At 40.0% G+C, this 57,671-nt stretch carries 46 protein-coding genes (1 of these 46 only partly in view); 34 read left to right on the forward strand and 12 right to left on the reverse strand.

Going from position 1 to position 57,671, the window contains the following annotated elements:
- Positions 1 to 123: 123 nt before the first annotated feature.
- Positions 124 to 1,131 (reverse strand): hypothetical protein, encoded by a 1,008-nt coding sequence (locus tag EHQ62_RS05170; RefSeq protein ID WP_135641148.1) that lies wholly within the window; start codon positions 1,129 to 1,131, stop codon positions 124 to 126.
- Between the two features lie 569 nt (positions 1,132 to 1,700).
- Entirely contained in the window at positions 1,701 to 2,267 is a 567-nt protein-coding gene (locus EHQ62_RS05180; protein ID WP_135641149.1) for a hypothetical protein, read from the reverse strand.
- A 655-nt stretch (positions 2,268 to 2,922) separates the two neighbouring features.
- Between EHQ62_RS05180 and EHQ62_RS05185 the strand changes: the two genes are divergently transcribed.
- The gene (locus EHQ62_RS05185; RefSeq protein WP_135641150.1) at positions 2,923 to 3,990 is read left to right on the forward strand and encodes an ankyrin repeat domain-containing protein; all 1,068 of its coding nucleotides are present in this window, start codon (positions 2,923 to 2,925) and stop codon (positions 3,988 to 3,990) included.
- A 289-nt stretch (positions 3,991 to 4,279) separates the two neighbouring features.
- On the forward strand, positions 4,280 to 5,236 hold the full coding sequence (locus EHQ62_RS05190; RefSeq protein WP_135641151.1) for an ankyrin repeat domain-containing protein: 957 nt from the start codon (positions 4,280 to 4,282) through the stop codon (positions 5,234 to 5,236).
- Between the two features lie 4 nt (positions 5,237 to 5,240).
- On the opposite strand, the gene EHQ62_RS05195 is transcribed toward EHQ62_RS05190, so the two are convergent.
- Positions 5,241 to 6,698, reverse strand: coding sequence for an HD-GYP domain-containing protein (locus EHQ62_RS05195; RefSeq protein ID WP_135641152.1), 1,458 nt, complete (start codon positions 6,696 to 6,698; stop codon positions 5,241 to 5,243).
- Between the two features lie 286 nt (positions 6,699 to 6,984).
- Between EHQ62_RS05195 and EHQ62_RS05200 the strand changes: the two genes are divergently transcribed.
- Positions 6,985 to 8,307, forward strand: coding sequence for an LA_0442/LA_0875 N-terminal domain-containing protein (locus EHQ62_RS05200; protein ID WP_135641153.1), 1,323 nt, complete (start codon positions 6,985 to 6,987; stop codon positions 8,305 to 8,307).
- Positions 8,308 to 8,427: 120 nt separating this feature from the next.
- Here the strand turns inward: EHQ62_RS05200 and EHQ62_RS05205 are convergent, their stop codons facing one another.
- Positions 8,428 to 9,330: a LysR family transcriptional regulator gene (locus EHQ62_RS05205; protein WP_135641154.1), complete on the reverse strand. Its 903-nt coding sequence runs from the start codon at positions 9,328 to 9,330 to the stop codon at positions 8,428 to 8,430.
- 91 nt (positions 9,331 to 9,421) lie between these two features.
- Here EHQ62_RS05205 and leuC point away from each other — a divergent pair, with 91 nt between their 5' ends.
- Both leuC and leuD read left to right on the forward strand, forming a co-directional pair.
- A complete protein-coding gene (gene leuC, locus EHQ62_RS05210) occupies positions 9,422 to 10,825 on the forward strand; it encodes a 3-isopropylmalate dehydratase large subunit (protein ID WP_135641155.1) in 1,404 nt (467 codons plus the stop codon).
- Positions 10,822 to 11,448 (forward strand): 3-isopropylmalate dehydratase small subunit, encoded by a 627-nt coding sequence (gene leuD / locus EHQ62_RS05215; RefSeq protein WP_135641156.1) that lies wholly within the window; start codon positions 10,822 to 10,824, stop codon positions 11,446 to 11,448. The genes leuC and leuD overlap by 4 nt, the downstream gene beginning before the upstream one ends.
- Positions 11,449 to 11,516: 68 nt before the next feature.
- On the opposite strand, the gene EHQ62_RS05220 is transcribed toward leuD, so the two are convergent.
- Entirely contained in the window at positions 11,517 to 11,984 is a 468-nt protein-coding gene (locus EHQ62_RS05220; protein WP_135641157.1) for a hypothetical protein, read from the reverse strand.
- Positions 11,985 to 12,241: 257 nt separating this feature from the next.
- On the opposite strand from EHQ62_RS05220, the gene EHQ62_RS05225 reads away from it, so the two are divergent.
- Positions 12,242 to 12,958, forward strand: coding sequence for a hypothetical protein (locus EHQ62_RS05225; RefSeq protein ID WP_135641158.1), 717 nt, complete (start codon positions 12,242 to 12,244; stop codon positions 12,956 to 12,958).
- 74 nt (positions 12,959 to 13,032) lie between these two features.
- Entirely contained in the window at positions 13,033 to 14,145 is a 1,113-nt protein-coding gene (locus EHQ62_RS05230; protein WP_135641159.1) for an MBL fold metallo-hydrolase, read from the forward strand.
- A gap of 123 nt (positions 14,146 to 14,268) precedes the next feature.
- Here EHQ62_RS05230 and EHQ62_RS05235 read toward each other — a convergent pair whose 3' ends face one another.
- Positions 14,269 to 15,411, reverse strand: coding sequence for a hypothetical protein (locus EHQ62_RS05235; protein WP_135641160.1), 1,143 nt, complete (start codon positions 15,409 to 15,411; stop codon positions 14,269 to 14,271).
- Between the two features lie 105 nt (positions 15,412 to 15,516).
- Here EHQ62_RS05235 and EHQ62_RS05240 point away from each other — a divergent pair, with 105 nt between their 5' ends.
- Positions 15,517 to 16,029, forward strand: a complete 513-nt coding sequence (locus tag EHQ62_RS05240) for a hypothetical protein (RefSeq protein WP_135641161.1) — start codon at positions 15,517 to 15,519, stop codon at positions 16,027 to 16,029.
- A gap of 60 nt (positions 16,030 to 16,089) precedes the next feature.
- Complete coding sequence (locus EHQ62_RS05245; RefSeq protein WP_135641162.1) at positions 16,090 to 17,595, forward strand: NHL repeat-containing protein; 1,506 nt, start codon at positions 16,090 to 16,092, stop codon at positions 17,593 to 17,595.
- Positions 17,596 to 17,603: 8 nt separating this feature from the next.
- Here the strand turns inward: EHQ62_RS05245 and EHQ62_RS05250 are convergent, their stop codons facing one another.
- The gene (locus EHQ62_RS05250) at positions 17,604 to 19,877 is read right to left on the reverse strand and encodes a hypothetical protein (protein WP_135641163.1); all 2,274 of its coding nucleotides are present in this window, start codon (positions 19,875 to 19,877) and stop codon (positions 17,604 to 17,606) included.
- Positions 19,878 to 20,092: 215 nt separating this feature from the next.
- Between EHQ62_RS05250 and EHQ62_RS05255 the strand changes: the two genes are divergently transcribed.
- The 5 genes from EHQ62_RS05255 to EHQ62_RS05275 all read left to right on the forward strand — a co-directional run bounded on the left by EHQ62_RS05255 (position 20,093) and on the right by EHQ62_RS05275 (position 26,345).
- Entirely contained in the window at positions 20,093 to 21,361 is a 1,269-nt protein-coding gene (locus EHQ62_RS05255; protein ID WP_244241643.1) for an NHL repeat-containing protein, read from the forward strand.
- A gap of 116 nt (positions 21,362 to 21,477) precedes the next feature.
- Positions 21,478 to 22,368, forward strand: a complete 891-nt coding sequence (locus tag EHQ62_RS05260) for an LBF_1199 family protein (RefSeq protein WP_135641164.1) — start codon at positions 21,478 to 21,480, stop codon at positions 22,366 to 22,368.
- A 349-nt stretch (positions 22,369 to 22,717) separates the two neighbouring features.
- Positions 22,718 to 24,013: a hypothetical protein gene (locus EHQ62_RS05265; protein ID WP_135641165.1), complete on the forward strand. Its 1,296-nt coding sequence runs from the start codon at positions 22,718 to 22,720 to the stop codon at positions 24,011 to 24,013.
- Positions 24,014 to 24,025: 12 nt separating this feature from the next.
- Positions 24,026 to 24,703, forward strand: coding sequence for a hypothetical protein (locus EHQ62_RS05270; protein ID WP_135641166.1), 678 nt, complete (start codon positions 24,026 to 24,028; stop codon positions 24,701 to 24,703).
- 79 nt (positions 24,704 to 24,782) lie between these two features.
- Positions 24,783 to 26,345 carry a HEAT repeat domain-containing protein gene (locus EHQ62_RS05275; protein ID WP_135641437.1) on the forward strand — a complete coding sequence of 521 codons (1,563 nt, stop codon included), beginning with the start codon at positions 24,783 to 24,785 and terminating at the stop codon, positions 26,343 to 26,345.
- A gap of 131 nt (positions 26,346 to 26,476) precedes the next feature.
- Here EHQ62_RS05275 and EHQ62_RS05280 read toward each other — a convergent pair whose 3' ends face one another.
- Together EHQ62_RS05280 and zigA are read right to left on the reverse strand one after the other, a co-directional pair.
- Positions 26,477 to 27,001 carry a hypothetical protein gene (locus EHQ62_RS05280; protein ID WP_135641167.1) on the reverse strand — a complete coding sequence of 175 codons (525 nt, stop codon included), beginning with the start codon at positions 26,999 to 27,001 and terminating at the stop codon, positions 26,477 to 26,479.
- Positions 26,998 to 28,248, reverse strand: coding sequence for a zinc metallochaperone GTPase ZigA (gene zigA / locus EHQ62_RS05285; protein ID WP_135641168.1), 1,251 nt, complete (start codon positions 28,246 to 28,248; stop codon positions 26,998 to 27,000). The genes EHQ62_RS05280 and zigA overlap by 4 nt, the downstream gene beginning before the upstream one ends.
- A gap of 243 nt (positions 28,249 to 28,491) precedes the next feature.
- On the opposite strand from zigA, the gene EHQ62_RS05290 reads away from it, so the two are divergent.
- The 10 genes from EHQ62_RS05290 to EHQ62_RS05335 all read left to right on the forward strand — a co-directional run bounded on the left by EHQ62_RS05290 (position 28,492) and on the right by EHQ62_RS05335 (position 39,820).
- The gene (locus tag EHQ62_RS05290) at positions 28,492 to 29,682 is read left to right on the forward strand and encodes an acyltransferase family protein (RefSeq protein WP_135641169.1); all 1,191 of its coding nucleotides are present in this window, start codon (positions 28,492 to 28,494) and stop codon (positions 29,680 to 29,682) included.
- A 71-nt stretch (positions 29,683 to 29,753) separates the two neighbouring features.
- Positions 29,754 to 31,286 carry a methyl-accepting chemotaxis protein gene (locus EHQ62_RS05295; protein ID WP_135641170.1) on the forward strand — a complete coding sequence of 511 codons (1,533 nt, stop codon included), beginning with the start codon at positions 29,754 to 29,756 and terminating at the stop codon, positions 31,284 to 31,286.
- A gap of 135 nt (positions 31,287 to 31,421) precedes the next feature.
- Positions 31,422 to 33,179: an acyl-CoA dehydrogenase family protein gene (locus EHQ62_RS05300; protein WP_135641171.1), complete on the forward strand. Its 1,758-nt coding sequence runs from the start codon at positions 31,422 to 31,424 to the stop codon at positions 33,177 to 33,179.
- A 64-nt stretch (positions 33,180 to 33,243) separates the two neighbouring features.
- Positions 33,244 to 34,179 carry an amidohydrolase family protein gene (locus EHQ62_RS05305; protein ID WP_167482851.1) on the forward strand — a complete coding sequence of 312 codons (936 nt, stop codon included), beginning with the start codon at positions 33,244 to 33,246 and terminating at the stop codon, positions 34,177 to 34,179.
- Positions 34,180 to 34,232: 53 nt separating this feature from the next.
- Positions 34,233 to 34,991 (forward strand): hypothetical protein, encoded by a 759-nt coding sequence (locus EHQ62_RS05310; RefSeq protein WP_135641172.1) that lies wholly within the window; start codon positions 34,233 to 34,235, stop codon positions 34,989 to 34,991.
- Between the two features lie 115 nt (positions 34,992 to 35,106).
- The gene (locus tag EHQ62_RS05315; RefSeq protein ID WP_244241645.1) at positions 35,107 to 36,414 is read left to right on the forward strand and encodes a TonB-dependent receptor; all 1,308 of its coding nucleotides are present in this window, start codon (positions 35,107 to 35,109) and stop codon (positions 36,412 to 36,414) included.
- Positions 36,415 to 36,427: 13 nt separating this feature from the next.
- On the forward strand, positions 36,428 to 37,390 hold the full coding sequence (locus tag EHQ62_RS05320) for a metal ABC transporter substrate-binding protein (RefSeq protein WP_135641173.1): 963 nt from the start codon (positions 36,428 to 36,430) through the stop codon (positions 37,388 to 37,390).
- Complete coding sequence (locus tag EHQ62_RS05325; protein ID WP_135641174.1) at positions 37,368 to 38,081, forward strand: metal ABC transporter ATP-binding protein; 714 nt, start codon at positions 37,368 to 37,370, stop codon at positions 38,079 to 38,081. The genes EHQ62_RS05320 and EHQ62_RS05325 overlap by 23 nt, the downstream gene beginning before the upstream one ends.
- A complete protein-coding gene (locus tag EHQ62_RS05330) occupies positions 38,074 to 38,928 on the forward strand; it encodes a metal ABC transporter permease (RefSeq protein WP_135641440.1) in 855 nt (284 codons plus the stop codon). Before EHQ62_RS05325 ends, EHQ62_RS05330 begins: the two co-directional genes overlap by 8 nt.
- Positions 38,929 to 38,935: 7 nt before the next feature.
- Positions 38,936 to 39,820 carry a class I SAM-dependent methyltransferase gene (locus EHQ62_RS05335; RefSeq protein ID WP_135641175.1) on the forward strand — a complete coding sequence of 295 codons (885 nt, stop codon included), beginning with the start codon at positions 38,936 to 38,938 and terminating at the stop codon, positions 39,818 to 39,820.
- A 7-nt stretch (positions 39,821 to 39,827) separates the two neighbouring features.
- Here EHQ62_RS05335 and tmk read toward each other — a convergent pair whose 3' ends face one another.
- The gene (gene tmk, locus EHQ62_RS05340; protein WP_135641176.1) at positions 39,828 to 40,430 is read right to left on the reverse strand and encodes a dTMP kinase; all 603 of its coding nucleotides are present in this window, start codon (positions 40,428 to 40,430) and stop codon (positions 39,828 to 39,830) included.
- Positions 40,431 to 40,509: 79 nt separating this feature from the next.
- Between tmk and EHQ62_RS18540 the strand changes: the two genes are divergently transcribed.
- From EHQ62_RS18540 to EHQ62_RS05350, 3 genes are all read left to right on the forward strand, one after another.
- Entirely contained in the window at positions 40,510 to 40,680 is a 171-nt protein-coding gene (locus tag EHQ62_RS18540) for a hypothetical protein (RefSeq protein WP_015678807.1), read from the forward strand.
- Positions 40,681 to 40,875: 195 nt separating this feature from the next.
- Positions 40,876 to 42,135: an EAL domain-containing protein gene (locus EHQ62_RS05345; protein ID WP_135641177.1), complete on the forward strand. Its 1,260-nt coding sequence runs from the start codon at positions 40,876 to 40,878 to the stop codon at positions 42,133 to 42,135.
- 45 nt (positions 42,136 to 42,180) lie between these two features.
- The gene (locus tag EHQ62_RS05350) at positions 42,181 to 44,097 is read left to right on the forward strand and encodes a B12-binding domain-containing radical SAM protein (protein ID WP_135641178.1); all 1,917 of its coding nucleotides are present in this window, start codon (positions 42,181 to 42,183) and stop codon (positions 44,095 to 44,097) included.
- 38 nt (positions 44,098 to 44,135) lie between these two features.
- Here the strand turns inward: EHQ62_RS05350 and EHQ62_RS05355 are convergent, their stop codons facing one another.
- Positions 44,136 to 45,293: a DUF1577 domain-containing protein gene (locus EHQ62_RS05355; RefSeq protein ID WP_135641179.1), complete on the reverse strand. Its 1,158-nt coding sequence runs from the start codon at positions 45,291 to 45,293 to the stop codon at positions 44,136 to 44,138.
- A gap of 97 nt (positions 45,294 to 45,390) precedes the next feature.
- Between EHQ62_RS05355 and guaB the strand changes: the two genes are divergently transcribed.
- Genes guaB through EHQ62_RS05370 form a run of 3 tightly spaced genes read left to right on the forward strand, consistent with a single transcriptional unit; the run spans position 45,391 to position 48,388 of the window.
- On the forward strand, positions 45,391 to 46,917 hold the full coding sequence (gene guaB, locus EHQ62_RS05360; protein ID WP_135641180.1) for an IMP dehydrogenase: 1,527 nt from the start codon (positions 45,391 to 45,393) through the stop codon (positions 46,915 to 46,917).
- A gap of 9 nt (positions 46,918 to 46,926) precedes the next feature.
- Positions 46,927 to 47,697, forward strand: a complete 771-nt coding sequence (locus tag EHQ62_RS05365) for an outer membrane lipoprotein-sorting protein (RefSeq protein ID WP_135641181.1) — start codon at positions 46,927 to 46,929, stop codon at positions 47,695 to 47,697.
- A 7-nt stretch (positions 47,698 to 47,704) separates the two neighbouring features.
- A complete protein-coding gene (locus EHQ62_RS05370; protein WP_135641182.1) occupies positions 47,705 to 48,388 on the forward strand; it encodes a 16S rRNA (uracil(1498)-N(3))-methyltransferase in 684 nt (227 codons plus the stop codon).
- A gap of 2 nt (positions 48,389 to 48,390) precedes the next feature.
- On the opposite strand, the gene EHQ62_RS05375 is transcribed toward EHQ62_RS05370, so the two are convergent.
- A complete protein-coding gene (locus EHQ62_RS05375; RefSeq protein ID WP_135641183.1) occupies positions 48,391 to 48,660 on the reverse strand; it encodes a hypothetical protein in 270 nt (89 codons plus the stop codon).
- Between the two features lie 94 nt (positions 48,661 to 48,754).
- Here EHQ62_RS05375 and EHQ62_RS05380 point away from each other — a divergent pair, with 94 nt between their 5' ends.
- The 4 genes from EHQ62_RS05380 to EHQ62_RS05395 form a co-directional block, all read left to right on the forward strand.
- On the forward strand, positions 48,755 to 50,227 hold the full coding sequence (locus EHQ62_RS05380) for a hypothetical protein (protein ID WP_135641184.1): 1,473 nt from the start codon (positions 48,755 to 48,757) through the stop codon (positions 50,225 to 50,227).
- 3 nt (positions 50,228 to 50,230) lie between these two features.
- Positions 50,231 to 51,418: an LIC10775 family protein gene (locus EHQ62_RS05385; protein ID WP_244241646.1), complete on the forward strand. Its 1,188-nt coding sequence runs from the start codon at positions 50,231 to 50,233 to the stop codon at positions 51,416 to 51,418.
- Entirely contained in the window at positions 51,379 to 52,224 is an 846-nt protein-coding gene (locus tag EHQ62_RS05390) for a hypothetical protein (protein WP_341866965.1), read from the forward strand. The genes EHQ62_RS05385 and EHQ62_RS05390 overlap by 40 nt, the downstream gene beginning before the upstream one ends.
- A 180-nt stretch (positions 52,225 to 52,404) precedes the next feature.
- On the forward strand, positions 52,405 to 57,671 hold the 5' portion of the coding sequence (locus EHQ62_RS05395) for an alpha-2-macroglobulin family protein (RefSeq protein ID WP_135641185.1). Its footprint extends 337 nt past the window's final position; 5,267 of the gene's 5,604 nt are visible here — the first part of the coding sequence; it begins with the start codon at positions 52,405 to 52,407; its stop codon lies beyond the right edge, outside the window.

The raw sequence follows: 57,671 nt of genomic DNA on the forward strand, positions 1-57,671 counted from the left end.
TCCATAACTTGCGACTATCCGCAAACTTACTTTCACGATTCGAAATTTATTTCCAAAAGAGTTCGCTTCCTCGTCAGGTTCTTATCACGAGGCTTCCTTGTTGGTACCGCGAACCATTCATACTTACTCGTCCTGTTCGGTGTTTTGTGCTGCAAAGGTTTTGAAAAATGAATCTTCCGCTTCAGTTCTAAACTTCCAAGATTTTTGGAAAACAATTTTTCCGAATTGGTTTTTCACTTTGGTTTTTACCGTATATTCGGTATTAGGTTGAAAAGGTTCGTTTGCAACAAAGGCTACAAGTTTCATACTTTTTAGGAATGGTTTTGTATCTGGGGGAGGGTTTGCTAAACTTAATGTAGATATCGGAACCGATTTGCCTTTTGAATCTAGGAGAATGGCTTCTTGCCAAAACAATTCCGTTTCTGGATTTTGATCAAAAAACAGCTGTACGGTGATTGCTGTTGAATACGTGAGATACGTTAACTGAGGAAATGGATTCGGTAATTCAGGAGGCATCCGAAGGCGAATTTGTTCCTCGTTAGAGACTGGATAATGAACAAAGGCAGGTTTTTTACCTGAAAGGCAATATTCTGCAAAGAAAACTAAAATATATTTTCCGTTTTCATAAGAAACCCTTTTCATACCAATTCGTTGGATGGCGGGGTGCAGAACCATTGACCTATGAAAAGGAGTGTCTAGTAATCCTCGAAACAAAAATTCAGGAGATTCTCTGTGCTCTTTTTTCATCAATGGTAATACCGTGTTTCCGACATAACAACCAGCCTCAGGTTTGAATCCTACTGCAAGCGCTTGGTCTTGAGGACTTTTGCCAATAAAACCTGGAAGTCCTTCTCTTTCGTTATGAACCCATTCAATGGATTCCATTTGGCTATCGATTTTTACATCTGAATTTTGGTTTAATGATAAATAGTTCCCATGTTTCTCTGCTGCGATGTTCAAATGAGAATCCAATGCCGGTGAGGGAAATTGATTTGCCTGTAAGATAGATTCGAGAAGTTTTAAGCCACGTTTTTGGTATTCTGCTTCGGAAATCGAAAATGTTTGAGAAGAAAGTGGAATGGAAAAATGAAATAAAATCAATGTAAAAATGAACGTTAAAATTAGTTTCATGGTTTTTACTCGCGAAAAGTTTATATGAAACGAAAAATAAAGTCAATAATTTGTTTCAAAATTTATGTTTCTTAAATTTCTTTTTTTGATTTTATATCTTATTCATTCACAAAAACGAATCCTTTCATCAAATGTCCGTTCTGAATCATTGGGCGGGCCTTTTTTTTGAAAGAATCGATTCAAAGTTTTCAGGATCTAATCTACACAAGATTTCATCGTTATATACGCAGGCACCCATTTGGGATTTCACCATAAAACAAAATCCTTCAAACATTTTTCTCTTCCACATTCAATTGTCCTTCCATTGACATTCGAACGCGTTCCAATCATTTCTCATGAATCGCCAAATGCATATTTGAAAGATGATACATTGAGTTATCAGTAAATTGCTTTTGGAATTGAGAATTAATTTCCTGCGTGTAAACCAAGATCTTTTTTCATTACGATTGTTATCTTAGTGGGAATAAACTTGCGGAAGAAGGATCAATACGGCTTGTTGGAAGTCGTATTGTCATATCAGAATGTATGGGTTAGAGCCATGGTGCTTGGTGGTGAAGGCTTTAGGATGCTCACTTTTTCAATGGTTCGACCTTTAAAATTGTATAAAACATAAGGTCACTGTCTTTCTCTAATTTTAAAATCTCTGCTTCAAATTTAGCATTCTTTTTTAGTTTTAAAAGTTGATTGCCTATTGCATACTTTGTTCTAAATTCTTTATACTCTGGATCAGTTTCAAATTCAGTTTCGTTTCGTTCGCTAGGTTCAAATTCGGTTACAGTCATTATAGGCATTAGTTCTATTGTTTTTTGATTTTTTTTACCTTTGTTTTGATGACAGATAATTTTCATAAAGAACGCTACTTCATCTTTAGAGCCATCCAGTTCGAGATAACAAAAGTCTTTTATTTGAATGATTTTCGATTTCGGAAGGCATTTTTCCGAATGGAATTCCTTCCAAAAATCTACGTCTTGGATACTGCTTTTTTTTAACTTTACTTTCAGGTTTTGGCAATATTCTAAATGAGTTTCTGTAAAGTTAAAGTGGGGAATCTCTTTAATATTTTTGATTTCAGTGTTAGGTGCTCCGAGTAAGTTTAGGTAAAATGAAAATAGTAAGATAAAAATTGTTCTAATCATAGTGAAACGTATTTCTAACTTTTGTGTTTTGTCAATGGCAAAGGACGACTCAAACGAAATATTCTATGAATGGCTCACTCTTATGATCGAAACATTTTATTTGCAAAAATGGAACATTATAAAGACAAATCACAATATTGGATCTTAGCCAGAGTCATGAGAATGGGAAAACATGAAGTTTTTAATAGATATTGTAGAAGAGTCACATTCGATTGAGTAAAATTATGAGACATAATTCTCATGCAATTCCTCTAAATCCCCGCCCGAGTTAGTCCATGCGGGGATTGGTTCGTGGGCTTTGCGACTTTTCCCACTAACAGAAAACAATCGTTTGGTAAATTCGATTCCTGAATTCTCAGATTTTATTTCCAGAAGGTTCATTGTTTCGATTGCATCAAAGATTTCTAAAACTTCCTACCTTCCTAATAAGGTTATGATTTTTGAAATTTCTAGGATCGTGGAGCCTATCGAAGTATGAACTCGTCTATCACTATTAAGATAGCAAATGTTATCATTTGATCAAAGGAACAATCCATAAGTATATTTATGAAAATATCCGGAATCATGAATCTGGATAGAACAGAATCTATAAACTGATTTTTGTACGCGACAAATAGAACGATTTTGATAGACTCTGGATTTTCGGAGGCCGAAAATGATTCCTATTTTAAAACCAATTCTACCAATTTCACTTCTTTTATTTTTTACCTTAGTCTGTGGACCCAAAAGGGTAGAACGGTATTATCCTAATGCAGATATGAAGTTAGAGTATGCAATGAAAGACAATGACGTCGATCTCGCAAAGGAAGCTATCAAAGAAGGAGCCAATTTAAATCCTGTGACCAAAGAATTGATGGGGTATACACCTCTTAATTATGCGGCCGCATTGGGAGAAGTGGATATCGTAAAACTTTTGTTAGAGAGTGGCGCTAATCCCAATTTGGGAGACGTTTACGGCAAAACACCAATCATGAGTGCCGCAAGCCTTGGAAATTCCGATGTTCCTTTAGGGACTTATTTTGAAATCATTACTTTACTGATTGAAAAAGGAGCCGATCCCAATGCATCAATGACCCATCATGTTGGATCCAATGGAAAATTGGTCAAGGGGAATGGAAAAAATGCACTCATTATGTTGTTACCAGGCTCCCCTACCTATCGTGCAAAAGAGAGAATGAACATTCTTAAACTTTTGGTCGAGAAGGGTGCTAAACTAGATGTGATCGATATTTGGGGGGAAACTCCGGTAGGTGAAGCGATATTCAGTCAAAATTTTGAAGCGGCAAAATTTTTACTCGAAAAAGGTGCTAATCCAAACCTTGCAAGAGAATTAGAACGTTCAGCAAATACTTCTCTCATTAGAGTTGCACGCTATCGAGAAAAAGAAGAGATCCTTCCCTTTTTAAAACTCTTACTCCAATACAAAGCTGATATCAATGGACGGGATAAATATGGGGAGACTGCCCTCATCTCTCTTGCATGGAACAATCGAATTGAGGAAGCAAAATTCCTTTTGGAAAATGGTGCTGACATTCATGCAAAAACCATTTATGGTGATACTGCTTTGCATAGGGCTGCACAACAAGGATTCGCCGACATGGTAAAGTTACTTTTGGATCATAAAGCGAATCCTAAAATAAAAGACAAAGATGGACGCACGCCACTTGCGGTTGCAAAATCCTTTGAGCATACAAAAGTCATCGATCTCCTCAAAGCGTATTAATACAATCTTAGCTTTGTTGCCTTTGAATCAATCTTTGTTTGTCTTTAGAATTTCATTGGAAGAAACAAATTGAATTGAGATCCAATGAGCGTAACACTCGGTCCTTTCCATTTCAAAAAAAAGCAAAAAGGATCGAGTGCAGCACTCAAAGCTTTTGGTTCCATATCAGCCTCAATCCACCGCTTCAATCCTTGTTCGTTTTGATTTTATTTTGAAAGCACCAAGGAAATCATATCGATGGCTAACAAATTCTTCTTGATCATTTGTTTCGATTGGGCTTTTTTCCAACATGCTCCCATCGTTTGCTCACAATTTCTTTTTGGTATTATTGGTTCTAAATTGTTCTTCCCTGCGTCGGCCTGATCCAGATGCCTTCGCCAGGGCTGCCGCAAATGGGCAAACCGAAACACTCCAAACTTACCTGAAAAATGGTGCCAATCCAAATGTTCCCAATCGGCATCAGGTCTACCCATTGCGTTTGGCAGCAACTTGGGGGCACACCGAAGCCGTCCAGTTACTCCTAAACTCAGGGGCAGACACAAACGCGCAGGGTTCTGGATCACAAGATCGTGGAACTGCCTTAGAAGGAGCGGCAAGCAGTGGTCATATGGATACGGTCAAACTGCTCCTCTCTCGGGGTGCCGATGCCAATTTGTCCGCACCGGTTGTGGGAGCCGCGTCAAACGGGCACATAGAAATCGTAAGACTTTTGTTACAAAATGGAGCAAATGCCAATGCAGAAAACAAAGACCATACAACAGCTCTCTTTGAAGCAACAAAATCAGGCCATATCGAGATCGTAAGATTACTCCTAGCTTCTCATGCCGATGTTCATTGGGAAGCTAAGGGGGCTCGGAATCGTAGTGCCCTTGTTATGGCCTCTGCTCAAGGAGATTTGAAATTGGTAAAACTCCTCCTCGGTGCGGGAGCAAATCGAAAACTGCATACAAGCCAAAGTCTAATCGCTGTTATTGGATACAAAGACCATCCCGAAGCAATTCAGCTTGGAATCACACGTCTCCTTCTGAAAGCAGGTGCAGACCCAAATGCAACCGATCCTTTTGGGCTCACTGTATTGGGGATGGCAACCTTATACAAGCGAAGTTCTCTTCTGAAAGAGTTACTCACTTATGGGGCCGATGTAAACGCAAAAGATAAGGATGGTCGCTCTGCACTGAGCATTGCTCGGGAACATCAATTCAAAGACATCATTCGGATGTTGGAAAAAGCGGGAGCAAAAGATTAATCCGCTACAGAGTGTCCATCTTTCTTGCTGTATCGTAAAGAGGTGCGTTCATTTCGGGATCGATGATGTAAATGATCCTTTGGGTACTGGAAGTTTGGCCCGCAAGGTCTATGACGGCTCTCCGTTTGTCCATTCGAATTTCGTTGATGTCAAAGTCGGCTATGCGATACTTGATTCCCTTTTTGAATAAAGGTTTGATGGTGCATAACCTTTGTATTTTTGGTCTTGTCTGAAAACGATCTACTTCTAAAATTTTACAGATATCAAAATGAACCTGTTTTTCTGAATCAATCGATGCAGTGATGACGTAATCCCCCACATTGATAATATTTTGGTTATTGGTTAAACTTGCACCAACATAGTCTAGTAGGTGGCGAATGTTTCGATTGCTATAGGAAAAAAATGAATCGTTTACAATCATTTTTAAAGCCGTTGCCGAACTGAAGGCTTGGCGCCAAGGTTGGTTCGTGGTTAAACTGGCGTATTCACTTGCAAGGGAAAGGATTGCAATGTCTTCCTCAAAATTGACAGAGTTTACATTTGATTCTTGGATTCGAAGTTGTGCATCGATATCAGCCACAATCATTTTTTTACTTGGATCTTTGATAAACTTATCTCTTATCACCATCAACTTTCTAAAGACTGTTTGGTTATCAGGGAAGTTGTTGTTGATAGAACTTCCTCGGAAAGGTCTGTGATGGTTGAGTACAAGGGTACGAATTTCTTGAGTGATTTCTGGTGCTGCCAAAGTCATCAGATAACTGATAATCGGATGTTGTTGGATCGCAATGTACTCTTCCTTTGTCAAATTTGGTTTGTCAGGGAGTACTAATTTTGAATATCCGATGTCTGCAAGAAAACTTGCTGTCATAACGGAAAGATGGTCCTTTTTGTTTGGTTTGTTGTCTTCGCCAACTCCAATCTTTTTCGTTCGGACTTTCATACCCATGGCAACAATGGTTCGTTTGGTCATGAGTTCTGATTCTACGGGAACACCTGCATGATTTAGAATTTCCAATATATTAAATAATCCTGATTCGAAATCTGGATTACTTGTGAAATCATCTAAAACTTTACCAATTGATTTGTGTACACGCAGTGCGTGGTCTGAATTAAAAGCTTCTTTTTTTAATTCAAGGATCAAGGCTTCCGTTTGTTTTGCAAATTCTGTCGTTTTGTCGGGATCAAATAGTTTTGTATTACGGGGGTCATTGGCTTCTCCTGAGGGGGCACGCAAATTTTTTGATTCCGATGTGAGGTAGTAAGCACCTTGTAACTCGATCTTTAATAGTTTCCCAAAATCTTCTTCCGTTGGGTTCTTTTTTTTGGACATGATGAGTTTCCCCGTGCGATCATAAAGATCGAGAGGGATGAGTTTGTTTTTGCGGTAACTACTTAGTAAATCATCATTGAATTCAAATTTAGCAAGTTGGTCAGGGGTAATGGAGGGGATTTCGCTCAAAAAATGAATGTCCAGTTATGGTATGATACTTTAGGGAAATCAGACGAAAAGAAATGAGAGGATCTAACATTGGGTTTTTCATATTTTTTTTGGTTCCATTCCTTTTTAGCGCCAGATAGGATCCTATGCTTGGTAGGGAAGATTTCATTTTTAATCCAAACGAATTGTTCTAAATGTACGGAGTGATTTTTTTTGTTCCCACTTGTTTGCATGTTTCTGAATCCATTTGCATTCGCGTACCAATGTGTTACGATACAAATGACAAGGTGGTGGACTGATCCAATCCATGAAAAAAATAATTCCGACTCTATTTGTATTCCTACTATTAGCAAATGCATCCCTCCGAAGTGAAACCATCCTTTTGAAGTCGGGAGAAAAATGGGAAGGGGTCATTTTGGCCCAAGACAAAGATTCATTGACGATCAAACTTGGTGATGGAAGTACGAAATCAGTACCCAAGTCAGCGATTCGAAAAATTTCCTTTGCAAAGAAGTCGGAACCTTCTCCACAAAAAAATGAAACACAAATTTCCGAAAAAGAAAAGAAACTCAAAGAAGAAAGAGAACTCGCTGAAAAACAAAAACTGGAAGAAACAATTCTAAAAGCCAAGGAATCCCAAGAGAAAAAAAGAGAAGAAGACCTTACTCTCGCGAGGCGCCATTACCTCGAAGGTTCCTTGGGAGTGGGTAGGGGTGATAGCCAATCTGAGCTTAGGCCTTTTTTCCAAACCATCCAAATTGCAGGCCTTCTGTTTAGTAGCAATGGCCAAGCAGAGATACAAACAACTCCTTACATAACGAAAAACCGAAGTGCCACTGCGCGTTTGTTTTATGCTTGGAACCGCTTCACGGTGGAAGTTCGAGGAACGGAAGCGAAAGGAAATTTAGAAATCGCTGGCATCCAAACACTTGCGTTTGGAAGTGGGGGAAGTTCGTCTTCCACGTCCGATCGATCTACGAATGTTCTTTTCGGAAACGGCGATACAAGGTTCCAAAAATTTTCTTCGAGGGTCGGATTCTCTCCTTACCCACATCCTGTCTTTGACCTACAAATTTTAGGAGGATTGGAAAGAATTTGGACAAAGAGTAACCAAGAAGTGGATAGCATTGGCGGGATTACCGCCACAGGACAGAACCCCAATCGAATCAGTTATCGAAATACAACTAGCTCTCAGAAAGGTTATAGCATTGGAATTGGATTCGAATGGAAATTTTTGGAAAGGTTTTCCTTAAATGGACAGATTTTGCATTTAGATATGCAAGGACCCTCTTCTTTTAGAAGCAATGAATTTCGGACGGATTCCACTTCTTATCGATACAGTCAGGATGGACTAGACTACCAATGGAAATCTACAGGAACCGAGGTGAATGTAAAATTCACAACAAAAGTCTATGAGAACTTAAGTTTGTTTTTAGAAGGAAGTAATATGACTTTGAATAATAAAATACAATCAGGTTCTATCACAGAAAGCGATGGTGGGGGAAACTCAAATCCTTCCCAGATCATACTCAGTTTTTATGGTCCCAAAATTTTAATTCCGATGTTATATGATTCGAAGACAAGTTTGAGTTATGTGCAATTTGGAACCAATTATCGTTTTAATTTTTAAAACCGAACAAATGAAACGGTATTGTTTGCACTTCCAAACAAGTCTTTGATTTCGTTATTGATTCCCATAAATCGGAATTGGATCCAATTGGTTTTAGTCCAATGGAAAGGATTTCTTTTTTTAAGAATAGGAAGAATTTAATTTTTCCAATTTCCATTTCTCTACCGATTTTAAAATTTCTTCTGCGAGCATCGTTAGTGCCGGCCCCGATTTTTTCCGATAACAGAGATAAAATTTTCTTTCTGCATTCCAGTTTTCGAATTTTACTTTTTTTAGTTTTGAACTTATGGAGTATTCAGATAAAAATCCTATCCCCAGTCCTGCTTCCAATGATTTGATTACAGATTCAACACTTCTCAGTTCCATGGCTACGTTAGAACTGAATTCTTTTGAAAACGATTTGATTTTTTTCTCTACTGCTCGTCTGAGAGCAGAGCCTGGATGGAACATTACAAAAGATTGTTTTTTAAGGTCTTCGATTTTAATTTTCTTTTTTGTAAAGATAGGATGATCTTTTGCTGCGCATGGAAAGATTCTGTCAGATAAAAATTCTAAAACATTCAAACTAGGTTCTGAAATCGGCCCAGTCAAAATTCCTAGATCTACTTCTCCTTTTAATACTGCGTTTTTCGTTTCAGTGGCATCTCCTTCTCTGACAGAAAGAGAAAGACCTTTTTTTGATTTTAGGATTTCTTTTAAGATTTGGGGTAAGACCCAAGCAGAGACAGTTCCACCAGCGGAGATGGAAAAATTTCCTTTGAGTTCATTTTCTTTGGAAAGTACATTTTGCATTTCTTCCCATAATTCTTTCATTCGGATGGAGTATTGATAGAATTTTTCACCTTCTTGTGTTAAGCGAACAGACCTTCCACCCCTTTCTAAAACACTGACTCCCAATTCCTTTTCCAAAAGAAAAATCTGTCTAGATAATGCTGGTTGGGTTAATCCCAAACGAGACGCTGCTCTTTGGAATGTGCCTGCTTCTGAGATTTCAAGAAAATATATGATCTGTCTGAATTCCATAAGACATATAACATTTAGTTATAGTTAATATAAAACCAATTTATTTGCGTTATATCAAATAATTTGATACTCTTGATTCAAAGAGGAAAATATGGGACAAACTTTATATGACAAAATTTGGGAAAGCCATCAGATTTTAAAGGATTCAGACTCTGAGTCTATTTTATACGTGGACCGCCATATCCTACATGAAGTGACATCCGCCCAAGCCTTTGAAGGATTAAGAACTAAGAATAGGGACGTAAGGAGAAAGGATCTCAGTTTAGGAGTCGTGGATCATAATGTTTCCACAAAAGATCGTAAAAACAGAGATGCCGCAGGTCCTGTTTCCCGTTTGCAGATCGATACTATGGAGAAAAACTGTAAAGATTTTGGAATCCGTTTACTCGGTCCAGAAGATCCCGACCAAGGGATTGTACATGTAATCGGTCCTGAGTTAGGATTCACAATTCCTGGGTCCGTGATTGTATGCGGAGATTCACATACAGCGACTCATGGAGCTTTTGGTGCATTGGCTTTCGGAATCGGGACAAGTGAAGTGGAGCATGTACTTGCAACCCAAACTCTTAAACAGGCAAAAACAAAATCTATGTCTGTTCGCTTTGTTGGCAAACCTGGATTTGGGATTACTGCAAAAGATGTCATACTTGCACTCATTGGAAAGATGGGAACTTCCGGCGGAAGGGGGTATACCATTGAATATACTGGTGAATGGATCCGTTCCCTTTCGATGGAAGGGCGAATGACAGTTTGTAATATGAGCATTGAAGCAGGAGCCAGAGCAAGTCTGATCGCTCCTGACCAAATCACATTTGATTATTTGAAAGATCGAAAACTTGTCCCTAAAGGAGAGAATTTTTTGAAAGCAATCGAATCTTGGAAAACATTATTCACAGATGAAGGAGCAAGTTTTGATGCAACCATAGAATTTGATATATCGACGATAGAACCTCAGGTCACTTGGGGTACGAATCCCTCACAGTCTTTGTCCATTGGAGGAGTGATCCCAAATCCAGAGGGATTCCAAGACCAACGGGAAAGAGACACGGCAAGGAATGCCTTGGAGTATATGGATTTAAAACCAGGGACACCAATTGCTGAGATTAACATCGATAAGGTGTTCATTGGTTCTTGTACAAATGCGAGGATAGAAGATTTGCGATTGGCTGCAATGGTCGCCAAAGGAAAAAAAATCCATCCAAGGGTACAAGCTTTGGTTGTCCCTGGTTCTTACGCAGTCAAACGGCAAGCGGAAAAAGAAGGTTTGGATCAGATTTTCAAAGAAGCAGGTTTTGAATGGAGAGAACCTGGTTGTTCCCTTTGTCTTGCGATGAATGACGATGTTTTAAAACCAGGGGAAAGGTGTGCATCGACTTCGAATCGCAATTTCGAAGGAAGGCAAGGTAGAGGGGGAAGGACTCATTTGGTTAGTCCTCCGATGGCAGCTGCCGCAGCAGTCCATGGAAAATTTGTAGATGTGAGGGAATTCGTATGAAGGTAAACAAGTGGACAATCCATTCTGGTGTGGCTGCAATCATCCCAAGAGAAGACATTGATACGGACCAAATCCTTCCTAAACAATTTATGAAGCTGATCGATAAAAATGGTTTTGGAAGGCATTTGTTTTTTGATTGGAGGTATTCGGATTTAGAGGGAAAGGTTTTAAGGCACGACTTTGTTTTGAATGAGGATGCTTTTAAGAATGCCAGTGTTCTCGTCACAGGAAAAAATTTTGGATGTGGTTCGAGTCGGGAACATGCACCTTGGGCTCTTTCCGATTTTGGTTTTAGAGCGATACTTGCTCCATCATTTGCCGATATCTTTTCCATTAATTCTGCAAAGAATGGGATTGCTCTTGTTCGTTTGAAAGAGGAAGAAATCCATTGGATAATGGAATGGGTTTCCAAGAATCCTGGTTCTGAAATCAAAATCAATTTAGAAACCTTAGAGGTAACTATTGCAAACAAAGCATTCTCTTTCCCTTTGGATTCTGCATCGGTGAATCGGATTCGTAATGGGTTAGATGATATTGATCACACTCTAAAAAATGAAAGAGAGATCACTGCATTCGAAGGTAAACGAAAAACAGAAAACACATTTATGGAAGTTTGTTGGTAAGGACCAAAAGTTTGGAATGGTTCCGCGTTTGAACATGACGCGGAACCAGTTCACTGATTGTGATCGGTTTAGATCAGTCCATCTATCTTTGCTTCTTTTAGTATGGAGTGGACATGGTGAACCACTATTTTTTTCAATTCAGGCGTTTCAGGAAAAATTGGCCACAGAGGTAAAAAGATCCATCCCATAAAAATTTTAACTTGGGATTCTCTAACATATGTTTTGGCCATACCTGTTTCATTGTTTCGAAAGGTAATCTCAGTAGAGATTATATCATGACCAATCCCTGGTAAAATTCCAAGACTTAGGCCTGTGATGAGAGGGCCTTTGCCTGTATCTGCTTTTCGTGTATAAAAAACCAAAGCATAAATGTCATCTTCCTTATTTCCTAACTTCACTGATTTAAAATAACCAGATTCTTCAAATGCTTGCTGAATTCGTTTTGCATCGGCCACAACGATTTGTGGGTGATTGATTAAAGAGGGTGGGTAGATGGTGATTGATTTTGCCGATGGATTTTCTTTTAGTTGTTTCAAAAAAGATTCATCCACTTCCGACAAATTTTTAGCGAAAGAGATACAGTTGAATAATGGTATTAGAATAGTTAAATAAAATAGGGTATTGAAACGCATTTGCAAATTTTCGAAAAACACCACCTAATGGCAAGTTATTTTTTGTTGACAGGGTTCCTTGTTTTATCTCTGATAACAGCATGTTTTCCATTTCAATTCATTGTATTAGAATTTTATTCATTTTATTTATCTGCTTTTCGTGTAAATCAACCACGGAACGTTTGTTTGATCCTCGAGATTCAAAAGATGAACAAGTAAAAACATTGGTAGGCTTTTTGTTATTTGATGAAACGGAAAGGACAGATATTCTAATCGCTAGTAGTTTCATTTCACTTCAGTCATTGTCTGGTGACAATATTGATATTTATGAAATCCAAGAAATGGACGAGGCGAAAAGTATCTTTAAGGGTGGGTCTACGAAGTTAGGATTTTTTTATTTTGAAGAAGAGGAAAATACATACGTATCCTATGCAAACTCATCTAAGAATTCGATATATAATCCGAATGTATTAGATGGCAACAAAGAGTATTTGATTCGTGAACTGAATTGGACAAGGGGTTGTGGTGATCGATGTAGGATTTCCATGAATTCCCGATTAAATCCATTTAAAAGTTATAATACATTAAAAATAAAAGGAAAACCAGGTGAAATTGTATTTTTAGGAATCTATACAATCAAAACGAAAGAGGTGCCTGGTTCAACTTCTCTCTTTTCAAACAAAGGTAACTTTACAATTGAATTCAATCAAATCTTAGATGATTCAGAGTTTTATCACCGAAAAATTGATCCAGATCGCGAAAAACAGATTTTTGATTTGAAATATGGTAAAAACCAAAAGTCCGCTGAAATCAAATTTTTACGATCTATCATCGAAATGCAAAAAGAAGGGTTCTGGCATTCCAAGGCAAAGGAAAAATTAAAATTGATAGAGAATTGAAATGACCTTCCGTTTCACCTTCTTTCAGAATTTTTTAGTCTAAATTAGGATTCAATTTTTGGAGGAAGGCGTTTTTGAGAACCTTGCCAATTCATTCTATCATTATTTTTGGGTTTTTGTTATTGCAGTGCAAAGCTTTCGGAAAAGACCCTGCCGGTGACCATTTAGAAAAAATCAAAACTTCCTCTCATTTTGATACATCGCGCGAACAGTTTGTCAACCGACGCCCTGATATCTTAGAAAAAATGCGAGAGGGTCAAAGTTATTTTTCCATTCTCACCAAGTTTTTTTTTGGTGGAGAGAAACACCGCAGACCAGATATAAAATTGCCTGAGGAAAAACCTGATTTTAAGGAATTTCTAAAGCCTGATGAGAGTATCAAATTCATTTGGTTTGGCCATTCCACGTTTTTGGTGAATATCGAAGGAAAACTTTTGTTATTTGATCCTGTTTTTTCTGAATCGGCTGCACCATTCAGTTTTATGGTGAAACGTTTCCAGGACGCTGTTGTGAAGTTGGATGAGCTTCCCAATATTGACTACATCATCATCTCCCATGATCACTATGACCATCTAGACTTTCCAACCATCGAATTTTTTAAATTGAAATCGACAAAGTTTATAACCCCATTGGGTGTGATTTCCCATTTACGAGAGTGGGGGATTGCAGAGGACCGACTAACAGAGCTTGATTGGTGGCAAAGTGTAGAATTTGGAAAACTGAAATTGGTTTGCACACCTGCACAACATTTTTCAGGAAGAAGTGGACTTAACGGTAACAAAACCCTTTGGTCTTCTTGGACTGTGATCGGCGAAAGAGAACGATTTTATTTTAGCGGTGACTCAGGATATGATGTGCACTTTAAAGACATAGGAGAGAAGTTTGGGCCCTTTGATTTAACCTTTATTGAAAATGGACAATACAATCCCATGTGGGAAGCCGTTCATGTTTTGCCAGAACAAACGGCAAAAGCACATATGGATTTAAAAGGAAAACGACTTGTGCCCGTCCATTGGGGTATGTTTGATTTGTCGTTGCATAGTTGGTATGAACCGGCAGAATCCTTAGAAAAAGAATCAGAACGATACCAAATCGATTTACTCACACCGAAATTTGGGCAAATTGTGAGATTAAGAGAACCCAATCTTATGGAGCGTTGGTGGAAAAAATTCATCCAAAGGGATTGATGGGAAACCCAGTGTTCGGACTGGGTTTTTTGTGATTTTCCATTCGCTGATTTCCTTTGCTTCCATTTCCGGATAATCCTGCAAGGGATGGCAGCGCACCAGGGATTTTGAAGGTAAGATCATTTAATCTGCAAAGGCTTTCGAATGTTTTTTCAATAGATCTGGGTCATAATCAGTTAAGATTTGTTTTAAGAGTTTACGGATTGTGTCCCAACTTCCGTCGATTTTCCTTCGCATCACAAAGGAGGAACCTATTGTATCCCAGTCTTTGGTTTGTTCGCCCTTTAGATCGATAGGGCTTCCTGTAAGTTCTGACTTTTCTTTTTGAAAGGTAAGATAACTTAAATCAACGGACACTTCCTCTTTTGATTTTGTTTCAATTGCTTTTTTCATAAACCATTCTTGGTATTCTTTTGCATCAGGGATGCTCTCAAGTTTTGTAAGGCCTTCCAAAAACCGGTTCATCTCTGGTTTAACTCCCTTTTTGTAGAGTTCAGAATACTTGTAACCGAAGATTGTTTGGTCAGGTTTTCTATACATCCTTTTGAATAGATCTTGTAAGACACTGGTATTCACTGAATGAAATCCATAATCGGTTGAGACTAAAAATGGGTTACCGGTGATACTTTCTACCGACTCATTAAAGTATGTAAATAATCTCCTTTGGGTTGTGAACGCAGTTTCTTCACAAAATTGTTTTGAATACTTTCGTTTATCAGAATATCCTTGTTTTGTAAAATAGAAATCCAACATTGATTTTGTTTTACAAAAATCCATTTCTTTGGGGCCACCATATGACTTGGATTCTTTTGCCTGGCGAATTAAATCATCATCAAAAATGGAAGGACTAAATTCGTATTTGGAAGAAGCTAGCCATAAAGAATTCATCAGGTGCAAAACCGCATTGGTAAAGTATCGTTTTGAGTTTGCTTCGTACGAAGTGATTGCATTTAAGAATGCTTTTTCTACTAATTCCGGTTCAGTTTTGGCTAAACCATCTTGGTGGGCCCAACCATCCATTTTCTTGCCTTCTATCGGATCAACAACCACTCGAATCTTTTCATAAATTGATTTTGGATTATTGGGATCAGGTTCGGTTTTACCTAATAATTCGACTTGGGTTCGGAAGGGAAAATAACTTAGAGTTTCACTTCGATCTTCAGTGGACACATTTAAGTCGATTGGATCGGCTACGTAAGCGATTTCTTTTTTGCAGTTTATGCTCATACTGAGTAAGAGAATTGGAATCAGTGGTCGGAACATCATTCACACTCCATTACGGAAAAGTTAAGCTATTGAAAGAAAGAATGATTTCAATCTCTATTTTTTTTACTTGGCATTTGGATTTCAAAAAATTTAAGTCATATGGATATGAAATATACCTTTCTTGTTTGTTTGATTAGCTTTTTACCCTTGTTTTCCGTTTTCGCTGAAACCTCTGCGGGAAGTTCTGGAAAATTTGGATTGGGTTTAACATTATTTGGCCCCACAGGGATCAGTGGAAAGTACGTCCTGAACCAAAAGTCTGCGGTTGAAGGGAGTTTGGGTTTAGGAACGATTGGAAATGGAAAGGCACACCTGCATGTAGTGTACCTTTATAATATTATGGATCTTAGTCCATCGCTCCATATGTATGTAGGAGGTGGTGGCGTATACCAAGAGCGGAATGCAGAAGGAAATTCAGGCCGAGGGAGGGGACTTGGAAATTTATTTCGAGATCGTAGCCATGAACCTTCGCTTGGAATCCGTGCGCCTCTTGGTTTAAGTTTCTTAACAGAAGATAGGCGGTTTGAATTGTCGGGGGAAGTGCACATGCAAGTATTTGTGACTGGCAAAAACGGAGTTGATGTTGGCCTAGCTTTGGCCGGAAGGTATTATTTTTAGAAAAGTATAATATTTTACTTTTCATTTTTTGATCCAATGATTCGCTGAACGTTCCTTCTTATGAAACGTTTAGCGCTTTTTGGTTTCATTCTGTTAAACCAGTTTTTGTGGTTCCATTGCCGGCCAGCATCACTTGACAATGTTTGTGATTCCAAATCAAAATCTTTTTTCCCTCAATTGATATTATCGACAAGTGGCGAGTCTTTGTTTTGTTCAAGACAAGTGTTTCGGGATGGCAATCCCTATGCCTTCCAAGATTTTACGTTTTACAAGAATGTACCAATCCAAGTGAGACCCATCTCGGGTTCTTTATCTAACATTCAACTTTCCCCTTCCCCGCCGGAGGGAATTTTTGTTAATTTAGAGACGGGTACCATTTCGGGAACACCAACAAATCTTTCCCCAAGGACTTACCACCGAGTACTACGAAAGGGGGCTTTCATTGGGACCGTATCCATTGAAGTCAGGGATTTCACTCCGTCTTTTGTCTATGGACAGTTTGGAAATTTGAATTGTGGTGTGAGTAACAACCAAGGTGGTTGTGTGAATGGCATTCCATTCAGTGCTTCGAATCTTTCTTCCCCACTGACTGTGACTTCTGATCGTAATGGCGGAGTTTATGTTTCCACTGGCAGTAGGGTTTTGTATTATCCGAAGGCCGAATCGGTTGCAACACGAGTGTATGGTCAACATGGCCTCTTTAATTGTAACATCACAAATGCGAATTCTGATTTATCTTGTTCCAGTTCTTCCTTGTCCGAAAAAACTCTGCACACTGCGCGAGGGATATTTCTCACTCCTTCTCAAAATGTTTTTATCGCGGATAGTACGAATCATAGAGTTTTAGTATATTCTAATGAAAGTACGGATGCAAATCGTGTGATCGGAGCAATTAATTTTTCTGTTGCTGGAGGTGGCGCTGCATCCCAGTCTACTTTTTCCAATCCGTATGAAATGGCTTATGACAATGTAGGTGGTTTTTTCCTTTCTGATGCTGGTTCCAATCGGGTTTTGTATTTTCCAATTGATTCTTTTTCCGCATCCGAAGTTTGGGGCCAACCCAATTTCATCAACAATGGATCTTCGCAAGGCACAGGTGGATTGAATATCCCTACGAGTATGATTGTGGATCGCCAAGGTGGACTTTATATTGCTGATAGTGGGAATAATCGAGTCCTCTATTACCCAAACGGTACGAAATCTGCAACAAGGGTTTACGGACAACTTGACTTTGCATCGTCGGCCCCTCCTGGTTCTGCTTCTGTAAATCGATTGAATTATCCTCTATCGGTTGCCCTTGACCAAAGTGATAATTTGTATGTAGCGGATTATAATTACAATCGGGTTATGATCTTTCCATCGACTGAAAACACAGCTGGAACCAATGCAATTGCGGTCATTGGCCAATCCGGAAGTTTCACTTGTGGGATAGAGAACAACGATGGAACTTGTAATACTGGGTCTGCATCAGCTGGGAATTTGTATAGACCCTCAGGAGTTCATATCGATCAAGAGGGACGCCTTTATGTATCGGATACGAGTAATAACCGAGTCTTACGTTATTGATCTGAATTTTAGAAATCCAAAATCACGTAACCACCCCTTGGTCGATTCGCAACTTGTGTGATTTTTCCGCCGATGAAATGGCGATTTTGTACGGAGAGGGACCGACTTACATTTCCTGTAGAGGGAAGATCCAATCCAAACACTTGGTCATTGTTAAAATCATAAAACACAAATCCTGCTTTGGCAACTCCATTCACCGTTGTAAAATTTCCACCGATGATCCCTTTCCCATTTTCTCCAAGAGAAATGGTGGATACATCACTATTTGCTGCCATTAGGTTGTAGGTATAGGTTCCAGTTTGGCCATCAAACTTTGCAAAAAAAGGATAGGCCTGTGCACCGATGGATGTGAAAGCGCCGCCGATATAATACTGATTTTGAAAATTGGAGATCGTATTTACATTGGAATTGGGAAAGTTCGTATTCGATGGAAATAATAAATTCGAAGTAGAACTTTTACTGACTTCAGTTAAATTTGAAGTGGCTGATCCAGCAATGTTGCCAAAAGAACCACCAACAAACAATCGATTGTTTTCGGTGTTCAAGGAAAACACAGCGGCATCGGGATTGGGATTCCAGGTATCGACATTACCAGTTTTCACTTCCAAACGAGTAAGATTATTTCGAGGGAAACCAGCTACGTTGGAAAATGTTCCACCCATATACAAATATTGATCATCTGATTGGATCTCATTGAGACTCGCATCAAAGGTGGGAGCCGTTCCCTCGAGGGATAAAGTCTCAAGATTTAAGGCGAAAAAATTGGTTCTCGTAACACCTAACACAGAACTGAAGGAACCCCCAACATATAAAATTTTGTCTTTGGTATGGAATCCATTGATGTTTCCCACAAGTTGTGGGTTGAAGTCGGTCGGTTTTCCTGTAATGAGATCGATGGATCCAAACCCATTCCGTTCGACTACGTTTACTGAATAAAAATTTCCAGGAACTAATACCTTCGATCCATCGGAAGAGAAGGCTATTTTTCCTGTATTGGATAAGAAACCATTGGTAAATTTTGGATTCCAAGGAGTAAGAATGGCGTTAATGGGATCAATCGAAAATCCAAATTGTCGTGGGGTTCCAAATACCGAAGTAAACGTTCCCAATACATACAATTTTCCCCCAAACTCCGTGAGGGATGCAAGACTATCACTTGCAATCAGGCCTAAATTTTCAGTTCCAACAGCCCCTGTATTATTGTCAACCACAGCAAAGTAGTTACGGAGTGTTGCTCCCAATTGTGAGAACGTTCCACATAAATACACTTTGGATCCTAGTAAAGCAATGTCCGTCACTTGTGCGTTAGGTGCTGGGTTCCAACTTGTTGTGCTTCCGTCCATAAGGAAAGATCCTGCATAGGTTTGAGACACTGTTATAAAATCCCCTCCCGCATACAAAACCTTATTATTACTAACATCTTGGCCGAGGACAATCGTTTGCACTGCAACACCTGTCACATTCGGTGCAAAACTTGATACCAATGCTCCCGTGTCATAGTTGACCTTAACCAATCGTCCGAAATTTACTTCACCATTTAATGTTGTAAATCCTCCTGCCACAAAGATTCCATCAGTGTCTGGGGCAAGGGCGTTTACAGATCCTGACGCATTGGGTACCCAAGCATTGTCCAAAACTCCCGTATACCGATTTACGGCTGCTAGGTTGGACCTAGCCTCTCCATTCCATATTGTAAAACTCCCTGCGATATAAATTTTATCACCTACCAATTGGATGTCATTGATGGTAAAACCAGAGGACCCGGTCCCTACATCAAATTTTGTGTCGAGAGTACAGTTTGCATTGATGTGAACGATGCTACGTTTTGGTTTGCCTTGGACATGGGTAAAACTCCCTGCTAAATAAAACCCTCCGTTTTCGTCCGAGATGGCAACATTGCTAAAGGTTAAGACTTCCAAATAAGGGCATACGGTTTCATCCAATAGCTTTCCATCGTTGGAACCGAGGATTGCGGCACCACCAGTGTTCGGTCCTAAATATTGGAAAGTGCCACCTAAGTAGAGTTTGTTGTCGTAAACTGCCATTGCCTTTACATCCACATTGGCTGGCAAATCGCTATAGGCCCCCCAAATCTGAAGAGGCAGTTTTGAAAATCCAGGCAAACAAGAAGGTGAAGAATCATTCAAAAGGAAACGAAGCAAACTGGCTGTAAGATAGGCATCTGATTTTGGATCACAGGTATTGGAAAGTTCTGCCGGTTTGCAGAAAAAGAAAATCGGGAAAAGGACAAAAAGGACCGTGGGTTGCCAAATTCGCTTCATAAGAATGCCTATCCAATCCTAGTGCAAATTGCCTTCCCCTGACAACTGCTATTTTCCAAGCGATGTTTAAAACAAATGGGTTTGTCAAAATAGAATCAAACATGACATAGGATCGTCGGAGTACTTCGTAGTTTTCCTATGGATTTCCTTAAGAAATTTCTTTCGTTTGACAATTTCCAATAACATAAAAAATTTTCCATGTAGAGTCCCTCCAGTTGAAGCCCCATTTTCGTAAGCTCTTCCTTTCCTTTGTACTTAGTATCCACGTTCTCCTTCTATCTTGTAACAAGGCCCAATTAGAAAACGGCTGTGATCCAAACTCCGAATCGTACCAAACGTTTTACTTAGCGCGGATTTTAAATGATGATGACCGTGAGTACTGCGGGTCCGTCGCTCCCAATAAATCCATTTGTGAAATGGACAGTTTCAATGCGATCCAACCCAGACGTTGGAAATACGTACAGGCCGAACTGCGAAAGCAGGCGGCTCTTGGGACAGAGGGTCTTGTGACAGAAAGTTTTAGCTCCACAGTGAGTGCTTCCTCCAAGTGGCTTGGCGGGGTACTCACATCTAAGGGAAAGATTGTCTCCCTACCTTTTGACCAATCTGATGTCCTCATCATTGATCCTTTCACCAATGGAATTTCCTTTTTGTCTACGGGTTTTAGTGGATTAGGGAAATGGGAAGGTGGTGTCCTTGCTCCCAATGGGAAGGTGTACGGCATTCCGAGAAATGCAAATAAGATCTTAGTGATTGATCCAGAGGCTAACACAACGTATACGATTGATTCTCCCTTAACAGGTGGCAATAAGTGGAGAGGGGGAATCCTTGCTCCCAATGGGTTGATTTATGGGATTCCCATGGCAGCAAACCAAATCCTAGTGATCGACCCAAGGACCGATACGGTACGGACCATCGCCTCACCATTAGCAGATTCAAATATGTGGGAAGGTGGGGTCCTTGCTCCCAATGGCAAAATATATGCCTTTCCTCTTGTCTCAAATTCGATCCTAGCCCTCGATCCTTATTCGGAAAGGAGTTATATTATCCCAACCACAATTGGCACTAATAAGTGGAGGCATGGGGTTCTCGCACCAAATGGGAAATTATTTGCGATGGCGGCGGATGCACCCAATTTTTTAGTTTTGGATCCGAGTGATGATTCTGTTACTTATTTTCCGGTAACTGCCGGTGGTGTGAGCACAGGTCGTTGGCGCGGTGGAATTTTGGCTGCCGATGGAAAAATTTATACGATCCCTGCAGATAACGAAAATATTGTGACAATTGACCCTGATACTCTTTTGACCTCTGTTTTCAACGCGGGATACGTAACCTTTAACAAATGGGGGGATGGTGTTTTAGCACCTAACGGAAAAATATATGCAGTCCCCCATACGGAAAATGATGTTTTAGTGATCAACCCTGGTGCCAAAGGGAAAATATGTAACACACTCATCCAAAGTAGTTATTGGAATAGTTATTAAAGAATATACGAATCCACTTGCGTTGGGTGTGGAATATGATTTCTAATTTGGCTTCGCAAATTTCGTATTTTTAAATTAACATTGACACAATCGGTTTTGCCTTATAAGACTTTAGGATGCGATGGAAGGCATCTCAGTTCTGGAAAAATGCATCTCCTAACGAACTTTTGACGTTTTTTCTTTCCATCGAAAAAGGCGAAGATCTGAGGTCTCTCGCTGATCATATGTTAGATGATCATGAGTTTTGTGATTTGGTTTTCGAATACCTATGGTTACTTCGTTCTGAAGATGCCACGAAAAAATTTTTAAACGACGAGAATATCAAACCTGACCTTCTCATGAAGTTCATTTACTTTGGGTATGGGAAACAATTTTTATTAGACCAATTTGATTCGAATTCATACTTTTTGCAAATCCGTCAATTGTTCGGCTCTGGCCAAAGTTTGCGTATCCTATCCCTTGGTGAGGAAATGGACAGAGACCCCACCCTTAAGATCCACCTGCTTTCCAATTTGGACCCTCAAACATGGGAGGCATACTTTGATCTCTTAGAAGAAAAAAATATGACCATGCAAACTCTTCTTGGGATATTTTCTAACTTACGAGAAAACGAAATTCGTAAGATCCTTTTGAATAGCCACACCTTATACTATTACTTGCGGATGATGATGGTCTCAGGCAATCAATCAAACGAGGAATTAACGCCGAAAGAAAAAGAAAATCGACTGCGCCTTGAGACGATCTTAACGGCCATCCATGTTTGGGAAACGTTTTGCCAAGACTTAAAAGAAAAGTATGACCTCCCAAAGGAAAAGAGTCTTGCACCTAACAAACGTGATTCCTATCGTTTGTCTCTCGTTTTAAAAGAACTTGTAAAACTGCAGGCACAAGACCGATTCGATGTTCTTGTATATTTGAAAGGCAATGGAGTGATCCTTGACAGTTGGGAAGAAACAACCGTTCTCTCAGCCCTTGGGAATTATGACAAAGTGGGGAAGTATTTTTGACTTCTGTTTTGAACTTAGCATCCCTTTTTACCTTTCCTTTTTTCGTTTCATTCCCTTTGGTCCCTGTCGCAACACAAAGACACTCTCATACCCAATCCTGACAATTCTTACATCTCGATTTGGTCCATTGTTTTCGTTTCTTACCAAACGAATTGATAACAAATCACCTCCAAATCGACCCTCTAGCAAAAATGGTCCCTCATTTGTCCCAAGAACCCTGACTACGTGGGCAGGGATGTCCCAACTTTTTCTATAAAATTGAACTTAGTTCAAAAAATTGCAACGGTTCGGAAATAAATTATTTGACACTCGTTCAAAAAGACACCAAAATGTCGTAATTGTTCAAAATATGTTGAAAATGTTCCGATTGGGAGGAAGTATGAACACAAAAAAAGCATTCGGATTGGTGCTCGTTTTGTTGTTTGCTGGCTCATTGTCAGCCCAAACACAAAGTGAAATGTTCCAAAAAGTTGGGGTCATCGGGGATTCCTTGAGCCAAGGTTTCTTTGGTGTGACCGTAGAAAAGAAAACACAAGATTGGGCATACCCAGTGCTTGTTTCGAAACAAGCAGGTGCTTCGGTTTCGTACAATGTTTTAAAAGGGCCTTTTGTCAATTTAGAGGACGTACTCAAATGGGACTGCGGTGTTTTTTGTATCGCAGAAAGCATCATTGGTGGAAATGTTTCCACTGTTTCTTTACCTTCGCATGCTGGTATCACCGGAGCTGAATACACAACGGTTCTCAAAACTTCTGGTAAATGTGAAGACATCACAGCCACCAAACAAGTGAAAGAATGGTACTGGGCAAAATGGTATTGGTATACCTACCGTTGGGTCACTGTCGCAGACTGCCAAGAACCAGACAAGTTCCACCGATTTGGACTAAGAGATGCGGGCACACAAGCCCAAGTGATGGAAAAAGTAAAACCAACTTTCCTTTTTGGATCTGCTGGTGCCAATCACGTGCTTTGTACGGCACTCCATACCTCTACAGATTGTTTGGATGAAGCCCGTTTCAAAAGAGACATTCGCGAATTTTTCCGTAGAATGGCAGCGATGGGAAGTTTAAAAGGTGGTGTGTTGTTTACTGTTCCAAATGTAACAGCGATTGCTTTCCTAGAAAACTACAGAGACCCAAATGGAAGAGCGAACTATTCCGGACTCAAAGCATTCTTTCGTAATTCTGTTTCTGATCCAAACCAAGTTCTGGATGCCAATGAAGTGGCAACAATTTCCAATTTCTTAAATATGTTAAACAATGAAATCAAAGCACAAGGGGCTACAATGCGTTTTGCGGTGGCTGACCTTCGTGTGATCTTTGATGACTTAAAAGAAAATGGAAGGCCTATTCGAAGTGCCTCTGGTTGGTCTCCTGGGAATGCAAGAGCAAATTGGCCACTTCCTAACCAACCTGGTGTATTTGGATTAGATGGTGTTCACCCAAATATGTATGGCCACTCATTATTTGCGAACGAATTGATTAAGGCAATTAACACTCGTTACGGATTTTCAATCCCACAAGTAAGTGAATATACTGCTTGGTATTATGATTCACTCAATCGAAACCCAGTTGATTTGAAAAAATTCTTAACAGAGAATATTTTTGGTCAGGCGATTTCTTGGGTAGTTTCAATCTTTACGTAAGAGGATAAAAGAATGAACCAACGGTTGATAGGAATCCTTTCTGTTTGTGGTTTTTTCATCGTATTGTTTTGCATCACACTTTGGAAGATGTCTGGAACAAAATCGAATGAAAACCAGGTTGTGTCTGATACCAATTTTGGTAGTCCAGAAAAACACGCTAATTCCTTATTTGATGATCCGGAATTTGCAGATGCTCCCAATCCAGAAGAATTAGAATTGGCACAAGCAGAAGTCCTATGGCCGTTTGCTCTTGAGAAAAAACCAAATCGTAAAGAAGAAATCAAAGAGGAGTGGAGGGATTTTGCGGCAAAATACCCAAACAATTTTTACATTCCTCGTGAGATTCGCACTCCCTTAACAGAAAACCAAGAGAAAGAACAACTGGAAATGTTGGATTCTTTCACTGCCATGGATGCGAGTTTTTCTGCGAGTGTATCCAAAGAAAAATGGTCTGATAAACCAAGTGCAGAAGAACCAAATGTTGGAGAACGTCCTTCTCCAAAAGTGCAAAAAGCTTATTTTGATTTTAAGATCAATGAGTTAGAATCACGGATCCAAATGGTTGAGTATTGGTTAGAAAATAAAAAACCAGCTGGAGATGTAAAAAGTTCTGCTGAAAAAGATTTACAACTTTGGAGAAAGGAACTCGCTGGCTTAAAAGATGTAAGGAACCAAGTTCCTAACACATAATCACAAAATACAAACCAAAGGTTAACTTGAAAGTTAACTTTTGGTTTACCATCCATCTCATTTTCCATTCCATAGTTCTATGCAAATCATACAAAAATTCATCATCATCTCTTTATTCTTTCTCTTTAGCCAAAATTGTTTTGGTGGACCAAGTGAACCTGAGGCACCAGAGGTTTTGCCCATGGAAGAAGAAATTTCCACTGATGTTCTATTACAAACTTTGGAATCAGGTTCCAATTTTGACAAAGGCCAAGCTGCCATCCAATTGGGGAATCGAGGGGTTTCAAAAGCAATTCCATTACTCAGGCAGTTATTATCGGACAAAGATCCCGGGCTTCGAGCGGGTGCTGCCATTGCACTAGGTGATCTAAAAGACAAAGTTTCTTCTCCCAAAATTGCCAATTTGATGTGGTCGGATACAGAAAATCCAAAGGATGTTTATTTGGATGCTCTCACACGGATGCAAGACCCAAGTGTTGCCAATCGCATTTACCCTCTGTTAGATTCTGAAAATCCAACCTTACGATTGCAAACTGTGGATACACTGGTGCAAATTGGAGCCACTACCGTCGGTTCCCAAATTTTAGCTTTGGCTACCAAAAACAAAGACAGAGAAAAAGATAAAACCTATGCCATGGCCCTTGGAAAATTAAAAGTTTCGCCGGCTGAAACCTATTTACTGAATCTTACAAAGGTCCAAGATGAAACACCTACACTTGCTGCGTCTTACTTGGCATTAGGAAGGATCAAAGCAAAAAATGCGAATGATGTATTGATACAAGCCTTAACTTTGCCCTATGATAAAGGGAAAGAAAATGCATCTTTAGCTCTCATTGAAATCGGAAATCCGAATGTGATCCCGAAAGTGTTTTCTGTTTTAAACGTTGAGAATCAAGAATCGAAACTTTATGCAACGGATGTACTTTGTTCCATCCCATCAAAGGAAGCTGGAAAATTAGCCTTTGGTATTTTAAATTCCAATGAAACAAAAAACTGGGGTTATGCGGCAAAAATCATCGGACGGCAAAAATACAAAGATGGTAAAAATCGTTTAGAGGAATTACTCTTAAAACCAAATACACCAGAGAGGGATCATTTTGCAGAAGCACTGGGTTGGATTGGGGATCCGAGTTCTGTTCCGATTTTAAGGAAGGTTTTACTTTCTGGTGAAAAAGAAGGTCCTTATGGATCTGCTTGGGCACTTGGGGTGATGGGGGCAAAAGAAGCGGTTCCGGATCTCATCCTCGCATTGGATAAAGGGGATACTAAATTAATGAGTTATGCCCTTGAAGCATTGGGTTCCATCGCAGACCCAAGTAGTTTACCAAAACTAAAATCACTTCTCGCAGAAAGGCCAAAAATGGCACCGCAGATTTTATCCACAGTGGCACTTTTAAGAACCGAAGAAGCGCGATTGGTTCTTGAAGAGGCAACTCGTTCTAAAAATGCAGAAGTCTACCGTCCTGCCATGGAAGAAGTAGCCAAACGGAAAGACAAAAAGTCGATTCCATTATTACTTGACCTAGCCAATGGAGAAGACGCCGAAAAACGAAAACTAAGTTACTATGCATTAACATCGATTACAGGGCAAAAGTTTCGAACTGCGAAGGAATGGAATCATTGGGTGAAGTCTAATCCGTAATTTCAATTTAAATTGAGTCTATCTTTAAAAATATACGAGGATTCAATAGGACCTCAGGCGATTTGTGAATGCATCCATTGTTTGGATCAATTGGGATGGAATCCATTTTCCTTCCCAATTGAATTTCCTTTTTAGGACATACTTCTTTCGATTCGGTTTAAAAACCGTTTGATATTGGGAACTCCGTATTGTTGTTTGGGTATGTAGCTGGCTATGATTCTACCATCGTAAAAGGCAAACAAACCATGTGCCAATCGATGTGAATGCGAAACACCGACCCCCAATGAATTTTTGAATTCTGATACTTCTGCTGCAGGACAGTTTTGAAGTGAGTATCCTTTTGCTTTCAGTTGTGGGTGCAGTTTTTTAATTTCAAACCATGAGTCCTTCCCACAAGAAGCAAAATGGAAAATTTTAGCGGGAAGTTTTCTTTTTTTGATCTCTTCTTCTAAATCCAAAACTTGAGTGGAGCAAGCAAAGGATTTTACATTTGGCAGTGTCGAAACAAATACAAGTCCCTTCACTTGGTTTAAGTTCGGAAACTTATTACTTGTATTCAGTGCAGGTTGAAACTCAAATTTCCCTGGGATACGGTCTCCCAGTTTTGGACGTTTGCCAGTGAGTTCCACTGGCATATCTCCTAAAAACACTTTCATTTTGATGCCATCTCCGAATCAGTTTCATGTTCCACTGCTTCCTCGGATGAAGAGACCATCTCATCCCAATTCGGAAATGGATCTTCTAAGGTTTCCCAAGCCTCTGGGCCTTTCGCGTATTCTGCATCGGTAAGGAGGCATTTGTCGAGAGACGCTCTGATATTTTTTTCATTCATATCGCGACCGATGAGGACGATTTCTTGCCTACGGTCTCCCCAAGGTTCCATCCAATTTTGTTTTAAGTTTTCGATGACACGAGGATCATCAGGGATGTCTTCTTCAGCGATACTTGCCCACCAATACCCTTCAGGTTTGTAAGAAGAAAGATTTCCTGCTTGGGAATAAAGGAGTACCCAATCCATTTTGCTTGCGAGCCATACAAATCCCTTGGCTCGGACGAGGCCTGGTTTTTCAGAATCTAACCAATCGTAAAATCGTTTTGGATGCATAGGCCTTCTATTTCCATACACAAAACTTTTGATTCCATATTCCTCAGTTTCAGGGACATGTTCCCCTCTTAATTCCTTTAACCAAAGTGGGGACATACTTGCCTTCTCAAAATCAAACTTACCAGTATGGAATACTTTATCTAAGGGAACTTTACCATAATCGGTGGTAATGATTTCAGCTTCTGCATTTAAGGAGCGTAAAATTGTGAGTAATTTATTTTTTTTGGATTCTGATAGGAGGCTAATTTTATTGACAACAATCGTATTACTAAATTCAACCTGGTCCACAAGTAGGTCCACCAAATCCCGATCATCTTCTTCACCGGCACCTATCTCTCGTTCTTTTAGTGAATCAACGCTTTCGAAGTCTTTTAAAAAATTGACCGCATCGACAACAGTGATCATCGAATCCAGTGTTACCAAGTCTTTTAGGCTAATGCCATCTTCATCTTCAAAGGTAAATGTTTCAGCAATCGGCAACGGTTCAGAGATCCCAGTGGATTCGATCAAGATGTAGTCAAAACGGTTTTCTTTTGCTAACTTAGTGATTTCGATGAGTAAATCTTCTCGGAGCGTACAACAGATACAACCATTGGACATTTCGACGAGTGATTCATTGGTTCTGCTAAGACTTGCCCCACTTGCAACCAGTTTGGCATCGATATTCACTTCACTCATGTCGTTCACGATGACAGCGACACGTAGTCCGTCCCTGTTGGATAAAACATGATTGAGAAGGGTTGTTTTCCCCGCCCCGAGGAATCCTGATAATACTGTCACTGGAATTTTTTTGTTCATTTTGGCACCCGCTTTACGCAATTCAGTTGCATTTACTTTGGATGGGCCGATTTTGTCAAACTTAAATGCAACGATGTTGCAAAAAAAGCGCGCCTGCTGTCAGGAGAAAGGGAGGAGGGAAATGGGACGAAACGGAAAATTCCCTTCGCATTTGCGGAGTTGGTAGTAAATTTTACCATGAGTGAAAAAATAAAGTGACCGTAAGCTATGAGTTTGGTTTCCTAATGACTGCAAGATTATTTCATGAAAGATTATTTATTCTCTGTTTTTAAAACCAATCCCCTCGAACTGAAGGGTCTCAATGGAATCCGTGGGATCGCTTTTTTTATGGTGATCTACACTCATATGTTTCGACCGTATAAATATTTTGGATTTTACGAAACCAATGTATGGATCGAAAATTTTTTAAACAATGGTTCGCTTTGTATGGATGCGTTTTTTGTTTTGAGTGGGTATCTCATAGGTGGACAACTTCTTAAAGAAAAAATCAAAACAAATGTGATCAATTACGGAAACTTTCTCACAAAACGTGTGTTACGTATTTTCCCACCTTATTACATTTTTTTAACCTTTCAATTTCTCTTTATTTACCAACTTTCTAAACATGCAACCGATGAACTGGTTAAAACTGAATCAGCTCAACTAGTCCACCGAGTGATTTGGGATTATACATATATGAGTGATTATTTTGCTGGGATCATGATCCATGGATGGTCTCTCAGTGTGGAAGAAAAGTTTTATATCCTTTTGCCAATTTTATTATTTCTGATTTTAAAATTGAAACAACCAAAACAAATTTTGATTTCCCTTGCTACATTGGTGATTTTACCAACAATCACGCGTTATGTTCATTTTTCTCTGATTCCCACAGAAAACTTAAATTTTGGAACCTATACTGGGGCTTTTTATTATCCATTTCACTCAAGGATGGATGGTTTGTTTTTGGGAGTATTAATTGCCGCAGTGCAAATTTATTTTCCAGATTGGATCAATCGATTTTTAAAAAACAAATTCTCTCCATTTGCAGTATTTTTATCGATCACGAGTTTGTTTGCCATTATGTTTTTCACAACAGAAGACCGACCTGAGTTGTTTACTTGTGTATTTCGGTTTTTAGTCGCATCGATTGCCTGGTCAGTGATTCTAATCAAAACTTTTGATGAAAATACTTGGACAAGTAAGGTATTATCTGTCCCGATATTTTCTCCCGTCGCAAAACTTTCCTATTGTGCTTATATCATCCATTTACTTGCATTAGGTTATCTATCTAAAAAGTTTATCGGTTATCAAAAAATCCATTATTATGAGATTTTCCTTTGGACGATTCCCATTGGAGTGATGATTTTAGGTTACGCCTATTTTTATTACCTTTTGACCGAAAAACCATTTTTGGCACTCCGCAATCGAATTTTGGCGCAGAAGAAGGTGGGGTAGTTGAAAAAACAAAATCCCTCAAAGATTATCCCTTAAAGATTCTAATTCAATTTTAAAAAAAAGAGAACTCTATGGACGAATATACATTACGATCAGCGAAAACCATAAACACCATTCGATTGATTCTTTTTGGAATTTATGTTTTAGGAATTTTGGGCAGTTTAGGCTCCATTCGTACGGATCAATTGGTTGTCATGGTCACATCCACAGTGTTATATGGCGTCCTTGCATTTGTACAAATGTATTTGTTTCAAAAGAAGTTAAATCCTTATCCGTTTTGGTTCGTTGTGGGGGATGTCATTTTAGTTGGAATTTCGACTTGGGGCCAATCTCTTATCACTTTGGATTTGGCTGCGGCTGCTCTTAAGTCTGGGATCAATTACACCATTTGTTTTTTTGTGATTTTGTATTCTGGATTTTTGTTTTCTAGCAAAAGAACGATTGTGATTGGTTGTTTACTCCTCATCGTACACATTGGATCCCTTGTATTTTCGTTTCGGGAAGGAGTGAGTTTTGTTGATCGAAATGACGTTCACACATTAGCACATTCTGTTTCCTTACCCATTGAAATTGTAAAAGTTGTCTTTTTGGTATTGGCAACTTACTTTATGAGTAAAATGGTTGGATTACTCATTGCAATTCGGGAAGAGGCAGTGGAAGGAAAAAAAGAAGCTGATGCCCATTCCAAAATTGTTTCCGAACAAAAAGAAGCAATGGTTGAAACGGGTGAGAACTTAAACCAATCGGTCGCCGCCTTAAAGGTGTTTACCGATGATTTGAATGGCCTTGTCCAAAACCAAGCGGCATCGATCGAACAGATTTCGGCATCCCTCACAGAAATTGCACAGTCAACAGAAAACTCATTTCAATTTGTAAAAGACCAATACTCGCGGATCGAATCTTTAAATGAAGAAAGCCAAACCTTGGAAGGTATAGTGGCTTCCGTAAGAAATGAAATCGAACTCATTTCCAACCAAATCAAAGAATCTTCTAAATTTAGCAATTTGGTCACAATTTCTATGGAAAATTTAAACAACGTACTTTCTGAAGTAAGTTCAAGTTTCCAAAAAGTGGAAGACGTAAACCAAATCATGAAAGAAATTGCGGATCAAACCAACTTACTTGCGTTAAATGCATCGATTGAGGCGGCAAGGGCTGGTGAACATGGTCGGGGATTTGCTGTTGTTGCGCAAGAGGTTGCAAAACTTGCCGAGAACTCAGCTTCGAATGCAAGTATCATCTCTAAAACCATTTTAAAATCGAAATCGGATCTCATCAAAGGAAATCAGTCTGCAAAAGAAGCAACTTCGATGGCAAGTAACCAAGAAAAGGAAATGATGAACATCCAATCCAAAGTGATCAATTTCAATGAAAAGATCATCGATATGCAGAAGTTAAATGCCCGAGTTGTGGAATCCCAAAAACAACTAAAGGAGATTTCTTCGCAACTCGAAACCATCGCGAAGGAACAGTCCATTGGAAACCAGGAAGTGATGCGTGCCGCCCAAAACATCGAAGATGCAGTGCAAGTGGTGGCAGAAAATACACGTGTACTGGCAGATCACATTGAGGACATACAAGTTCTCGCAAACAGAATTCGTTAATCCTGAATCCTTGGTTAACACCATTAACTTAACGTTAGAGAATTTCGTTCAGGATAGGGAATGGGAAAATTATTTGTAATTCTTTTGCACCAATTCTACATTGAGTGAAAGTCTTGGTCTGGAGCCAAAAATTGTATGATATCTAATAACTATTTTAATGATAATGATGACCTAATTGATCATTTTGATTCCCTCACTCCTTGGAATTCGGTCATCGACCAATACGAACAAGGATTCGAAGATTTTGCCGAATACCAAAAATCAGGAAAAGAGGAACTTACCTTTGCCCCTGGCAATTATGAAGATGCCATTGAATTTTATCGTTCAACTTTAGAAGCAGGTGGAGACATTGCTGGAAATGACATCTCTCAAATTGCCAAACAAATGGACGAAGAAGGTTTAAAATACAAAGATGGACAAGTTGGTTTCCCCAAACCTATGTTAGATGTCGTTGAAAAAATTAAATCTGCTGGATTGTTGCCTTACGGGATCCATAGGCATTACGGTGGTTTAGGGCTTCCTTCTGTCGTACAGTCAATGTTATCCGAATGTGTCTCTCGTGGAGACGGCTCCCTTGCCATCACTCTTGGGTGTATGAATCTCGCAGAAACGGTAGAACGATTTGGAACAGAGGAGATGATCCATGAGTATGTTCCAAAGATGGCTGCGGGTGAACTTTGTGGGGCTATGGCTCTCACCGAACCGAACTACGGATCAGACCTCCCGAATTTACAAACCAAAGCAGTAAAAGGAGAGGATGGTGTTTGGAAAATCACTGGAACCAAACGTTTCATCACTCACGCCTGTGGGTTTGGGAATGCACCTTCTATCATTTTAACCTTGGCTCGAACTGGTTCCACAACAAGTGGTGCAAGAGGGCTCTCTTTCTTTTTAGTGCACTCTAAAGATGTATTTGTTGCATCCATTGAAAAGAAAATGGGTCTCCACTGTTCCCCTACTTGTGAAGTTGTATTTGAAAACTCACCAGGCATTCTGATTGGGGAAGAAGGCAAAGGCCTTGTGAAGTATTCCATGGCAATGATGAACCAAGCTCGCCTCAACATCGCAGCGCAAGCGATGGGGATTGCCACAGCAGCATACTTTGAAGGAAAGAAGTATGCCGAAGAACGAGTGCAATTCGGAAAAACCATTAGTAACATTACAGCTGTTAAAAAAATGTTGGAGCGCATGGAACGAGAAGTTGCCGCAATGCGTTGCATTTTATACGAAGCAAGTTTTGCCGTAGACCAATACCGTTGGAAAGAAGAACGAGGGAAAATGAAAGGTCTCTCTGAGAAAGACATCAAAAAAGATGAATCCTTCAAAAAATGGGAAAAACTTGCCTCACTTTTCACTCCCCTTTCCAAATACTACATCACAGAAATGGCAAACGTAGTGGCCTATGATGCGCTCCAAATCCATGGTGGCTCCGGTTATACAGAAGACTATGATGTGGCTCGTTTGTACCGAGATGTCAGGATCACAAACATTTACGAAGGAACCACACAACTCCAAACCGTAGCTTGTATCGGTGGGATTGTGTCAGGGATGACGGAAACGGGAATTTACCGTGAATACTTAAAATCGGAAATGGCGGGATTTGTTTCCTCTTCCGAGTTAAATGATCTTTTCAAACAATTTGAAACGGTTGTAGCAGAGTATGCCGAAATCGACTCCACTCCACTCCGCGAAGAATTAGCATTTGAAGTGGTTGAGTCTGCTGCTCGTTTCCACAATAGTTTGTTACTCGAAAGGAGCATTGGAAGGTCAAAGGTGGAGAGAAGGGCACACCGTAAGTCATTAACTGAAAGTTATATTTTGGATAGTGCCGCAATCCTTGCCTCTAACCTCACTAAAATTCGTGGAAAGAAAAAAACTCCCGTCACTGCATAAAGAGTCTTTTGACCATCCCTTACTTCCCTGTTACGCTTGTTTTGCGGGGGAAGCAGAGGGTGGTATCTCTGCAAATCTTACAGACACTAGGATTTCCTCTCCATTTTCTTGGAGGGGAAACCAGTTCCCCCCAATTACCGATGCAAAAACTCCGGAACACTTAAAACAAATTTCGGATTTGGGTTTACCTTTTATATTTGATATCCACACCCATTTTTTTCCTGAAACCATCATGAAGTTGATTTGGAGATGGTTTGACAATGTGAACTGGGCCATTGGCTATCGGTTGCCTGAGCCTGAGCGAGTGAAGTGTTTGCACCATAATGGAATCAAACACTTCACTACTTTAAACTATGCACACAAAAAGAATATGGCAGAATCTTTAAATGATTGGACCTTTGCCAATTATCAAAATTGGACAGGTGCCATTCCGTTTGGCACGTTTTACCCAGAAGAAGGTGTACTGCGCTATGTGAAACGAGCCGTGGAGGAATATGGGTTTTTGGGATTCAAACTCCATTGTGAAGTCTCCAAACTCAATTTAAATGATCCAGAACTCGGCGATTGTTTTACCTATTTAGAAAAAAATGAAATTCCCATCGTAATCCATACTGGGACGGCACCACTTCCTGGTGAATTTACAGGCATTCAATTTTTTAAACCTTTTATCGAAACCTATCCTAAGTTACACGTAATTGTTGCGCATATGGGGGCGCATGAAATCTCCGCCTATGCTTCGTTACTTGGTAATTATCCAAACTTGGCGCTTGATACAACGATGGTCTTTGTTGATTTTCTTGCCACAGGCAAAGCAGAAGATGTGGATTCTGCGATTCCGATCCTAGAAACCTTCCAAAACCAAATTTATTTTGGATCAGACTTTCCGAATATCCCTTATAACTTAAACCACCCCATTTCGAATCTCCTTTCCCTTCCCATTTCAGACCAAGCCAAACAAAAAATCCTCTACCAAAACGCAAAAAACCGATTTTTTAAATGAAACGGGGTTGCATTTGCAACAGCGTTGCAAATACTAGGCAAACAGAGGTAGATATGAAATTTTTACAACCATTCATGATCGTTTCTATGTTAGTTGCATTTGGAAATTGTGCCGAGTTATTTTCATCCAAAGACAAAGACAATAATGAAGAATTGATTTTGGCAGCGCTACTCGCGGGACCAGGCTGTGGACCTACGGCTGTTTCGGGTTCGGCGGGGAACGGAACAAAGTATAATTTTGCAGGGTGCTCTGGAGATGCGAATACGATTTTAAGTGGCTTTGGTTTTACCGTAAATGGAGTTACTTTTAATTCTGGAATTCAAGGTACATCAAGTGCATCTACAATTGTTACAAATGCATCTAGCTTATCTGAAACAGGGAATGAATCGAAAGCTGGAATTGAAGTTGTGTATGTGATGAACCAAGCCGGATCGAGTATTGATGCAATGATACAAACTACACCTAGTTTAGCTGGGCCTGGTGTCCGCTTGAGTCCAACGTCTGCTCAATGGTTAGATGCATCTACTGCTTCTGCATTTGGAACGAAAGCCGGATCTCCATGGGCATCCTCAGTTTCCGTTGAAAAGTCTGTTTGCCTTGAAGTTCATAAGGAGAGCGGCAAGGCTCACATATTTGGTTGGTCTGTTCCTTGTAATTCTGTTGCTGATAGAGGTAATTATGAATTTGATCAAGAAGATGCTACTATTACTAATTTTTCAGGTGATCGAGTAGGTGTCCGTATTAACAATGCAATCATAAAATCTATCACTATTTATTCTACGGCGATCGGAACTAACGGTTCTTTCCGTTAACAAACAAACAGGATCAAATTTAGATTTGATCCTCGAATGAAGGTAAAAAACAGTTAATTCAGTGAAATTTATATTCTCAAAATCCAAATCTTGGGTGCGACTGGTGGGGGTTACCTTGCCAGTCTTTTTTGCGTTTTGGTTGTACGCAGACACCAATGATTGGGAAAAAGAATTGGAAGATCCAAAACCCACAAAACAAACGAACCCAACCAAAACCAATTCGAGTGGCAACGGTTCAGAAGATTGGGAAGCGGAACTTGACAAAGACTTAAAAGACCAAGAAACGCGCAGTAAAGTCACAGAAGGCAGTCGGGGAGTGACATCCAACGTCCAACAACCCAATCAAATCAACCGTTCTGCACAAAATCTAATGATGGATGTGTCTGCGGCCATTGACATTGTTGGGGCTTGGGATCGAAACAAACCTAGAGGCACAGGGGAGCGGATTGATAACAAACTTGATGTACGTTCCGCCGAGTTTGGGTTTACAGCCGCCGTTGACCAGTGGATGCGTGCCAATTTCCTAGGAGCGGCCCATGGGGAAGATGGAAAGTATTACTTCGAAGTCCATGAAGCCAATGTATTATTTCCTTTTTTACCATTGAACACTTCGCTAAAAGTGGGACAGATGTTCATCGACATTGGGCGACTCAACCGCATCCACTTACACGATCGACCTTTTACCATGAACCCGATTGTCCATGAAAAATTCATTGGTTTTGAATCAGCTATGGATACGGGAGCAGAATTTAGCATCTTACTCCCTTGGAAGTGGATTACCCAAGAACTCGTATTAGGTGCTACAAATGGGAAAAAATGGGGGCATTCTCATTCCGAAGGCCAACAGAAAAATAACCCAATGGGTTATGCCCACTTAAAACATTTTTATTATTTTGGAAATAACTGGGGGACACAGTTTGGGTTTTCTGGTGTACGATTTGAACCCACAACGGACAGGCGCAACCAAAGGTATTTGTATGGAATGGATGCCGTTTTGCGTTGGAACCGCTCCAACTTACGGGAACTCATGATCATGTCAGAAGGTTGGTACCAACAAGAAATTTTCCCTGAACAACTGGACCCAAGTACCTTTCGAACTTCAAAAGCCCCGTCTCGCGACCAGTGGGGTTATTACTTTTTTGCGGATTATAAATTCCACCAACTTTGGTCTTTGGGTTACCGTTATGATTATTTTACAGACAAATCCCTAGTCGACAAAAATGGAAAACTTGCAGAGAATGCAATCGAGGCCCATTCCGCACAAATCACCTTTCATAGTTCTGAGTTTGGAAGGATCCGAGGTTCGGTGGAGAGGCGTTACATCCAGGACTATTCCAAAACGGAATTCCAAGAACAAAGGGAATGGCGATTTTATGTGCAAGCAGTTGCGATCTTAGGATCCCATCCTGCTCATAGTTATTAGAGGAAAGAAAACAATGATTGATTACCAAATAAAACATAAAAAAAATCCGATCTCCAATCTATTTCCTTTTACGCTTAAATTTCTTTTCGTGTTATTCATTATTTTTACTTCCCCACTTTTTGCAAAAGTTTCCCTTGTTGCCAGTATTTCGGATATTAAGTATATCGCCGAACAAATCGCAGGTGAACGTGCTGATGTGTATGGGATGATCCGTGGTGTGGATGATCCGCACTTCGTGATGACTCGCCCTGATTTTTTAGTGAAACTCAGTGAAGCAGATGTCCTTTGTGTGGTAGGTCTTGATTTAGAAGTGGGTTGGGTACCGTATCTACAACAACAATCCCGTAATATGAAAATCCAAAAAGGACAACCTGGCTATTGTGATACTTCTTTTGGTGTAAAAATCCTAGGAGAACCAACGGTGATGATGGACCGCTCTATGGGGGATATGCATATCTATGGAAACCCTCATTATTGGAATGATCCCATTAATGCCATCCAGATGGCTCAAAATATCAAAAATGCTCTCACACGTGTGGATCCTTTGAATGGTGAATACTACGAAGGGAATTTTAATGCCTTTAAAAAACGCCTGATCCAAGTCACAAAGGAAGAAATGAAAAAAATGGAACCATACTTTGGACTCAAAGTAGCAGTTTTCCATGACCAATTTGTTTATCTTGCTTCTAGGTTTAAATTTAATGCCAATTTGACAATAGAAGAACGACCTGGAGTTCCACCTTCTGTTCGTTATATGGATCAAGTGATCAGTTACATGATCGCCGAAAAGATAAAAATTATCTTGATCGGGCCTTATCACAATCCAAAGTATGCAGAGTATGTCTCTTCGAAAGTCCCTGGTTCTGTGGTTGTCACATTACCTGTTTCTGTAGGTGCCCTAGATACCACAAGTTACGAAGATGCATTACGAATGAGTTTACAAAAAATACGCGATGCAAGCGACAAAAGCAAATAATTTGCCAAAACCAATGAACTTTATCCATACTGACCATTTGTCTGTAGGATACAGAAAAGAATTTCCCGTTGTCACTGACATCCACCTGCATATCGAAGCTGGAAAAACCTATGCTCTTGTGGGTGGCAATGGCGCTGGCAAAACCACACTCTTTCGAACACTCACTGATTTGCTTCCACCTCTTTCCGGTTCCATTCAATTTTCAAAAGAAATTTCTACTTCCTATGTGCCCCAGGCAAAAAAAATGGCACTCGATTTCCCTTTACGAGTAGAAGATGTTTTACTCATGCCAAAAAACATTGGTTTTAGTTTTTTACCTAAACGTAGGTTTTCGGAAGAGGATCTATTACTCATTGAAAAAACAGGTGTTAGTTCCTATTTAAAAAAACAAATTTCACTTTGTAGTGGTGGTCAATTGCAAAAGGTTTTGATTTTACGATCACTGCTGACAAAAGCCAATTTGATTTTTTTAGATGAACCAATGGATTCTTTGGACCATAATGCGAGAGAACTCTTCCAGTCCATCCTATCTGAATATTTAAAAATCGGGAATCGGTCACTTTTTTTTATCACCCATAGCCTGGAACACGATTGGGGTTTTGGATTTGATGAAGTTTTTGAGATCGATGAAGGAAAGTTGTTTAATATCACAAAAGGAGAGAGGCCACCTAACTGCCACCACCATGACTAGTATCCTCTCCAGTTGGAATTTATTTTTACCTCAAGTATTAGTAGGTAGCCTTGTGGGGGCATTACTCTCTGTCCTTGGGATCCTCATTGTTCTGCGGGGTATGACATTTTTTGGTGTGACACTTTCGCAAGCCGTTACATTTTCTGTTGCCTTGTCACTTTTTATGGAATGGCCAGGAGAAGTGTTTCCCATTTTGTTTTCTTGTATTTTGGTTTTCCCACTTCTCTATGTTCGCAAACTCCCTGGAATGAAAGAAGAGGTGATCCTTGGGATTTTCTTTGTATTCTTTTCGGCTGCTTCTCAGTTTATGCTCGCTCTCGGTGGCAATGTGCAAAACCATTTGATGGCTGCTTTTTTTGGAGACATTCTAACCTCCCAGGTGAGAGCCGATTCCCTTGGGATCTATGTTGCGATTTTCTTTTTTTTCCTTTATTTAAGTTTTTTTAGAAGGTTTTTGTTCATCAGTTTTGACAGAGACGAATACAAAATCCAAATCGGAAACCCACTCCCTTTCGATTTACTATTTTACATCATCCTTGCGGCCTCACTCACAGTGGCTGTCAACTTACTTGGAACATTTTATAGCATTGCCCATTTATTACTTCCTGTGTTTGCCTTACTTCCCATCATCCGTTCCTTAAAAATCCTAACGATTGTTTGTGTATTGTTTTCGATATTCTCCACTTGTGTCGGATTTTTGGTCTCTCTTGTGGGCCTCGAACGGAATGGTGAAATGGTTTATTTCCCCACATCCTCGAGCATCATCCTTGCGCTTTGTTTGTTTGCTTTTTTCATCCACCTGATTCGGTTTCTTATCTCTTCCTTTTTTTCAAAAAGAAGCCGATAGATATTCTGTGGAAACCATTCCTTGTAATACCTGCGGCCAATCTACCTTTCGTCCTCTTTTTACTAAAAATAGCCCTCTTGGCGAAACCTTCTCCATTGTCAGTTGCTCTTCTTGTGGGCTTGTGCAAGTGAACCCTCAACCCAGTTTGGATGCGGTGAAAAAATACTACGATGATTCTTATTTCACCCAAAGGACGGAACGGGGGTATGATAATTATTATTCGAGTGAACTACGAAAAGAAATCTCCCGTGTTTTCCAAATGAATTTGAGAGACTTGGATTTTTTTTCTTGGGAGGTTAAACGAAAGAAAGAGGCACTGGCAAATGGAAAAACCCTGTCTTCTCTTGATATTGGATGTGCGGCAGGATATTTTGTGGCTTACATGAAAGAAAATGGCTATGATGCAAAAGGAATTGAAATTGCCGATGGTCCCGTTAATTTTGCAAGGGAATCTCTTGGACTTTCTATTTTTCAGGATAATTTTTTAACTTGGGATTTGGAATTTCAAAACCAATTTGATGTGATCACCCTTTGGGCGACCATTGAACATTTACACAAACCCAAAGAAACCTTAGAAAAGATCAAAAAACACTTGTTACCTGGTGGTATCTTAATTTTATCCACATGCCGGTATGGAATACTCGCCAAATGGAATGGTTTGCATTGGCGTTACCTCAATGTTCCAGAACACCTATACTATTATTCATTTTCTGGATTAAAAAATTTATTACTTTCTCTTGGTTACAATTCTCCCAAGGCCTTTACCTATGGGAGTGGACTTACCAATCGAAAAGATGCAACAATTTCTTTTCGATTGCGAAAGGCATTTTTTGATCGATTTGTGAAATGGTTCCAAATGGGAGATATGATGGTATTTTCTGTTAAGAAGTAGGAACCCGTTACGAAAGAGACTTTAAAATATCCTCTACACAAAAATTAACCACTTCATCTAAATCAGCGGTTGCATCCACAAAGATGGTCGAATCAGGGAGGATAGCCAAATAATTTTGATAAATGCGAGTTTGTTCGCCTTCGTCGTCAAATGCCTCTTTGTTGCCACCACGTGAATTTCTGCGTTCCAATGCTTCTTCAGGAGAAAGGTCTAAAAAATAAACACGGTTTGGTTCCGGAAAACCTTTGTCTTCATTCATGTACAAAATGTCAGCAGCATGTTCTTCATCTTTTCCTTGGTAGGCAGCTGTTGAAAAATAATAACGGTCTTGCACAATTGAATTACCATTCTTTAACGTTGGTAAGATGGTCTCGTTGACTGAAACTTCTCTATCGAGTAAAAAAAGTTTCAATTGTTCGTCTTGGTTTAGTTTGATTTTCCCTTGGAGGAATTCTCTAATTTTTTTGCCATGAACACTCTCCGTTGGCTCCCGGTGCCACTCCGTTGGAATGGATTTGGAGTTCAGAATTTCAGAAACTTTTTTTGAGACTGTCGTTTTCCCGGAACCATCGATCCCTTCGAAGACAAAAAATTGAGAATTTTTGGACATATCTCTTCCATTTTCAGAATCAGCGTTTTTTCCTCGACTTATTTACGAATTTCGACAGTTTAGTCTAAGGAGCAAATACATGAAAAAAATTTCGTCTATGCTAATCATTGCTTTATTGGCTGTATTTATGATCAACTGTGCCTCTGAAGAAGTGAAACAACCGACTCAGCCAGTGGTAGAAGAACCAAAACCTTCTAAAAAGCCAAAATTGGATGAATCATTCAAAACAAGAACAAGAGACATCAAGTAATTGATGTTTCCGTTCGGAGCCACTCAAGGGCAACCTGGGTGGCTTTTTTTTTACCATTTTGCTAAATAAATCTACATAATTCGCGAAACAATCAACACCTCGTTCTCTAATGCTTTAATTTTAAGCATGATGCAGTAAACTTCACTACAATGCCCATTGGTACCGATCTTGCAATAGATTTGCATGTATCCTTCTATGCAGATTGAAAATGAAAGTCATAAACTAGTTAGGGAGTGGAAGGAGTGGCTTTCGAAAGGGGAACTCACCCCAGTGTTCCAACCGATTTTGTCTTCTGAATCCACTGGGATTTATGGATATGAACTGCTCGGTCGATTGTCAACAAACGAAGGCTACCTTAGTTTAGGTGAATTCTTTTTAACACACACCTTGGGTTACGATGAACTGTTTTTTTTAAAAAAACAGGTGGATGAAACCATTCGTTACACCGCTTTACAAAAATTTGCAAAGCATGCTCCACCCGAAACAAAACTATTCCTAAACATTTCACCGAACATTCTGTACCATGCCCTTCTGAATTTAGAAACCACCTTACCGCAAACCATTCGGATGGTAAGGGAAATCGGACTCGATCCAACACGGATTGTGATTGAGATCACAGAAGAACGGTTCCCACATAATTTAGAATTATTAAAACCTGTTTTGAATTTATACCGAAAAGAAGGTTTCTCCATCGCCGTAGACGATGCAGGATCGGAAGCGAGTAATTTAGACAGAATTGGATTGTTCCATCCAGAGATCATCAAGGTGGATTTACAAATGTTACGCCGTTCTACATTTTCAAGAAATTTTAAAGAGATCCTTCTCAATTTATCAAAGTTAGGTGAATCTCTAGGCAGCAGTTTATTATTTGAAGGGATTGAATCAGAAGATGAATTGTACAATGCTTTGAATTATGGAGCCCGTTACATCCAAGGGTATTATTTTGCCAAACCAGAAGTTCCGTTTTCGGGAAGATTTGAATACCGATCCGAAATGCAATCTTCTTTGGAATACTTCCACGCAAGGAAACAAAAAGAGATGAACCACCAAATTGAGTGGGAGACTATTTGGAAAAACAAACTCTCTGAAATTGTAATGGGATTTGGGGAAGTGGATGGGATTTGGGAATGGCAGGAAAATTTTAATACTTCTGTATTTGGAGATGGTGATTTTTTCCGGATGTACATCACAAACCATATGGGGTTCCAAGTTTCCCCGAATTATTCGCGCACGGATTTTGGAGACATGAAACCAGATTACTCCTTTCTCGGGAAAAACTGGTCCTTTCGGCCTTATTTTTTTGAACACCTTCACAAATCCAAAACGAGCCGTGATGCATGGACACTTTCCCATATGTACCATGACATTTCTGAAAGAATGATGTTACGAACGTTTGCTCGGAACCTTTCTGAAAACTTGATTTTATTTATCGATGTGGTGGTTTCCCGAAGCTGAAAGGTTTTGCCCAAATGGATTGGTTACGGAATTTTGGTATGAGATATGGCAAAAATCCAGTTTTTGCAATTACCCGTTCCACCTCCGAGTTATTTTGCAGCCACAGGTAATGTTCCCCTAGCAGCTGCTAGTCTTGCAAGTTGTTTGGAATCAAAGGTTGATCCCGTAAAAGGGATCACCGCTTCCGTGATTTCACCAGAAGATACGGACTCACTGGGTGACATCAATTTAATTGATCGAATTTGTAAGGAAGGCCCTGATTTTTTAGGACTCTCTCTGTATTTATGGAATACCGAACGTAGCCTTTACATCGCAAACGAAGTCAAAAAAAGAAATCCAGAAATCAAAATCCTTGTTGGTGGCCCGGAAGTCAATGAAGACAATCCTTATGTGTTAGGTGAAACAGGGTTTGATATTGCCGTATCGGGAGAAGCCGAACACAGTTTTCGTACGTTAATGAAATCTTTACTCAACAAAGAATCATTGGAGAACGTGGAAAACGTTGCCTATCGGAAAAAAGATGGGAGTCTCAGCACATTTGGAGTTCCGGCACAAGCAAACTTCCCATTGACGGATTTTCCTTCCCCTTATACCACAGGCCACTTACAAGTGAATCCGAAACGTTCCACGTATTTGGAAACAGTGAGGGGATGTAAATCGCAGTGTACCTATTGTTTTTATCCAAAGTCATCCCAAAGTTTACGAACACTTGATATCAAAGAGACCATCCATTTGATCTCCAACTTAAAAAACCAAGGAGCGAGAGAACTTGTTTTTTTAGATCCTACGTTTAACCATAGGCCTGGTTTTGAATCCTTTCTCGATGCCATTGCTGAGGTGAATGCCGATGGCCAAATGACAATGTTTGCGGAACTTAGGTCGGAAGGTGTCACTCCGAAACTTGCCACCAAACTACGAAAAGCTGGGTTCAATCGGATTGAACTTGGATTGCAGTCTGTGAACGAAGAGACCCTAAAACGAGTGAAGCGGTATGGCAGTCCCGAAAAGGTAGCGGAAGTGGCAAAGATGCTTGCGGGAGAAGGGATCGATTTATTGTTAGATCTCATCATTGGGCTTCCAGGTGACACACCGGACGATGTGGAAAGGGGAATTCATTTTTTCTTAGAACATGGGTTAGGTGAATGGGTACAAGCCTTTCCACTTTCTGTGCTTCCAGGTACCAGTATGCGTAAAGATGCAGACAAAGAAGGTTTGGTGTATATGCCAACCCCTCCGTATCGGATCATCCAAACCCCAACCTTTAGCCCAGAAACCTTACGAGATTCCGTTTATTTTGCAGAAGACCTTCTGGAACGAAGGTTAGATGAATTTCCAAGGCCGTTTTTATGTGATGGAATCTCTGGAACGTCTGACCGATTTGATTGGTATCCACTAGATTCAAAACAAGTTTTAGCATCTAATTTACGTTTATTGGAGCCTGGGACAAGGCACCATAGCATTTGGTTCCATCCAGAGTCTTTCTCGAAGGACCTCTCCGAAATCCAAACTCTTATGGCAAAAAAAATAGATTTGGAACCATTTTGCACCATTGATTTTGTGATCGAACTAAAAGAAGTTCCCAAATCCAAGGAAATCCAATCCCTTGTGGACATACTTGAATTGAAACGAAATTCCTATCTCTCCAAAACCTTGGCATACCGAGGGGAAAATTTACAACACCGTTTGGTATTTGTTTTCCCTGAAGGAAACGAAAGGTTTCGCAATTGGTCTACCCAATTGGATGGATCAGAATCATATTTAGTTTATGAAACCATTCCACCTAGTGCAATTTCCAATTTGGATCCAGAGGTGGCCCATTTTTATTACCTAAAAGGGGATACGGTAACCCAAAAAGATTGGGATTTTTTAAAAGCCAGTATGGACCCTGAAATGATTACCTTTTCCTCTCGGACTTTGGAAGAGAAGTGGTGTATGGAAGTATTGGGATACGGAGAGATTTAACCACCAAATATCCATTCGTTAGGAATGGATCAATTTGTTTAAGGTTTTTGGATTTGTTTTCGAAAGAATTCGACGTTTTCCAAAAATCTTTTTTTCTCACCAGCTCTAGAAGAATGTCCTGCGATCGCAAGACCAACCGTTAGGTGGCCTTCTTCGTTTTTGGTAATGGTTTTGATTTGGCCAAACGCAGTTAGAGGGGATTGCATTTTAAAAAAGATATCAAATTGAAACCCAGAAAGTTTCGGTAAACTTTGTATCAGATCAGGGTGGTCCACAATCACTTTGAGACCACCTTCGGAAATATCAATCACTGGAAATTTCCCATCGGACTTAATCATGTTGGAATGGCGGATTCTATCGACCATCTCAAAACATAATGTTTTCATCTCCATGGCTTTTAAGAGATCAAAGTTTTCTGTTTTGCTTTGCATATGGATGTAACCGATGGGAATGGATTCATCTTCATCATTCAGATACAAAATGGGAAGGATGAGTTCTGATTTGATTTTCAAATTCCTGCGGTTATTGATTTCTTTGTTAATGTCTTCATCAATTTCTTCTGCAAAAACGATAAAGTCTTCATTCGGAGAAGTTTCATAACATTCCTTATTATTGACATCTTCGAGTAGGAGACCTTTTTTTGTTTTTTTAATCAAACGAATGACTTCATTGTCTTCACGAGAATTAAAAGTGGAAATCTTGATGAAATCCACAGAGTTTTTTAATTTTGTTTCATAATCTTGGAAATTGACTTTGACTGCTGTTGGAACATGGAACATATCGGTTTCAATTTTTGCCTTACTCGAAACCACATTTGTAATCCAAGCAGAACCAGGAGGGACTGGGATTCTTGAACTCTCTCTGTCTTTTTTGGCGATGGCAATTTTATTCAATTGCAGGATGTATTGCGATTCACCTTTATCCTGCTCTACCGTGCATTCCAAGTGTAAGTAACGACCGAGGATTTTGTAGAGAGTGATTTTTTGGCCCACGGATAAGGTGATGGTAGGGCGAACACCCACGAGGATTTTGTTCCCATCTTGGGATACTTTTTTTAGGTAACAAATTTCGCCTGAATGGATGTCATCTTTTAGGTTCAATTCTTGGTTTAATAAAAACTTTGTCAAAACATGCAGTTTTTTTTCCGTGTCGGAAAAAACATCCAAGGAACGTTTGTTTCTTTCTACTGTTTCCATAAAAGGTCGTGGTACTCACTATTATCGGTCAATTTTCTCCTGAAATTCTCTTGCACGCAGAGTTTTCTTACCTAAAGTAGAAAAAGGAAGGATAATTATGTCAAATCACCCCCTACCAGGATCTGAGCTTCTCGACGGAGTCAGTGGACAAGAGCTCTTCTCGGTCAACATGGGTCTCACGTATCGAGATTTTTTAGTACTACCTGGGTATATAGACTTCAATCCAAGCGATGTGGAGTTAGAAACAAAACTTTCCAAAAATATTTCACTCAAAAGACCCCTTATGAGTTCGCCTATGGACACTGTTACCGAGTCTGAGATGGCGATTGCCCAAGCACTTATGGGTGGAATCGGAATCATCCATTATAATAATACGATAGAGGAACAAGTGGATCTCGTTCGTAAAGTGAAACGATACGAAAATGGATTCATCAAAGATCCAATCCTACTTTCACCTGAACACACCGTTGCCGATTTGGATGCGGTCAAAGAAAAATATGGCTTCAGTGGAATTCCGATTACGGAAAACGGGACCGCTAGTACCAAGTTAGTTGGGATTGTTACCAATCGTGATGTGGACTTTGAAAAGGATCGTAATATCAAATTAGGTAAGGTGATGACGACAGAACTCATCACCGCAAGTGTTGGCATTAGTTTACTCGAAGCAAACGATATCCTCCGAACGAGTAAAAAAGGAAAACTTCCTATCGTCGACAAACAAGGAAAACTTGTGGCACTCATTTGCCGAAGTGACCTGAAAAAAAATAAAGAATTCCCTCAGTCTTCCAAGGATGACCAAAAACGTTTGCGAGTGGGAGCTGCGCTTTCCACCTTACCAGAGTCACGCGATCGTATGGCAGCTCTTGCTGGGGTTGGAGTGGACGCTATAATCATCGATTCGGCTCAAGGGAATTCCAGTTACCAAATTGAAATGATCCAATGGATCAAATCTAATTTTCCAAACATCGATGTGATTGGTGGGAATGTGGTCACAAAGGCGCAAGCTGCCAATCTCATTGGGGCTGGGGCTGACGGACTACGAATTGGTATGGGTCCAGGTTCCATTTGCATCACACAAGATACCATGGCAGTGGGGCGAGCGCAAGCGACTGCTGTTTTCAAAACGGCTGAGTATGCACAGGCACACGGAGTCCCAGTCATTGCCGACGGGGGGATTTCGAATATTGGTGACATCGCCAATGCACTCGCAATTGGTGCTTCCATGTGTATGATGGGTTCCATGTTTGCTGGAACAAAAGAAGCACCTGGTGAGTATTTTTATGAAAACGGCATTCGTCTAAAGAAGTATAGAGGGATGGCAAGTTTGGAAGCGATGAGTAAGGGTGGGGACAAACGGTATTTCTCTGAATCACAAAAGATCAAGGTTGCGCAAGGTGTATCCGGTTATGTGGTAGACAAAGGATCTGTTCTCAATCTCATCCCTTATCTTGTGCAAGGCCTAAGACAAAGTTTCCAAGATATGGGATACCGAAACATCCCTGACCTTCACAAAGCCTTACGCGAAGGAAAACTTCGTTTTGAACGTAGGACAGAATCGGCGCAGGCACAAGGAAGTGTGCACGGATTGTATTCGTATACAAAACCTTCGATGAGAGCTGAATAAAGAAATTACATGCGAAAACTTTGGATTTTATTTTTTTTGATTTCTTTTGCCACACTCGAGGCACAAGCGCCTGATACGAGTTTGTCGGCACAAGAACTTTTGGCAAGGCTTGACCGAGAGATGGATTTTGGAAAGGGCCTTGTAAAAGGAACCTATGTCCTCATTCGTAGGAACGGAACATCGGAAACTTGGAAAATCAATCGGTTTTTCAATGGGGAAGATGCACTTCTGTTATTCGATCGAAAAGGGCGTGGCCTTGAGTCCAAACTCCTCACAAAAGATGAAGGGGAAAATGTATTTTTCTTCAATGTCCTCAGTGCCAAACTTTTCCGCAAAACCGATGATGAAAAATACGAATCCCTAATGGGGACTGGATTTTTTTACGTGGATCTTTCCGGTTATTCCTATCAGGCAAATTACAACCCACTTGTAAACGGAGATTTGGAAATTGGGGGAGAGGTGTACTACCGTGTTTCCTTAAAACCCATTTTACCTTATTTTTATAAGAAATTAGTTTTACTGGTTGGGAAAAAGGATCTAAAACCCTATCGTGTCGACTTTCATGACCGTGATGGAATTTTATTCAAAACCTTAAACTTAAAATACGGGCCTGTCAAAATCAAAGACAATGCAGGAAAAGTGGAAGAAGTCCAAAAGGCTTCCCGTTTGGAGATGTTAGATTTGAATACAGGTAGCATCACTGTGTGGGAAATCCAAGAAGTGGACAAAACGGTGAACCCGGATGCTTCTCTTTTCAATGTGGATAACCTAAGCCGGTAACATTCATTTGGTAGAGCCAGGTCTTATCCTTTTTCGGACTCCCTTCCAAAAAAAAGAATCCATACAACTGACGAAAGAAGAGTTAAACCACCTTCGTGCCCTTCGTTTGCAAAATGAATTTACCACCATCCAAATCCGAGACGGAGAAGGTGGTCTTTTTAATTATGTTTATTCACCTAATTCCAAAGAACTTTTCTTTCAAACCGAAGCGTTTGTGCCGAGAAAAACCCACCGCAAAAAAATAGCCATCGCCTTACCAAAAGGGAATCGATTGGATTTCTTTTTACAAAAAGTCACAGAGATTGGTTTGGATGAAGTGGTATTTTTGGTATTCCGTCACTCGATCCGAAAAGAATTCAATTTAGAACGTGCCGAAAAAATTGTAAAAGAAGCGGCCGCCCAATCCAAACAAACTGAAATTCTAAAACTGTCCATCGAATCCGCAAGTGACTGGTTAGAGGCACATAAAGAAAGTTTGGTGGTCTTCCACCCCTTTGGCAAAAATCCGTTTGTGATGGGAACCTTGCAAAACAAAATCCCCGTGATTGGACCAGAGGGTGGGTTCCATGCGGACGAAGAAAACTGGATGGAACAAAACAAAATTGAACGTATCACCTTGCCTGGTGGGGTGTTACGAACTGAAACTTGCGGAATCGTTGCCGCAAGCTTTTTGGTTTATGGAACAGAATGAACCTACTTATTCGTTAACAGTAAAATGGTTCCTGATAAATTGCAGTTGGTAGAGCAGTTGCTAAAACAGGCGGAGGCGGCGGTATAATTTGCTCCGGTGATATCAGGATACGTCGCAGCACAGCCTGAATTACAAGCCTCCAAACTCCCTCCCGTGCAGGATACAATGAAGGTGAACAAATTTCTCTCTAAGGTTTTGTCTTCTCGTTTTTGGCAGGATGTAGATAAGAACACGACAAAACTAAGCACAATCAGTAAAAAAAAACGTTTCATAACACATAGACTCTCCTCTCCTAGCATTTCGTCAATCGGTTCGTAAAAATCTTGACCCTTGTGACTTTTCCTATGCATTGGATGAGATTCCGATATGGCAGAAAGTTCTAAAAAGGTTCTGGAGAAAAAAGGACAGGGAGAATATGAATTCACCGCTTATGGGGAATTTCTCTCTTATTTCCACGCCCACATCGATATCTTCAAACGCCTACTCAAAGCAAAAAAAATGGACCCAACCAAAGTGGATGAGGTGGCCAAACAAATTAAGTCTTATATGACAGGGAATATCAAAAAAACGGACCAGTTTTTTGAACACCTTCCACAATTTGCCACAATCCTTGGGGTTACCAAAGAAGAAGTTTCCGCTTACCTCAATTCTAACTTTATCGAAGTTTTAACAAAGGTCCAAGAAAAACTCAAAAGCCAAGAATTAGAAAAATTAGAAAATGCTCCGGCTCCTAGTTTTACATCCATCACAGAAGAAATTGTAGAACGATTACAAGTAACCCATCCCAAAGACTTTGTGTTTGCCCAAAAAGGCATTTTGATGGTTTTAGAAAACCCTCTCACTGGTGAAATCATTGAACCACAAGGACTTATGGCAGCATCCGCAAAAGCGGCGCTTGCGATCCCTGCGGGAGCCGATTCAGAAAAAGAACCTGTTTCCTTAACAGAAGCACTTGCCGTTGCCAATGCACCTCCAACACCTACAGTTAAGAAACAATCTTTAATTCCCGAAAAAGATAAATCCATCCTACAAGAAATCGTAGAAACTTTTGGTGAACACCTAACAGGCGAATTGTTAGAGGTCAAAATTGGACCAGAAGTCACTGACACCCCTCATTTAGAATCCAGTTCCACTTCTTCTGCAACAAAAACGAACGAAGAATATGAAATCGAAGATTTAGAATTTGATGATTCGTCTGAATCGGAGAAGGGAAGTGGGAACACATCTGTTGCGAGTGATGACCATGATGATTTTTCCGACGATTTGGGAATTGAATACGAAGAAGAAGTTCCACCTGCCCAAGCGGTAGATTTAAATTCGGTAAGGCTTGGCAATTATTCAGTAAAAGAGTTTATGGATTTGGTGCAAACCATCACCACCTACCAAACGAAAGGTGACCAAGTTGGTTACCAAAATTGGTTACGAAGTTTGTCCGAATTTGATAAAGCTGTGGTATCTTTACGTACCCAAGTGTTAAAAGAACAAAAAAATGAAATGGTGGATTGGAATTCACTCTTTCAGATGATGAGTTCCAAATCAGAACTGAAACCAGATGTTCTGAAAGGCATCGTCAAAAAAATCAAAAACTATCAAATCGTCAAACTGACGCTCGACCGCATGATCCAAGAATTCAAAAAAGGAAGTCCTGAGTTCATGCAAATTGTAAAGATGGCATGGCCACACATCCAAAAGTCATTTTACGAAGTTCCCAATTACCCACAGGTCCAGAATTTACTCCGCGGGATTTTGTCTCGGGTGAATGGTGAGGCACATAAAAAGGAATTTTCAAAAATCTTTTCAATGGCCCTCAATTTTATCCAATCCAAATTCCAGGTGTAAGTGATGCAGAGAGAGGATCCATCTCTCAAATCCTACAAAGCGAATGCTCATTTTGTTTTTTGGAAAAAACGATGTTTGTTATTTGTGATATCCGTTTTTTTGATCCTTTGGTCTGTTTTCTCAAGTTTGCAGCCACAGTCGCAAAGCAGTAATGGAATCATTGTTGACCCACTGCTCCAAAAACCTTGGATCCCTGATGCTGAGGAAGAAGAATCCAGGAGTTACCACCGTTTCTTAAGTGAATTCAAAAACAAACAATCCTCAGTCAAAAAGAAGGATCGGTTTGGTCGTAATTACTTGGTTTCTCCTTCAGGGAAAATTCGGTTTTTAATTGATGATGAATACAGGAAAGAATTTCCACAACAACTGGAAGCTGATATTGCCGCGAAAGAACTGGAAGTTTTGTATGAAGTGAGAAAAGAAAAGGAAGTCGTTTTTCTCGGGAAAGGGATCCACCTTTGTTACCGTTTAAAAAAGGAAAAAGACTCTGGTTTTTTTCCCGAATGGCTCATCCAGTCCAATGAAATTACAAACCGAGCCGCCAATGAATGGTCAGACCAAACCATCCCACTCGATTTAGTAAGCGAACCATACGGATGTTATGTGGATGAAGTTTCCCCTATGGACTATTTGTATTTAGAGTCCGAGTCATTTCGATATCGTTTGAAAATTCCTGCCAGTTTGCGTTATGAAGGACTGTTTGGAAATCGTTTGGGGATTTATGGGGAAAATCGAGATAGTATTTACCGAATTGTTCGATTTGTAAAATTTTTATCGAATTATCTACCAGAAGGGCAAACGGAATGGGATGAAGCCTTGAAACTCCAAACCTCTGGCAAAAAAAAGAAAACGTTACCAAAAATCATTTTGTCAATTGGTTCTAGTTTTGATAAAGTGAGGCCACTTAGAAATCCAAAAAACTATTTTGTGTTTTGGGATTCGGTTCGTTCCTTATCCAAAAGCCAAATGCGTATGTTGCAATTCAAACGTACAGAAGTGAATGGTGGGTATTTGAGTGAGTGGGTGGAAGTGGACGAAATTGGAAATTCGATCCCAATGGAAATGATGGAATATTATGTATACAATGCCCCCAGGGGTTACTTTTTATCGTTATCCTATCCAAAACGCGAGAAGGAATTAGCAAATGCCTATTGGAATACAATTCGAACAAGTTTTACGGTGAAGGACTAACAGGAGATTGGTGGATGTACACTTCTTTTGTTGAAAATAAACACCGAAGGAAAAAAGAACCAAGTGAAGGTTCTCCTTCCTCATTTCTCCTTTTTTGGATTGGCTTTTTCATCATTTTTGTTTTTTCACTCATATTACTTCCGTTTGGTATGTATTGGCAACTCTCTCATTCGATTTGGGTGTTTTTAATTTTCTTTTTGCCACTAGTATTTTTGGGAATTCATGTTTCCAAAACATTTGGTTACAAAATTTTTTTTGCAGTGTTTTTATCCTTACTTGCTGGTGGGAATGTTTTACTGTTTTTGGGTGATGCGATGGGTTACAAACTCGGTTTAACCGCTAAGTTTGATGTATTACCAGAAGAAGTACACCTAAACCTTGGGTATCGGTATTTGTATTTAAGGGAATTTCGTTTGGATGAAACGGATGTGGGAACATTTGATTCTCCCTTGCTTGTGAGACGACGATCTGGTGGTGCTGTATACGGACCTGTCATCACATTCCGATTCAAACGGATCCTATCCCTTTCAGGAAAAGAGACAAAACGGCCGTTATATGCCATTTGTTATTCGAAAGATTATGGAACTTGCCAAATCTCAAGCCTTGGATCTGGAGGAATCTTACTGCGTGAATCCATTTGGGAAAAAGATGGAACAAGTTTTAGCGAAGGTTCTTTATTTATCGTTTGGAAAAACCGATTGGATGGTGAATCCGAAACAAAAATTATGTATTCCATTTTGTTTTTGGTTTTGGTCCATCTGGTTTGGGGGATTGTGGTGTATTTTCCGACAGGTTCGTTCGAGTAATTTCATTTTTTTCCTCCGAGTTACTCTGATACTTCTCAGATTTTGAATGCCGAAACCAAATGGATTCGGTCTAAAAACTGTTCATAGATGTTTCTCCTTATGAGACCCGCAGGGAGGGGCCAATATCCCTGATTTTCTTTTTTTTCTTTCCAATCCCATTCCCTTTTCTAATTTCACTCCATGTTCTTTCGCCTCCGAGTTTTATTCGTACTCATCTTGTCCCTTGTTTTGGTAGATGCCGATTTCTCCCAAAGCGCGCCACCTTCGATCGAATTTTTTACTCCCAATGGTTTTGTCAAATTGCCAAAACAAGTAACGGTCCGTTTCACAAAGCCAATGGTGGCCCTTGGTGATATCCGGCCAGTCACCGAAATTTTCCAAGTGAATTGTCCTTTTTCAGGAACCAGTCGGTTTATTGATTCCACTACTTGGGTTTATGAATTTGAAAAAGAGGTCCCAGGCGGAGTGGTTTGCCGATTTGATTTGAAAGAAGGAACCAAGTCCTTTAGTGGAGAAAAGATCCAAGGGGAAAAAAGTTTTTCCTTTCATACAGGTGGACCTTCTGTAAGATACTCATCGCCATATAACGGTAGTTCGATTGCGGAAGACCAAGTTTTTTTATTACACTTAGATGGAAAACCAGATCTAACAAGTTTTCAGAAGTTTGCCTATTTTCGTTCTGAAGAATTGGGAAATCGGATTCCAGTGGTTCTTGTCACTGGTTCGGAACGAAAAACATTTTTACAATCACTTGGAAAGAAAGACAAAGAAGAAACAGTTGTTTTAAAAGCAAAACAAACATTTTTACCTGATAAACAGATCCAACTCGTACTTGGCAAAGGGATCAAATCAGTTTGGGGAGGAGAAATCCCCGAAGACGAAGTGCAGACTTATACTGTACGGCCTGTGTTTTCAGCTCGGTTTAGTTGTGAAAGAACGACCGCAGATGCAAATTGTATCCCTATCCTTCCGGTCACTCTTTCGTTTAACTCTCCCGTATCACAAGAGTTAATAGATAAAATCAAACTTGTGGGCAAAGATGGAAAAGAATACCCGAAACAAAAAACAAGTGGCAAAGGAAATGAATATTCCGACTGGGTGAGTTTTCCTGGCCCGTTTCCAGAAAATGCAGAATTTGAAATCAGAATCTCTGAGATTATTGATGATGCAAACAGGAGTTTGGCGAATAGCGCAGCTTTCCCCCTAAAATTTAAAACTGATGAATTCCCACCACTCGCAAAATTTAGTGCCAAGTTTGGGATTTTAGAATCAAAGGCTAACCCGGCCCTTCCCGTCACCTTACGCAACTTAGAAGCAAACCTGCCTGTTAAATCCACTTCCCTTGGTATGGGAGGGAAAAGCCAAAAAACCATGGACATATTGGAAATCCAAAAATGGTTCCAAGCACTTTCGAAAGTAGAAAGGAACCAATCGGTATTCCAAACTCAGGCCACGAATGCAAAAGTGAATTCTTTCCAAATGCCAAAACCGAATGGCAAAAAACCGATGGAAGTGGTTGGAATCCCCTTTGATTCCCCTGGATTTTATGTTGTGGAGTTAACCAGTGAGGTCTTAGCAAACCATCTCTTTGCCAGTGGTGAAGGAAAAAAAATGTATGTTTCCAGTTCGGCTCTTGTAACCAATTTATCACCTCATTTCAAATGGGGAAAGGATACAAGCCTTGTTTGGGTCACAAGCCTTGATACGGGATTGCCGGAAGCAGGTGTACAAATTAAAATTCTGGATTGCCAAGGGAATTTGAAAGGAGCAGGCATCACAGGAAAAGACGGAACCATGCTCTTTGGCAATATCAATTTCCAAGAAGTACCATATTGTGGTTATCATGAGTTGGGTTCGGGGTTAACCATCTTTGCTCAAAAAAATGATGATATTAGTTTTACTTCGAGTACTTGGGAAAAGGGAATTGAGAGTTGGCGTTACCAGCTCCCACAGGCAAATACAGGTTATGCGAATTATTTGGAGTCAATTGTTTTAGACCGAACGCTTTTTAAAAAAGGGGAAACAGTTCACCTCAAACATGTTCGTAGAAGTTTCGGAAACAAAGGATTGTTACCTGCAGATCCAAAAGAGTATCCACCAATGGTTGTGATCAAACACGAGGGATCTGGGGAGAGTTTTTCTTCACCTCTTGTTTGGTCTTTTCCTGGTCATGCCGAATCTGAATTTAAAATTCCAAAAAATGCAAAACATGGTGTGTATTTGGTCACTTATCCGTATAACAATGAGGATACGAGCTATGGTAGAACCATCACCCAATTCCGAGTGGAAGAATTCCGCCTTCCTGTTCTCAAAGGTAACATCCAACTTGCAGGTGATTCCCAAAACCTCATTTCACCAAAAGAGGCAAAGGTCCTATTTGGATTAGAATACCTTTCGGGAGGTGGGGCATCGCAAATGCCTGTGAAAATTCGTTCCCAAGTTGTTCCAAGTTTTTACTCTCCAAAAGAAGAATATTCGGCCTTTAGTTTCACACCAGATTCCATAAAGGAAGGGAAATGGAAAGTGAGTGGATATGAGGAAGAGGAGATTGAAGAAACCAAACCCAAAGTGGTTTCAACAAATGCCAAAACAGATGACAAAGGATTTTTATCTCATACATTCACGGATTTAAAATCCATCCCTGGTTATGGAAATTTACAGGTGGAGATGGAATATGCAGATCCCACTGGAGAAATCCATACTGCCTTTCGTAGTTTTCCTGTTTCCCAATCTGAGGTTCACCTTGGCATTTTACCAGATGGTTGGTACTTTACAGAAGACAAAGTGAAGCTCCAGTTACTTGTGTTAGATGCCAAAGACAAACCTGTTATTTCTCAAAAAATTAAAGTAAATGCTTTTAAAAAGGAATTTTATTCGAACCGCAAACGCCTTGTGGGTGGTTTTTATGCATACGAACATTATGAAGAAGTCAATCGATTGGGTGAATTCTGTGAAGGCAAAACAGATTCTAAAGGCATTCTTATCTGTGAAGGGAAATCACCATCAACCGGTGATATTGTGTTCATTGCAGAAACAAAAGATAAAAATGGGAATGTAACAAACTCAAGTTACCAAGTTTGGGTGAGTGCCAAAGAAGAAGCTTGGTTTGATGTGAGTGATCACAACCGAATGGACATTTTGCCAGAAAAACGTTCTGTTGAAGTGGGTGAAACCATCAAAGTGCAAGTCCGCTCGCCATTTCGCGAAGGCACTGCCCTTGTGAGTTTGGAACGAGAAGGTGTCATTGATTACTTTGTGACCCAAGTGAGTGGAAAAGATCCCTTTATCAATATTCCCATTAAGAAGGAATATGCACCCAATGTTTATATCTCGGTATTTCTTGTTCGTGGACGTATGGGAGATCCAAAGCCAACAGGACTTGTAGACTTAGCAAAACCAAGTTACCGTTTGGGTTTAACCATGCTAAAAGTAGGTTACAAACCGTACAATTTGTCCGTATCGGTCACTCCAAACAAAAAACAATACCAAGTTCGGGAAACTGCTGATGTCGAATTAGAAATCAAAACCTCAGATGGCAAAGTACCATCAGAAAATACAGAAGTAATTTTGGCTGTTGTTGATGAAGCACTGCTTGAACTTTCTCCTAATCCCACCTGGAATTTGTTAGATGCCATGATGGGAACAAGGCCCCACCAAGTGGTCACCTCCACAGCACAATCACAAATCATTGGAAAACGGCATTTTGGACTGAAGGCAAAACCAGAAGGAGGGGGAGGTGGAAAACAATCCACTCGTTCCTTATTTGAAACCTTACTCTATTGGAAGGGAAAGGTAATTGTCGGTAAAGATGGGAAATACAAATTTAGTTTTCCATTAAACGATTCCTTAACTTCCTTTCGGATTGTCGCAATTGCCACATCAGGTGCCAAAGAGTTTGGAACAGGCATGGCAAAAATCCAAACTTCCCAAAAAATACAATCCTTTTCAGGAATTCCACCAATTGTTCGGTTAGGTGATACACTGCAACATGAAGTGAACCTTCGGAATGCCTCTGACACCAAGGAACAATTGCGTGTACGTTTGAGTGTGGTGGATACAAAAAATGGTGTGGAAGTGAAATCTGATTTGGAAACAAAGTCAGCTATGTTGGCACCTGGGGAAACAAAACTCATCACTTGGGATTTAACCGTTCCAGAAGATACCACAAAACGAAAGTTTGCTTTAGAAGTTTCCTCACCAAACGGAAATGTGATGGATTCACTCACGGTGGAACAAACTGTGATCCCTGCTTTTTCGGAACGTGTTTACCAAGCAGGACTTTTGTTATATGAAGCACCTTTTAAGGAAACAGTGGTCACACCGCCTGGTTCAAAACCTAACTCAGGCAAAATGGTTTGGAAAGCGTCACCTACCATTCTTACAAGTCTCAGTGGCATCCAAAAATACTTCCAAACCTATCCCTATGCTTGTATGGAACAAAGGGTTTCCAAAGCCATTGGCTTACGTTCTGATGGGTTATGGAATGATGTTGTATCCGATCTAAATTCATTTTTAGATTACGATGGACTTGTGAAATACTTTCCACGGATGGAACATGGAAGTGAGATCCTCACAGCTTACGTTTTAACATCCGCTAAACTTTCAAACAAAACCATTCCAGAAGAAACTTTGGTAAAAATGACAAATGGACTCCAAGGATTTTTGGACGGAAGGGTGTATGGAGAACGTTACCGATTCGGAGCAGACCTTGTGGTTCGTAAGATCATTGTTTGGGAGGCACTCACTAGGTACCAAACTTATGATTGGGAACAAGTCCGACCCATTTTTGATGGACTGGAATTTTTACCAACAGCATCTTTAATCGATTTATCAGAGATTTATAATCGAGTGAATGGGGCAGATCCTAATGTTAAAAATCGCCTATTTAGTGTATTGCGATCAAAACTCAACCTACAAGGTTCCGAACTCATCATCGCTGATTCTGGGTTTACCAATCCATGGTGGATTTTAGGAAGTCGGGATTACACGATGGCCAAGTTTTTGCTTTGGTCCATAACAGAACCCTCTTATAAAAAAGACCTAGCTCGGATCATCAAAGCATTTGTAAAAATGCAAAAACAAGGAAGGTATGATAGTACATTAGGAAATGCGTATTCAGTTCTCGTTTTTGATCGTGTGAGTAAACTCATCGAAGGTGAAAAGGTGGCAGGTGGAAAGGTCAAAATCCAAACAGAAAAGGAAAGTTTTGCATTGGAACCCAATGGAAAACAAACCATCTCACAATCCCTTGGCCAAACTCCTGAAACTCTCACGGTGACCTATGACGGAAAAGGGAAACCATGGCTTGAGTGGTCGGTTCAAAGTATCCTCCCACTGAAGGAACCCATTGCCAGTGGCTATCGGATCAAACGTACTTGGAAACCCCTCCAAGTGGCAAAACCAGGTGTTTTGTCGAAAGGGGATACGATTCAGGTGAAACTCGAAAT

The sequence above is a fragment of the Leptospira jelokensis genome (assembly GCF_004769635.1).
Taxonomy (GTDB): domain Bacteria; phylum Spirochaetota; class Leptospiria; order Leptospirales; family Leptospiraceae; genus Leptospira_A; species Leptospira_A jelokensis.

Excerpts from the sequence above, each read along its gene's own strand:
- EHQ62_RS05345 (WP_135641177.1), top strand. The coding sequence starts at position 40,876 with ATGCAGATTGAAAATGAAAGTCATAAACTAGTTAGGGAGTGGAAGGAG.
- EHQ62_RS05365 (WP_135641181.1), top strand. The coding sequence starts at position 46,927 with ATGCGAAAACTTTGGATTTTATTTTTTTTGATTTCTTTTGCCACACTC.
- EHQ62_RS05205 (WP_135641154.1), bottom strand. The coding sequence starts at position 9,330 with ATGGAATTCAGACAGATCATATATTTTCTTGAAATCTCAGAAGCAGGC.
- EHQ62_RS05180 (WP_135641149.1), bottom strand. The coding sequence starts at position 2,267 with ATGATTAGAACAATTTTTATCTTACTATTTTCATTTTACCTAAACTTA.
- EHQ62_RS05290 (WP_135641169.1), top strand. The coding sequence starts at position 28,492 with ATGAAAGATTATTTATTCTCTGTTTTTAAAACCAATCCCCTCGAACTG.
- EHQ62_RS05250 (WP_135641163.1), bottom strand. The coding sequence starts at position 19,877 with ATGAAGCGAATTTGGCAACCCACGGTCCTTTTTGTCCTTTTCCCGATT.
- EHQ62_RS05190 (WP_135641151.1), top strand. The coding sequence starts at position 4,280 with ATGCTCCCATCGTTTGCTCACAATTTCTTTTTGGTATTATTGGTTCTA.
- EHQ62_RS05275 (WP_135641437.1), top strand. The coding sequence starts at position 24,783 with ATGCAAATCATACAAAAATTCATCATCATCTCTTTATTCTTTCTCTTT.
- EHQ62_RS05375 (WP_135641183.1), bottom strand. The coding sequence starts at position 48,660 with ATGAAACGTTTTTTTTTACTGATTGTGCTTAGTTTTGTCGTGTTCTTA.
- EHQ62_RS05325 (WP_135641174.1), top strand. The coding sequence starts at position 37,368 with ATGCAAGCGACAAAAGCAAATAATTTGCCAAAACCAATGAACTTTATC.
- EHQ62_RS05170 (WP_135641148.1), bottom strand. The coding sequence starts at position 1,131 with ATGAAACTAATTTTAACGTTCATTTTTACATTGATTTTATTTCATTTT.
- leuC (WP_135641155.1), top strand. The coding sequence starts at position 9,422 with ATGGGACAAACTTTATATGACAAAATTTGGGAAAGCCATCAGATTTTA.
- tmk (WP_135641176.1), bottom strand. The coding sequence starts at position 40,430 with ATGTCCAAAAATTCTCAATTTTTTGTCTTCGAAGGGATCGATGGTTCC.
- EHQ62_RS18540 (WP_015678807.1), top strand. The coding sequence starts at position 40,510 with ATGAAAAAAATTTCGTCTATGCTAATCATTGCTTTATTGGCTGTATTT.
- EHQ62_RS05235 (WP_135641160.1), bottom strand. The coding sequence starts at position 15,411 with ATGATGTTCCGACCACTGATTCCAATTCTCTTACTCAGTATGAGCATA.
- EHQ62_RS05385 (WP_244241646.1), top strand. The coding sequence starts at position 50,231 with ATGCAGAGAGAGGATCCATCTCTCAAATCCTACAAAGCGAATGCTCAT.
- EHQ62_RS05270 (WP_135641166.1), top strand. The coding sequence starts at position 24,026 with ATGAACCAACGGTTGATAGGAATCCTTTCTGTTTGTGGTTTTTTCATC.
- leuD (WP_135641156.1), top strand. The coding sequence starts at position 10,822 with ATGAAGGTAAACAAGTGGACAATCCATTCTGGTGTGGCTGCAATCATC.
- guaB (WP_135641180.1), top strand. The coding sequence starts at position 45,391 with ATGTCAAATCACCCCCTACCAGGATCTGAGCTTCTCGACGGAGTCAGT.
- EHQ62_RS05200 (WP_135641153.1), top strand. The coding sequence starts at position 6,985 with ATGAAAAAAATAATTCCGACTCTATTTGTATTCCTACTATTAGCAAAT.
- EHQ62_RS05320 (WP_135641173.1), top strand. The coding sequence starts at position 36,428 with ATGATTGATTACCAAATAAAACATAAAAAAAATCCGATCTCCAATCTA.
- EHQ62_RS05265 (WP_135641165.1), top strand. The coding sequence starts at position 22,718 with ATGTTGAAAATGTTCCGATTGGGAGGAAGTATGAACACAAAAAAAGCA.
- EHQ62_RS05350 (WP_135641178.1), top strand. The coding sequence starts at position 42,181 with ATGGCAAAAATCCAGTTTTTGCAATTACCCGTTCCACCTCCGAGTTAT.
- EHQ62_RS05355 (WP_135641179.1), bottom strand. The coding sequence starts at position 45,293 with ATGGAAACAGTAGAAAGAAACAAACGTTCCTTGGATGTTTTTTCCGAC.
- EHQ62_RS05245 (WP_135641162.1), top strand. The coding sequence starts at position 16,090 with ATGAAACGTTTAGCGCTTTTTGGTTTCATTCTGTTAAACCAGTTTTTG.
- EHQ62_RS05330 (WP_135641440.1), top strand. The coding sequence starts at position 38,074 with ATGACTAGTATCCTCTCCAGTTGGAATTTATTTTTACCTCAAGTATTA.
- zigA (WP_135641168.1), bottom strand. The coding sequence starts at position 28,248 with ATGAACAAAAAAATTCCAGTGACAGTATTATCAGGATTCCTCGGGGCG.
- EHQ62_RS05295 (WP_135641170.1), top strand. The coding sequence starts at position 29,754 with ATGGACGAATATACATTACGATCAGCGAAAACCATAAACACCATTCGA.
- EHQ62_RS05280 (WP_135641167.1), bottom strand. The coding sequence starts at position 27,001 with ATGAAAGTGTTTTTAGGAGATATGCCAGTGGAACTCACTGGCAAACGT.
- EHQ62_RS05310 (WP_135641172.1), top strand. The coding sequence starts at position 34,233 with ATGAAATTTTTACAACCATTCATGATCGTTTCTATGTTAGTTGCATTT.
- EHQ62_RS05185 (WP_135641150.1), top strand. The coding sequence starts at position 2,923 with ATGATTCCTATTTTAAAACCAATTCTACCAATTTCACTTCTTTTATTT.
- EHQ62_RS05300 (WP_135641171.1), top strand. The coding sequence starts at position 31,422 with ATGATATCTAATAACTATTTTAATGATAATGATGACCTAATTGATCAT.
- EHQ62_RS05260 (WP_135641164.1), top strand. The coding sequence starts at position 21,478 with ATGCGATGGAAGGCATCTCAGTTCTGGAAAAATGCATCTCCTAACGAA.
- EHQ62_RS05240 (WP_135641161.1), top strand. The coding sequence starts at position 15,517 with ATGAAATATACCTTTCTTGTTTGTTTGATTAGCTTTTTACCCTTGTTT.
- EHQ62_RS05380 (WP_135641184.1), top strand. The coding sequence starts at position 48,755 with ATGGCAGAAAGTTCTAAAAAGGTTCTGGAGAAAAAAGGACAGGGAGAA.